The sequence below is a fragment of the Luteibacter sp. SVR4-7G genome, from assembly GCF_056755555.1.
The window spans coordinates 1-56,632 of record NZ_JBPGXO010000005.1 but is presented as its reverse complement, the minus strand read 5'-3'; the positions used below and the strand labels follow the sequence as shown (position 1 = coordinate 56,632).

General features: G+C 66.9%; 54 protein-coding genes and 1 tRNA gene (1 of these 55 cut by a window edge). 20 read left to right on the top strand and 35 right to left on the bottom strand.

Features of this window, described 5'->3' with window-relative positions:
* Window positions 1–205, bottom strand: partial view of a CTP synthase gene (locus ACR9ZH_RS03180; RefSeq protein ID WP_481289317.1) — the beginning only. 1,475 nt of this gene lie to the left of the window's left edge; only the first 205 of its 1,680 coding nucleotides appear in the window; its start codon is at window positions 203–205; its stop codon lies off the left edge, out of view.
* A 209-nt stretch (window positions 206–414) separates the two neighbouring features.
* On the opposite strand from ACR9ZH_RS03180, the gene ACR9ZH_RS03175 reads away from it, so the two are divergent.
* Both ACR9ZH_RS03175 and parE read left to right on the top strand, forming a co-directional pair.
* The gene (locus tag ACR9ZH_RS03175; RefSeq protein ID WP_481289316.1) at window positions 415–2,214 is read left to right on the top strand and encodes an aminopeptidase P family protein; all 1,800 of its coding nucleotides are present in this window, start codon (window positions 415–417) and stop codon (window positions 2,212–2,214) included.
* 111 nt (window positions 2,215–2,325) lie between these two features.
* Window positions 2,326–4,212 (top strand): DNA topoisomerase IV subunit B, encoded by a 1,887-nt coding sequence (gene parE / locus ACR9ZH_RS03170; RefSeq protein ID WP_481289315.1) that lies wholly within the window; start codon window positions 2,326–2,328, stop codon window positions 4,210–4,212.
* A gap of 7 nt (window positions 4,213–4,219) precedes the next feature.
* Here parE and ACR9ZH_RS03165 read toward each other — a convergent pair whose 3' ends face one another.
* The 10 genes from ACR9ZH_RS03165 to pcnB form a co-directional block, all read right to left on the bottom strand.
* Window positions 4,220–5,134 carry a hypothetical protein gene (locus tag ACR9ZH_RS03165; protein WP_481289314.1) on the bottom strand — a complete coding sequence of 305 codons (915 nt, stop codon included), beginning with the start codon at window positions 5,132–5,134 and terminating at the stop codon, window positions 4,220–4,222.
* 45 nt (window positions 5,135–5,179) lie between these two features.
* Window positions 5,180–6,022 carry a hypothetical protein gene (locus ACR9ZH_RS03160; RefSeq protein WP_481289313.1) on the bottom strand — a complete coding sequence of 281 codons (843 nt, stop codon included), beginning with the start codon at window positions 6,020–6,022 and terminating at the stop codon, window positions 5,180–5,182.
* Between the two features lie 108 nt (window positions 6,023–6,130).
* Window positions 6,131–6,913 carry a hypothetical protein gene (locus tag ACR9ZH_RS03155; RefSeq protein ID WP_481289312.1) on the bottom strand — a complete coding sequence of 261 codons (783 nt, stop codon included), beginning with the start codon at window positions 6,911–6,913 and terminating at the stop codon, window positions 6,131–6,133.
* Window positions 6,914–7,136: 223 nt separating this feature from the next.
* A complete protein-coding gene (gene pgi / locus ACR9ZH_RS03150) occupies window positions 7,137–8,771 on the bottom strand; it encodes a glucose-6-phosphate isomerase (RefSeq protein WP_481289311.1) in 1,635 nt (544 codons plus the stop codon).
* A gap of 71 nt (window positions 8,772–8,842) precedes the next feature.
* A complete protein-coding gene (panD, locus tag ACR9ZH_RS03145) occupies window positions 8,843–9,223 on the bottom strand; it encodes an aspartate 1-decarboxylase (RefSeq protein ID WP_481289310.1) in 381 nt (126 codons plus the stop codon).
* Window positions 9,224–9,359: 136 nt separating this feature from the next.
* Window positions 9,360–10,205, bottom strand: coding sequence for a pantoate--beta-alanine ligase (panC, locus tag ACR9ZH_RS03140; RefSeq protein ID WP_481289309.1), 846 nt, complete (start codon window positions 10,203–10,205; stop codon window positions 9,360–9,362).
* A 10-nt stretch (window positions 10,206–10,215) separates the two neighbouring features.
* On the bottom strand, window positions 10,216–11,058 hold the full coding sequence (gene panB, locus ACR9ZH_RS03135) for a 3-methyl-2-oxobutanoate hydroxymethyltransferase (RefSeq protein ID WP_481289308.1): 843 nt from the start codon (window positions 11,056–11,058) through the stop codon (window positions 10,216–10,218).
* Window positions 11,059–11,097: 39 nt separating this feature from the next.
* On the bottom strand, window positions 11,098–12,183 hold the full coding sequence (locus tag ACR9ZH_RS03130) for a GlcNAc-transferase family protein (protein ID WP_481289307.1): 1,086 nt from the start codon (window positions 12,181–12,183) through the stop codon (window positions 11,098–11,100).
* Between the two features lie 57 nt (window positions 12,184–12,240).
* Window positions 12,241–12,726 (bottom strand): 2-amino-4-hydroxy-6-hydroxymethyldihydropteridine diphosphokinase, encoded by a 486-nt coding sequence (gene folK, locus ACR9ZH_RS03125; protein ID WP_481289306.1) that lies wholly within the window; start codon window positions 12,724–12,726, stop codon window positions 12,241–12,243.
* On the bottom strand, window positions 12,723–14,117 hold the full coding sequence (gene pcnB / locus ACR9ZH_RS03120) for a polynucleotide adenylyltransferase PcnB (protein ID WP_481289383.1): 1,395 nt from the start codon (window positions 14,115–14,117) through the stop codon (window positions 12,723–12,725). Before pcnB ends, folK begins: the two co-directional genes overlap by 4 nt.
* A gap of 146 nt (window positions 14,118–14,263) precedes the next feature.
* On the opposite strand from pcnB, the gene ACR9ZH_RS03115 reads away from it, so the two are divergent.
* A tRNA-Glu gene (locus ACR9ZH_RS03115) sits at window positions 14,264–14,339 on the top strand.
* A gap of 27 nt (window positions 14,340–14,366) precedes the next feature.
* Entirely contained in the window at window positions 14,367–14,690 is a 324-nt protein-coding gene (gene fdxA / locus ACR9ZH_RS03110) for a ferredoxin FdxA (RefSeq protein WP_481289305.1), read from the top strand.
* A gap of 45 nt (window positions 14,691–14,735) precedes the next feature.
* Here fdxA and ACR9ZH_RS03105 read toward each other — a convergent pair whose 3' ends face one another.
* From ACR9ZH_RS03105 to dapA, 4 genes are all read right to left on the bottom strand, one after another.
* Window positions 14,736–15,716: a hypothetical protein gene (locus ACR9ZH_RS03105; protein ID WP_481289304.1), complete on the bottom strand. Its 981-nt coding sequence runs from the start codon at window positions 15,714–15,716 to the stop codon at window positions 14,736–14,738.
* A 56-nt stretch (window positions 15,717–15,772) separates the two neighbouring features.
* Window positions 15,773–16,789, bottom strand: a complete 1,017-nt coding sequence (locus ACR9ZH_RS03100; RefSeq protein WP_481289303.1) for a hypothetical protein — start codon at window positions 16,787–16,789, stop codon at window positions 15,773–15,775.
* A gap of 160 nt (window positions 16,790–16,949) precedes the next feature.
* Window positions 16,950–17,537: a hypothetical protein gene (locus tag ACR9ZH_RS03095; protein WP_481289302.1), complete on the bottom strand. Its 588-nt coding sequence runs from the start codon at window positions 17,535–17,537 to the stop codon at window positions 16,950–16,952.
* A gap of 28 nt (window positions 17,538–17,565) precedes the next feature.
* Complete coding sequence (gene dapA / locus ACR9ZH_RS03090; RefSeq protein ID WP_481289301.1) at window positions 17,566–18,459, bottom strand: 4-hydroxy-tetrahydrodipicolinate synthase; 894 nt, start codon at window positions 18,457–18,459, stop codon at window positions 17,566–17,568.
* A gap of 140 nt (window positions 18,460–18,599) precedes the next feature.
* Here dapA and ACR9ZH_RS03085 point away from each other — a divergent pair, with 140 nt between their 5' ends.
* The 6 genes from ACR9ZH_RS03085 (at window position 18,600) to ACR9ZH_RS03060 (ending at window position 23,513) form a co-directional block, all read left to right on the top strand.
* A complete protein-coding gene (locus ACR9ZH_RS03085) occupies window positions 18,600–19,175 on the top strand; it encodes a glycine cleavage system transcriptional repressor (RefSeq protein WP_481289300.1) in 576 nt (191 codons plus the stop codon).
* Window positions 19,176–19,200: 25 nt separating this feature from the next.
* The gene (locus ACR9ZH_RS03080; RefSeq protein WP_481289299.1) at window positions 19,201–19,662 is read left to right on the top strand and encodes a peroxiredoxin; all 462 of its coding nucleotides are present in this window, start codon (window positions 19,201–19,203) and stop codon (window positions 19,660–19,662) included.
* Between the two features lie 82 nt (window positions 19,663–19,744).
* Window positions 19,745–21,133, top strand: a complete 1,389-nt coding sequence (locus ACR9ZH_RS03075) for a PhoH family protein (RefSeq protein ID WP_481289298.1) — start codon at window positions 19,745–19,747, stop codon at window positions 21,131–21,133.
* 91 nt (window positions 21,134–21,224) lie between these two features.
* Window positions 21,225–22,001, top strand: coding sequence for a bifunctional hydroxymethylpyrimidine kinase/phosphomethylpyrimidine kinase (gene thiD / locus ACR9ZH_RS03070; protein WP_481289297.1), 777 nt, complete (start codon window positions 21,225–21,227; stop codon window positions 21,999–22,001).
* A 100-nt stretch (window positions 22,002–22,101) separates the two neighbouring features.
* Entirely contained in the window at window positions 22,102–23,025 is a 924-nt protein-coding gene (locus tag ACR9ZH_RS03065) for an aspartyl/asparaginyl beta-hydroxylase domain-containing protein (RefSeq protein WP_481289382.1), read from the top strand.
* 20 nt (window positions 23,026–23,045) lie between these two features.
* Window positions 23,046–23,513 (top strand): hypothetical protein, encoded by a 468-nt coding sequence (locus ACR9ZH_RS03060; RefSeq protein WP_481289296.1) that lies wholly within the window; start codon window positions 23,046–23,048, stop codon window positions 23,511–23,513.
* Between the two features lie 108 nt (window positions 23,514–23,621).
* On the opposite strand, the gene ACR9ZH_RS03055 is transcribed toward ACR9ZH_RS03060, so the two are convergent.
* From ACR9ZH_RS03055 to ACR9ZH_RS03045, 3 genes are all read right to left on the bottom strand, one after another.
* Window positions 23,622–23,780 (bottom strand): 30S ribosomal protein THX, encoded by a 159-nt coding sequence (locus ACR9ZH_RS03055; RefSeq protein ID WP_481289295.1) that lies wholly within the window; start codon window positions 23,778–23,780, stop codon window positions 23,622–23,624.
* Between the two features lie 81 nt (window positions 23,781–23,861).
* Window positions 23,862–24,803 (bottom strand): cation diffusion facilitator family transporter, encoded by a 942-nt coding sequence (locus tag ACR9ZH_RS03050; protein WP_481289294.1) that lies wholly within the window; start codon window positions 24,801–24,803, stop codon window positions 23,862–23,864.
* 37 nt (window positions 24,804–24,840) lie between these two features.
* On the bottom strand, window positions 24,841–25,287 hold the full coding sequence (locus ACR9ZH_RS03045; protein WP_481289293.1) for a MerC domain-containing protein: 447 nt from the start codon (window positions 25,285–25,287) through the stop codon (window positions 24,841–24,843).
* A gap of 86 nt (window positions 25,288–25,373) precedes the next feature.
* On the opposite strand from ACR9ZH_RS03045, the gene ACR9ZH_RS03040 reads away from it, so the two are divergent.
* Complete coding sequence (locus ACR9ZH_RS03040) at window positions 25,374–27,359, top strand: TonB-dependent receptor (protein WP_481289292.1); 1,986 nt, start codon at window positions 25,374–25,376, stop codon at window positions 27,357–27,359.
* Between the two features lie 110 nt (window positions 27,360–27,469).
* Here ACR9ZH_RS03040 and ACR9ZH_RS03035 read toward each other — a convergent pair whose 3' ends face one another.
* The 3 genes from ACR9ZH_RS03035 to gltX are packed head-to-tail and all read right to left on the bottom strand — an operon-like array spanning window position 27,470 to window position 29,700.
* Window positions 27,470–27,940, bottom strand: a complete 471-nt coding sequence (locus ACR9ZH_RS03035; protein WP_481289291.1) for a transcriptional repressor — start codon at window positions 27,938–27,940, stop codon at window positions 27,470–27,472.
* 40 nt (window positions 27,941–27,980) lie between these two features.
* Complete coding sequence (locus ACR9ZH_RS03030; RefSeq protein WP_481289290.1) at window positions 27,981–28,301, bottom strand: hypothetical protein; 321 nt, start codon at window positions 28,299–28,301, stop codon at window positions 27,981–27,983.
* Window positions 28,294–29,700, bottom strand: coding sequence for a glutamate--tRNA ligase (gltX, locus tag ACR9ZH_RS03025; RefSeq protein WP_481289289.1), 1,407 nt, complete (start codon window positions 29,698–29,700; stop codon window positions 28,294–28,296). Before gltX ends, ACR9ZH_RS03030 begins: the two co-directional genes overlap by 8 nt.
* A gap of 220 nt (window positions 29,701–29,920) precedes the next feature.
* On the opposite strand from gltX, the gene ACR9ZH_RS03020 reads away from it, so the two are divergent.
* The 3 genes from ACR9ZH_RS03020 (at window position 29,921) to ACR9ZH_RS03010 (ending at window position 32,907) form a co-directional block, all read left to right on the top strand.
* Window positions 29,921–31,081, top strand: a complete 1,161-nt coding sequence (locus tag ACR9ZH_RS03020) for a glycosyltransferase family 4 protein (protein WP_481289288.1) — start codon at window positions 29,921–29,923, stop codon at window positions 31,079–31,081.
* Window positions 31,053–31,595, top strand: coding sequence for a phosphatase PAP2 family protein (locus ACR9ZH_RS03015; protein WP_481289287.1), 543 nt, complete (start codon window positions 31,053–31,055; stop codon window positions 31,593–31,595). The genes ACR9ZH_RS03020 and ACR9ZH_RS03015 overlap by 29 nt, the downstream gene beginning before the upstream one ends.
* Window positions 31,596–31,722: 127 nt before the next feature.
* Window positions 31,723–32,907: a M35 family metallo-endopeptidase gene (locus ACR9ZH_RS03010; RefSeq protein WP_481289286.1), complete on the top strand. Its 1,185-nt coding sequence runs from the start codon at window positions 31,723–31,725 to the stop codon at window positions 32,905–32,907.
* Window positions 32,908–33,033: 126 nt separating this feature from the next.
* On the opposite strand, the gene accD is transcribed toward ACR9ZH_RS03010, so the two are convergent.
* The 14 genes from accD to hisN form a co-directional block, all read right to left on the bottom strand.
* Entirely contained in the window at window positions 33,034–33,906 is an 873-nt protein-coding gene (gene accD, locus ACR9ZH_RS03005) for an acetyl-CoA carboxylase, carboxyltransferase subunit beta (protein ID WP_481289285.1), read from the bottom strand.
* Between the two features lie 40 nt (window positions 33,907–33,946).
* Complete coding sequence (gene trpA, locus ACR9ZH_RS03000) at window positions 33,947–34,747, bottom strand: tryptophan synthase subunit alpha (RefSeq protein WP_481289284.1); 801 nt, start codon at window positions 34,745–34,747, stop codon at window positions 33,947–33,949.
* Entirely contained in the window at window positions 34,747–35,958 is a 1,212-nt protein-coding gene (trpB, locus tag ACR9ZH_RS02995) for a tryptophan synthase subunit beta (protein WP_481289283.1), read from the bottom strand. The genes trpA and trpB overlap by 1 nt, the downstream gene beginning before the upstream one ends.
* 25 nt (window positions 35,959–35,983) lie before the next feature.
* Window positions 35,984–36,607, bottom strand: a complete 624-nt coding sequence (locus tag ACR9ZH_RS02990; protein ID WP_481289282.1) for a phosphoribosylanthranilate isomerase — start codon at window positions 36,605–36,607, stop codon at window positions 35,984–35,986.
* The gene (gene truA / locus ACR9ZH_RS02985; RefSeq protein WP_481289281.1) at window positions 36,604–37,371 is read right to left on the bottom strand and encodes a tRNA pseudouridine(38-40) synthase TruA; all 768 of its coding nucleotides are present in this window, start codon (window positions 37,369–37,371) and stop codon (window positions 36,604–36,606) included. The genes ACR9ZH_RS02990 and truA overlap by 4 nt, the downstream gene beginning before the upstream one ends.
* Before the next feature lie 92 nt (window positions 37,372–37,463).
* Window positions 37,464–38,174: an aquaporin Z gene (gene aqpZ / locus ACR9ZH_RS02980; protein WP_481289280.1), complete on the bottom strand. Its 711-nt coding sequence runs from the start codon at window positions 38,172–38,174 to the stop codon at window positions 37,464–37,466.
* Between the two features lie 36 nt (window positions 38,175–38,210).
* Window positions 38,211–40,589 (bottom strand): motility hub landmark protein FimV, encoded by a 2,379-nt coding sequence (locus ACR9ZH_RS02975; RefSeq protein WP_481289279.1) that lies wholly within the window; start codon window positions 40,587–40,589, stop codon window positions 38,211–38,213.
* Window positions 40,590–40,777: 188 nt separating this feature from the next.
* Window positions 40,778–41,071, bottom strand: coding sequence for a hypothetical protein (locus tag ACR9ZH_RS02970; protein ID WP_481289278.1), 294 nt, complete (start codon window positions 41,069–41,071; stop codon window positions 40,778–40,780).
* Window positions 41,071–42,099 carry an aspartate-semialdehyde dehydrogenase gene (locus ACR9ZH_RS02965; RefSeq protein WP_481289277.1) on the bottom strand — a complete coding sequence of 343 codons (1,029 nt, stop codon included), beginning with the start codon at window positions 42,097–42,099 and terminating at the stop codon, window positions 41,071–41,073. Before ACR9ZH_RS02965 ends, ACR9ZH_RS02970 begins: the two co-directional genes overlap by 1 nt.
* Window positions 42,100–42,110: 11 nt before the next feature.
* Window positions 42,111–43,130 (bottom strand): 2-hydroxyacid dehydrogenase, encoded by a 1,020-nt coding sequence (locus tag ACR9ZH_RS02960; protein WP_481289276.1) that lies wholly within the window; start codon window positions 43,128–43,130, stop codon window positions 42,111–42,113.
* A 4-nt stretch (window positions 43,131–43,134) separates the two neighbouring features.
* Entirely contained in the window at window positions 43,135–44,238 is a 1,104-nt protein-coding gene (gene aroC / locus ACR9ZH_RS02955) for a chorismate synthase (RefSeq protein WP_481289275.1), read from the bottom strand.
* A 13-nt stretch (window positions 44,239–44,251) separates the two neighbouring features.
* On the bottom strand, window positions 44,252–45,172 hold the full coding sequence (prmB, locus tag ACR9ZH_RS02950; RefSeq protein WP_481289274.1) for a 50S ribosomal protein L3 N(5)-glutamine methyltransferase: 921 nt from the start codon (window positions 45,170–45,172) through the stop codon (window positions 44,252–44,254).
* 411 nt (window positions 45,173–45,583) lie between these two features.
* Window positions 45,584–47,722, bottom strand: a complete 2,139-nt coding sequence (locus ACR9ZH_RS02945; protein WP_481289273.1) for a phosphocholine-specific phospholipase C — start codon at window positions 47,720–47,722, stop codon at window positions 45,584–45,586.
* Window positions 47,723–47,729: 7 nt separating this feature from the next.
* The gene (gene hisN, locus ACR9ZH_RS02940; protein ID WP_481289272.1) at window positions 47,730–48,521 is read right to left on the bottom strand and encodes a histidinol-phosphatase; all 792 of its coding nucleotides are present in this window, start codon (window positions 48,519–48,521) and stop codon (window positions 47,730–47,732) included.
* A 150-nt stretch (window positions 48,522–48,671) separates the two neighbouring features.
* On the opposite strand from hisN, the gene ACR9ZH_RS02935 reads away from it, so the two are divergent.
* From ACR9ZH_RS02935 to ACR9ZH_RS02910, 6 genes are all read left to right on the top strand, one after another.
* Window positions 48,672–49,673 (top strand): ABC transporter substrate-binding protein, encoded by a 1,002-nt coding sequence (locus tag ACR9ZH_RS02935; RefSeq protein ID WP_481289271.1) that lies wholly within the window; start codon window positions 48,672–48,674, stop codon window positions 49,671–49,673.
* Window positions 49,674–49,699: 26 nt separating this feature from the next.
* Window positions 49,700–50,701, top strand: coding sequence for an ABC transporter ATP-binding protein (locus ACR9ZH_RS02930; RefSeq protein ID WP_481289270.1), 1,002 nt, complete (start codon window positions 49,700–49,702; stop codon window positions 50,699–50,701).
* Window positions 50,698–52,329, top strand: coding sequence for an ABC transporter permease subunit (locus ACR9ZH_RS02925; RefSeq protein ID WP_481289269.1), 1,632 nt, complete (start codon window positions 50,698–50,700; stop codon window positions 52,327–52,329). The genes ACR9ZH_RS02930 and ACR9ZH_RS02925 overlap by 4 nt, the downstream gene beginning before the upstream one ends.
* The gene (locus tag ACR9ZH_RS02920) at window positions 52,319–53,074 is read left to right on the top strand and encodes a DeoR/GlpR family DNA-binding transcription regulator (RefSeq protein WP_481289268.1); all 756 of its coding nucleotides are present in this window, start codon (window positions 52,319–52,321) and stop codon (window positions 53,072–53,074) included. Before ACR9ZH_RS02925 ends, ACR9ZH_RS02920 begins: the two co-directional genes overlap by 11 nt.
* Before the next feature lie 93 nt (window positions 53,075–53,167).
* Entirely contained in the window at window positions 53,168–56,182 is a 3,015-nt protein-coding gene (locus ACR9ZH_RS02915) for a TonB-dependent receptor (protein ID WP_481289267.1), read from the top strand.
* Between the two features lie 10 nt (window positions 56,183–56,192).
* Window positions 56,193–56,632: CocE/NonD family hydrolase (locus ACR9ZH_RS02910; RefSeq protein WP_481289266.1), on the top strand; the 440-nt coding region annotated here is incomplete at its 3' end.

The window sequence follows — 56,632 nt, the reverse complement described above, 5'->3', positions numbered from 1 at the left end:
CGGTCTCGGCGCCATCGTCCGTGACGTACACCTCCCCGTGCTGGAAGGGGCTCATGGTGCCCGGATCCACATTGATGTACGGATCGAGCTTCATCATGGTCACGGAAAGACCACGCGCCTCGAGGATGGAGGCAAGCGACGCCGCTGCGATGCCTTTCCCAAGGGAAGACACCACGCCGCCGGTGACGAAAATCAGGGGAGTCATGCGAGCAGCCAGTGCTGGAAATTTGTATTTTACCCGAGTGCGTCCCCACTCGCGAGTGGGACCTGAACGGAAAAACCCGGCCCCGGCTCCCTGTAGGAGCGGCCCTGGCCGCGACAGCTTTTCGCGGGGCGCACCAGGGCCTGTGCGTTTCGCAAAAGGCTGTCGCGGCCAGGGCCGCTCCTACTGGGGCATTTCGCTACCATGGGGGGATGAGCACTTCCCCTATCCCCGCCCGCCTCGCCGTCCTCCGCGCGGCCATGGCACGTGAAGGCGTCGCCGCCGTCATCGTCCCCTCGGCCGATCCGCACCTCTCCGAGTACCTCCCGTCGCGCTGGCAGGCCCGGGAATGGTTTTCCGGCTTCACCGGTTCGGCCGGCACCCTGGTGGTGACCGCCACCGGCGGCGGCCTTTGGACCGACTCCCGGTACTTCTCGCAGGCCGAGGCCGAGCTGGCCGGCAGCGGATTGCCGCTGATGAAGCTCAACGTGGCGCACACGCCCGAGCACGTGGCCTGGCTGGCCGGACAACTCGGCGAAGGCGACGTGGTGGCCGTCGCGGGAGACAGCCTCGCCGTGGCCGCGGCGGAAAACCTCGCCCGGCGTCTCCAGGAAGCCGGAGCCAGCCTGCGCACGGACCTCGACCTGCCGGGGCTGGCCTGGGCCGATCGCCCTGCCCCGCCGGCGGCGCCCGTCTTCGCCCACGCTGCCCCCTTCGCCGCCGTGGCGCGTGCCGACAAGCTGCGTCACGTCCGCACCGCGATGCGCCGGGCCGGTGCCACGCACCACCTGCTGTCGAGCCTCGACGATATCGCCTGGCTGACCAACCTGCGCGGTGCGGATGTCGACTACAACCCGGTCTTCCTCGCCCACCTGCTGATCGGCGAAACCACGGCCACGCTGTTCGTCGACGGCGCCAAGGTTCCGGCCGAGGTCAAGGCCACGCTGGCAGCCGACGGCATCTCCCTGGCCGGCTACGCCACCGCCGCTTCGGCGATCGCCGCGCTCCCCGACGACGCCGTCCTGATGTATGACGCGAGCCGCGTCGTGGTAGCACTGCTCGAAGGCCTCTCCGCTCCGGTGAAGCAGGTCCGCGCGGCGAACCCGTCCACGGCGCAGAAGGCGCGCAAGACGCCGGAGGAGCTCGACCACATCCGCGACGTGATGCGCCGCGACGGCGCAGCGCTGGCCAGGGCCTTCCGGCGCATCGAGACGGGCGTCGCCGCCGGTGAGCCGCTTACCGAGCTGGATGTCGACACGATCGTCCGAGAGGCGCGCGCCGCACAGGCCGGCTTCATCGGCGAGAGCTTCTCCACCATCGCCGGCTACCAGGCGAACGGCGCCCTGCCGCATTACCGGGCCACGCCCGCGGGCTTCAGCCCGCTCGCGGCGAAGGGCCTTCTGCTGGTGGATTCCGGCGGCCAATACCTGGGTGGCACCACGGACATCACCCGTGTCCTGGCCCTCGGGCCGGTCACCGATGAGCAGCGCCGCGACGCCACGCTGGTGCTGAAGGGCATGATCGCGCTGTCCCGCGCGCGCTTCCCGAAGGGGGCCAGCGGCCCGCAGCTGGATGCCCTCGCCCGCGCTCCGCTCTGGGCCGCCGGCATGGACTTCGGACATGGCACGGGCCACGGCGTGGGTTACTTCCTCAACGTGCACGAGGGGCCGCACGGCATCCGGCCCCCGCTGGCCGGCGGCGCGCTGGTTCCCCTGGAAACCGGCATGATCACCTCGATCGAGCCGGGCCTGTACAAGCCGGGCCGCTACGGCATCCGCCACGAGAACCTCGCCGTGGTGACCCAGGCGGACAGCACCGAGTTCGGTGAATTCTTCGCCTTTGAAACGCTTACGCTCTGCCCGTTCGACCGCCGCGGGCTGGAGCCGCGCCTGCTCGAGCCTTCGGAACGGGCCTGGCTGGACGACTACCACGCCACGGTGCGCGCCGCGCTGTCGCCCCTGCTGGACGGAGCGGACCGCGAGTGGCTCGAATGGCATTGCGCGCCGTTGTAACGGCGCCCCCATCGCCGGCCGGTCTCGGGGCGTGATACGGGGCGCGCGCAGGCTTGACCGCCGCGACCCCAACGCCCCATCCTGCCCGGCTACGAACGAGCACCACACCCCATGAACACTCGCTACAACGCCTCAGACATCGAAGTCCTCAGCGGCCTTGACCCGGTCAAGCGCCGCCCCGGCATGTACACGGATACCTCGCGCCCGAACCACCTGGCGCAGGAAGTCATCGACAACTCCGTCGACGAGGCCCTGGCGGGACACGCGAAGATCATCGAGGTCGTCGTCTTCAACGACGGTTCGGTGGAGGTCACCGACGATGGCCGCGGCATGCCGGTGGACATCCATCCGGAAGAGAAGGTGCCGGGCGTCGAACTGATCCTCACCCGCCTGCACGCGGGCGGCAAGTTCTCGAACAAGAACTACGCGTTCTCCGGCGGCCTGCACGGCGTCGGCGTGTCGGTGGTGAACGCGCTTTCCTCGCGCGTGGACGTGACGATCCGCCGCGACGGCCAGGAATACCGGATGAGCTTCGCCAACGGCGACCGCGCCAGCGAGCTCGAGGTGATCGGCAGCGTGCCGAAGAAGAAGACCGGCACCACGTTGCGCTTCTGGCCGGACCCCAAGTACTTCGACACGCCGAAGATCCTCGTTTCGAAGCTCAAGCACCTGCTGCGCGCCAAGGCGGTGCTCTGCGCGGGCCTCACCGTGCGCCTGGTCGAGGAAGGCGGCGAGACCAGCGAGTGGTACTACGAGGACGGCCTGCCCGATTACCTGCGCGGCGAACTCCAGGGCGCCGAAGCCCTGCCGGCCGAGCTGTTCGTGAAACATTTCGCGCGCGACACCGATACGCTGGACGTCGCCCTCGCCTGGCTGCCGGAAGGCGACCTGGTGCAGGAAAGCTATGTCAACCTGATTCCCACCGCGCAGGGCGGCACGCACGTGAACGGCCTGCGCTCGGGCCTGACCAATGCCATCCGCGAGTTCTGCGACCTGCGCAACCTGCTGCCGCGGGGCGTGAAGCTGGCCCCGGAAGACGTGTGGGAACGCCTCGCCTTCGTGCTCAGCATCAAGTTGCAGGACGCGCAATTCGCGGGCCAGACGAAGGAGCGCCTGTCTTCGCGCAACGCCGCCGGCGTCGTCGAAGGCGTGGTGCACGATGCCTTCAGCCTCTGGCTCAACCAGCACGTGGAGCTCGGCGAGAAGATCGCCCAGCTCGCCATCGAACGCGCCAGCGCACGCCTCAAGGCGGCGAAGCAGGTGGTGCGCAAGAAGATCACCCAGGGTCCCGCCCTGCCGGGCAAGCTCGCCGACTGCGCCGCCACCGACCTCACCCGCACCGAACTCTTCCTCGTCGAGGGCGACTCGGCAGGCGGCTCGGCCAAGCAGGCGCGCGACAAGGACTTCCAGGCGATCCTTCCGCTGCGCGGCAAGATCCTCAACACCTGGGAAGTCGAATCCGGTGCCGTGCTCGCCTCGCAAGAGGTCCATGACCTCGCCGTGGCGATCGGCTGCGACCCGGGCAAGGACGACCTGTCCGGCCTGCGCTACGGCAAGGTGGTGATCCTCGCCGACGCCGATTCGGACGGACTGCACATCGCCACCCTGCTCTCTGCGCTGTTCCTGCGCCACTTTCCGGCGCTGGTGCGCGAGGGCCACGTGTTCGTGGCCATGCCGCCGCTGTTCCGCGTCGACGTGGGCAAGCAGGTGTTCTACTGCCTCGACGAGGAAGAAAAGCGCCTGATGCTCGAGAAGGTGGAACGGGAGAAGATGAAGGGTGCCGTGAGCGTCACGCGCTTCAAGGGCCTGGGTGAGATGAATCCGGCGCAGCTGCGCGAATCCACCATCCACCCGGACACGCGTCGCCTCGTCCAGCTCACGGTCGATGCCGACGACGGCACGCAGAAGCTGATGGACATGCTCCTCGCGAAGAAGCGTGCCGGCGACCGCAAGCAGTGGCTCGAGGAAAAGGGCGACCTGGCGACGCTGGAAGTCTGATCGACGATCAGGATTTACGAGACGGCGGCGGCGTTCCCTGGTCGGCCGGGTCATACGTGAAGCGCGCTCTCCCCGCGGGCGAGGTTGCCGGCGTCCAGCGGATGACCGGTACCCAGCGGTTCGTCGTCCTCAGGAAATCGTTCTGGTCGAGCTTCGCATCCGTACGGCGCTGCGCCACGTGATAAGGCGGCAGGCAGTCGTGGTGGTCGTAACAGTTGTCGCGATAGAAGAAGGCCTCCAGGGGCATGCGCACGCCGACGTTCTGGGGCCAGGCTTCCAGCACGACCTCATTGCGCCGGAAGACGCCTCGCGCCTGGCGCACCAGTTTCGCCTGGATCCAGGCGTGGGCCGTATCTTCCGCCCCGTACGACACGTCGAAGGCGCATTGGTCCCGGTCGTCGGTGAAGCGATCGAGCCACTGCGCCGCGCTGAACACGCCCTGTTTCTGGCACACCACCCGGCAACGGTCCGGACCTTCCGTCCATGCGTCCTGCGGATAGATGCAGCGCACGTTGAGCTGTAGATACTGGCCCGGCACGTCGTCGGCGTAGAACCAGGGATAGACGATGAAGCCGTTGCCGGAAGGAAGGTTCTCCGGAAAGTTGGAGTCCTGGCGCAGCCACGAGAACGCCACGCCCCACGAGGCGGTGGCCGGGTTGGGGAGCCAGGAGCGGTAGGCCAGCGAATATTCCGTCGAGCGCATCAGGATGCCCGAGCACAGGAAGGCGGGACGCGTGGGGGTCCCGCAATCGTCCCTCGCTTCCTCATAGCGCTCCGTGAGATGCATCGCGACGGTAGGGCCGTCTTCGGTGATCGTCGCGGGTGTCGCTGAGGGAGTCCGGTCCGGTTGTTTCTGGAGACAGCCAGCCAGTGCAAAGGCAAGGGCCACGTTCGCCAGGAACCGCTTCGGCAGGACATCCATACGCAGTTTTCCTTCCATGGAAGTGAACGCACAGCGCCTTGTTGCCTAGTTGGCGATGGCCTGGTCCGCCGGGTCATAGGTGAAGATCGCCCGGCCGTTCATCGATGGCGGCGGGGTCCAGCGGATGATCGGCACCCAACGGCCCGCGGTGGCCTTGAAATCCATCTGGTCGTTCTTCGCATTGGCGAGGGCCGCGGCGTTGTTGGCGGTATAGAAGAACGCCTCCAGGGGCATGTTGGCGTGCGTATCCTGCGGCCACATGGCCAGCATGATTTCATTCCACACGAACAACCCCCGGGCCTTCCGGACTTCCACGATCTGCATCCATGCCTGCGCGGGGTTCGGCGCGGCGTCGCCGGGCGCTATCTTGAACGCGCAGCCATAGTTGCCGACGGGATAGGTTGCCAGCCACTGCGCGGCAGTCGTCACGCCGGACCGGTGGCAAGGCGTCCTGCACTTGTCCGGGAGGCTTCCGGTGCCGGCGTCCTGCACGTAGCCGCAATTCACGATCAGCTGGTAGAAGTACGGATCGTCCGAGTAGTAATGGGGATAGACGATGAAACCGTTCGGATAAAGCGTCCTGGGGAAATTCGAATCCTGGCGAAGCCAGGAAAACGAAACACCGCCGGCGGATGTGTTCGGATTGGGTATCCAGGAATGGAATCCGGGCGACCAGTTGGTTCCCCGCATCAGCACTCCGGAGCAGAGGACGGCGGGCGTGTAGCTCGGCCGGCATTCCGTCCAGTCCTGGTTGTAGCGCTCTTCGAGGTGTTCCGCGACCACAGGGCCGCTTTCCGTCGGAGGCGCGTGAAGCTGCTGCGTGGCGCAGCCGGCGACCAGTGCCAGCAAGACGACAAGAGACAACCAGCCTTTACGGAGACCTTCCATGGCGCTGCTCCATCCTTGAGCGACCGTGCGGCCTTACTTTGCACCGCATCCGATCGAGCGCGCGATATGACCAACGTTGTAGGAGCGCCATGGGATTTTTTGGCAGGATCAGTTCGCTATGGCCTGGTCGGCCGCGTTGAACTCGAACATCGCCCTGCCGTTGATCGCAGCCGGGGGCGTCCAGCGGATGATCGGCACCCAGCGCCCCGCCGTGGCCTTGAAGTCCTTCTGGTCATTCTTCGCATTGTTCAGCGCCGTCGCGTTCCCGGACGTGTAAAAGAACGCCTCGAGCGGCATGTTGGCATGTGTGTTCTGCGGCCATATGGCCAGCATGATTTCGTTCCATGCGAAGATGGCGCGTGCCTTCCTAACCGCAACGATCTGCATCCATGCCTGCGCGGGGTTCGGCGCGGCATCGCCAGGCGCGATCTTGAAGGCGCAGCCGTAGGAACCGGCGGGATATTTGGACAGCCACTGCGACGCCGTGGTGATCCCTGCCCGATGACAAGGCGTACGGCATTTGTCGGGAAGGCTCCCGGTTCCCGCGTTGATGACGTAACCGCAGTTGATGATCAGCTGGTAGAAATACGGGTCATCGGAAAAATAGTGCGGGTACACGATGAAGCCGTTCGGGTACGCCGTCCGCGGAAAGTTCGAATCCTGGCGCAGCCACGAAAACGAGACACCGCCGGCAGACGTCGCCGGATTGGGGATCCAGGAATGGAATCCCGTCGACCAGGCGGTCCCGCGCATCAATACCCCGGAGCACAGCACGGCCGGCGTGTAGGCGGGCCGGCATTCGGTCCAGTCCTGGTTGTAGCGCTCCTGCAAATGCCGCGCGACGTCCGGCCCGGCTTCCGTGGGTGGCGCCAGCACGACGGCGGCTGGCACGGCCTGCACCGCCCAGGCTGCGAACAGAAACAAAGAGACGATCGCAAGCGATCGGAAACGGCGTCGCTCCATGAGCCTTCTCCCCATCCATGGGTAGTTGACGGCTCGATTGTGCGGCGAATGCAGCGGCGCAAGCGATACGCCAGCGGTCGTAGGCGGAGGCGACTTCTTTTGGCAGGGCGAAACGAAAAAACCCGGCCGGAGCCGGGTTTTTCTCAGCCGATCAGCGGCGCGCCCGGATCGCGCTTATCAAGGCGCGCGTGGCACCGTCGAACTGGTCGAGGTCGCCCGGGTCCTTGTCGTTGGCGAGCGATGGGTAAATCTGCTTGGCGATCACCTTGCCCAGCTCCACACCCCACTGGTCGAACGCGTTGATGCCCCAAAGGTGGCCGAGCATGAACACCTTGTGCTCGTACAGCGCGATCAGCGCACCGAGCGAATGCGGGGTCAGCGAATCGAGCATGAACACCGTGCTCGGACGGTCGCCCTTGAAGGTGCGCTGCGCGGCGAGCGCACGGCGCTCCGCTTCACTGCCGCTCTTCGCTTCGGCCAGCGCTTCGTCGAAGGTCTTGCCCAGCGAAAGCGCCGCGGCCTGCGCCAGCAGGTTGGACAGCAATACGTCGTGGTTCTCGCGCAGGGGGTGCGCCGGCTTCACCAGGCCGATGAATTCCAGCGGTACGGTATCGGTGCCCTGGTGCAGCGCCTGGAAATACGCGTGCTGCGCATTCGTGCCGATGCTGCCCCAGACGACCGGCACGGTGGGCTGGCTCACTTCGCTGCCGTCGTCCGGATGCACATGCTTGCCCAGGCTCTCCATTTCCAGCTGCTGCAGGTAGGACGGGAGATCGGCAAGGGAATCGACGTACGGCACCACGGCGCGGCTGCTGCGGCCGAGGATGTTGCGGTTCCAGACCTCGGCGATCGTCAGCAGCACCGGCAGGTTGTCCTGCCATTCGGCGGTGCGGAAATGGTCGTCGGCTTCGGCGGCACCGGCGAGCAGCTCGCGGAAGCCCTTCATGCCAATGGAGAAGGCGATCGATGCGCCCACCGCGGACCACAGCGAGAAACGGCCGCCGACGTAGTCCCACATCGGCAGCACCTGAGATGCGCCCCACTTCTGCACCGCTTCGACGTTCGAGCTCACGGCGATGAAATGCTTCGCCGTCTTCTGTTCGTCGCCGCCGTTGGCCTTCAGGATCCAGTTGCGGAACACCCCGCCGTTGAGCAGGGTTTCCTGCGTGTTGAAGCTCTTGGACACGAGGATGACCAGCGTGTGCGCCGGGTCGAGGCTGTTCATCAGGTCCGTCGCGGCCTGGCCGTCGACGTTGGTCAGGAAGTGGCTGGTGATGCCCTTGACATGGAACTGTTCCAGCGCATGCACGGCGAGGCGCGGACCGAGGTCGGACCCGCCGATGCCGATGTTCACCACGTCGGTGACCCCGCCGATCAATCCCACCGACTCGCCCTCGCCCCGGTGCACGGCGTTGACGATGGTTTCCATCTTGTCCAGGGCGTCGGCGACGTCCTTGCGGACCTCTGCCGGCGCCGCCGGATGGCGCGACGCAGCACCGCGCAGGGCCGTGTGCAGCACCGCGCGATCCTCGGAGGTATTGATGTGCTTGCCCTCGAACATCGCGTCGCGCGCGGCCTTCCAGCCCGTGCTTTCGATGTAGGTCCCGACGGCATCGAGCGCGGCGATGTCGAGCTTCTGCCGCGATATGTCGAGGAGGATGGGGCCCATGCGCTTGCGCAGGCGTTCCCCGCGGGCGGCGTCCTGCACGAGCTGGCGCAGGTGGGTCCCGGCGAGGCGGGAGGCGTGCTCTTCGAACGAGGGCAACGGTGCGTGCTTTGATTCCATGGCTTCCACTTGGCTGCAACGGAGGGGAAGCAGCGATCTTACCGCAGTGCAGCGCAAGTGGATTGTATGGATCAGGCCGCCTGCTTCGGAATCGAATGGTTCGTGTGGGTGATGAGGTTGTTCTGGTCCACGTAGACGAGGTCCGGCTGGTACTTCGCCAGTTCCGCCTCCGACAGGCCCACGAACGCGGCGATGATCAGAAGATCGCCCGTGGACACGCGGCGCGCCGCGCTGCCGTTCACCGAGATGATGCCGGAGCCCTCTTCCGCACGCAGCGCATAGGTGACGAAGCGCTCGCCGTTGCTGATGTTCCAGGCGTGGATCTGCTCGTACTCGCGTATGCCGGCGGCATCGAGCAGGATGCCGTCGATGGCGATCGAACCTTCGTAGTTCAGCTCGGCGTGAGTCACCGTGGCGCGGTGGATCTTGCACTTGAGCATGTTGAGGTGCATGGCGGTCTCTGGGGTTCGTTAGTGCAAAACGCCCATTCTAACGGAGGGTTGCCCGTCCGTCGCGAGGGCTTCCTCTGTTGCTGCGCTTTATGGGGGACCGCGCGATGAAACGCAAGTCCCCGCCCGTGAAGACGATTCAGTCGAACGGCAGGTTGTCGATCAGGCGGGTGGCGCCCAGGCGGGCGGCCACCAGGGCGATCAGGCCGTCCCGCTCGTCCGCGCCCGGCTCGCCAAGGTCCTCCGCACGTCGGATGGCCACGTAGTCAGGCACGAAGCCCGCCCGCTCCAGGCGCGCCCGGGCGGCCGTCTCCAGGGCCTGCCAGGCATGACCCTGGCGGAACAGGTCGCGCACCTGCTGGAGGGTGGCATGGATCATCGGCGCCCTGGCCCGCTCCTGTGCGGAGAGGTACTGGTTGCGTGAGCTCAGGGCCAGGCCGTCGTCGTCGCGCAACGTGGGGGCGGACATGACCTTCACCGGCAGCGACAGGTCGCGGACCATCCGCTCGATGACCTTCAGCTGCTGGAAGTCCTTCTGGCCGAAGACGGCCAGGTCCGGCTGGACCAGGCTGAACAGCTTGGCGACCACGGTGGCCACGCCATCGAAATGGCCGGGCCGGTGAGCACCTTCCAGCGTGTCGGTGATCACCGGCACGTGGATGCTTACGCTGGCCGTGGGACCGAAGGGATACATCGTGGCCACGTCGGGCGCGAACAAGATGTGGCATCCGGCCTCGGCGAGGCCGGCCTGATCCTGGGCCAGGGTGCGCGGATAGCGCTCGAAATCCTCTCCCGGACCGAACTGGGTCGGATTGACGAAGACGCTGGCGACGACGCGGTCGGCGCGCGCGCGGGCCAGCTTCAGGAGCGAATGGTGGCCTGCGTGCAGGTTGCCCATGGTCGGCACGAAGCCGACGGTATGACCGGCGGTGCGCCAGCCCCGGATCGCCGCACGAAGTGCGGCGGCATCGGTGACGGTCTGCATGGTGGTGTCCTCAGGTAAAGCTGTGCTCGATGCCAGGGAAGCGCTTCTCGCGCACGTCGTCGGCATAGGCGGCGATGGCAGCCTGGATGGAATCGCGGCCGGCGAGGAAGTTCTTGGAGAATCTGGGTCGCTTGCCCGGCGTCAGGGCGAGCATGTCGTAGACCACCAGTACCTGGCCATCGCAGTCCACGCCCGCGCCGATGCCGATGGTCGGGATCGACAGCTCGGCGGTGATCCGCGCCGCCAGCGCGGCGGGAACGCATTCGAGCACGAGCAGGTCCGCACCGGCGGCCTCGACCGCCTTCGCATCGGCGAAAAGGCGCTCGGCCGCTTCCTGAGTCTTTCCCTGCACCTTGTATCCACCGAAGCGGTTCACCGACTGCGGCGTGAGGCCCAGGTGGGCACAGACGGGGATGTCGCGCTCGGCCAGAGCGGCGATCACCTCGCAGATCCGGCCAGCGCCTTCGATCTTCACCATGGCCGCGCCGCCCTGCGCGACCAGCCGCGTGGCCGCATCGATCGCGGACGGCACGTCACGGTCGCTCATGAACGGAAGGTCCGCCACCAGCAAGGTCGAAGTCAGCCCCCGGGCCACGGCCGCGGTGTGGTAGACCATTTCCTCGATCGTGACCGGCAACGTGCTCTTCCGGCCTTGCACCACCATGCCCAGGGAATCGCCGACCAGGGCCACGTCGACTCCGGCGGATTCCAGTTGCGCGGCAAAACTCGCGTCGTAGGCGGTGAGCATCACGATCTTCCGGCCCTCGGCTTTCATCGCCTTCAGTCCCGGCACGGTCACCGGCTTGCGGGCCGGCGTACTCGCATTTTCGACGTACACGCTCTGTCGCCTCATGGGTAGAAACGGGAATTGTCCGCCTACCGGCGAGGTATCTCAAGGAAGCCAGGGCGCAGGCTTCAGCCTGGCTTCCCAGGCGCACCGTTCCAGAGCCAGGTCCTCGTCGGAGGGAGCGATGCGTGCGAAGGCCTCCGGGGTAGCCGCGCGCAGGGCGAAGCAGAGCCCCGCGTAGCGCTCGTAATCCTCGAGGCTGCGCCGCGGTCCCAGCCAGGTCACCGGTTCGGGCGCCCCATGCATGCCGAAGGCCGCCTCCGCCGCGGCCATCGCCCGCATGCCGAGCTGGGCGCCGTCCAGCGTGGTCTCGCCACGAGCCAGGGCCTTCGCCTGGTCCTCCCAGACCTTGGGCACGCCGTGGCGGCCGTAGTAGTGCCAGAGCACGTGCCGGGGCGGATGGAAGAGATCGTAGCCGTGCGTGTACGCGCGCACGGCGAGGGTGATCTCCTCGGTATTGAAGTAATGATCCGGATCGGCAGGTACGTCGCGGACGAAGCGCCCATCGGCGAAGGCGAACCCGCCGCTGAAGAACCTGGCCCGTACCGGCGCCACGCGACCCGCGGGAGAGTCGATCGGCGTCGATCGCGTGCGCACCACGCCCGGACCGCCGAACGCCACGAAATCGATCTGGTAGCCCTCCTCGCACCGCACCGGCACCGGCTGCCCGGGCTCGTACGCTGGCGGGTGCGCCACGAGCACGGGACGCGGGTATCGCTCGCCGCGGATCCGCTCCAGCATGCCGGTCAGCTGCTCGTCCCAGCCTTGCGCGAAACGATGGTGCGAATCGAGTTGCAGCGTGTAGTCCTCTCCGTCGAAGCCCTGCTGGGCGATCGCCCTCGCCCACCCGCAGCCGCGCGATTCGTTCATCGAATAGTCGAAGATCCGCAGGCAGGCACCGCGGCGTGCGAGCCGATGGTGGAGCCGCCCGTTGACGATGCTGCTGATCGTGTCGAAGCCCGCTGCGGCGAAACTGTCGGGCGAATCCCCCTCGTCGTGTTGCCAGCACACGCTGACATGCAGGCGATCGGGATACGTGGCACGGTCGACGAGGTCGACGAGGGTGGGCAGCAGTTCGGGATCCCGGTAGGCGGGAATCTGCACGAAAATAGTCTTTCCTGGCTCGTCCATGAGCGGTTCCTGATGTGCCTTCCTGGCACGGATCGATGCTACGCCCTCGCCGAAGCGCTAGGAAAGAGCTTCGCAACCCAGCGTATCAAGCGTTTCCAGCAAATTCGCGACCGTGCCCTGACCCGGAATCGCGTAGGCGGGATCGATGTCGGAGAGCGGCAGCAGTACGAAGGCGCGCTGCGCCATGCGCGGATGCGGTAGCTCGAGGCGTTCGTCGTGGACGATCGCGTCGCCGTAGGCGAGCAGGTCGAGGTCCAGGGTGCGCGGCCCCCAGCGTTCGCCGTCGCGCACGCGTCCGAAGGCCTGCTCGGTTGCCAGCAGCACGTCGAGCAAGGCGTGAGGGCTGAGCGAGGTATCGACCGCGATCGCCGCGTTCACGAAATCCGGCTGGTCGACGAGGCCCCAGGGCGGCGTGCGATAGAAGCGCGAACGCGCGGCAAGGTCGATCTCCGGATGGGCGGCCAGACGCGCGATGGCGGACTCCAGAGTCCGCCGCGCATCACCGAGATTGCCGCCCAGGCCGATGAAGGCACGCGCGTTCACGCGCCGCCCGGTTCGCCCTTGCCGCGCCCCACCGGCTTGCGCCGGCGGCGCTTCCGCACCGGAGCGCCACGCGCGGCCGACGGTTCGTGCGGGGGCACCCCACCGCCCCCGAGCGCCGCCGCCAGCATTTCCGGCGGAAGTTGCTGGGCATGCGCCCACCACTCGCCGAGTTCGCGCATGCGCGGCGATTCATGCGCGCGCAGCAGCAGGAAGTCGAAGGCGGCACGGAAGCGCGGGTGCGACATCAGGCGGAACACGCGCTTGCGGTGGATCTGCTCGAAGCGCGGCTGCAATGCCCAGATTTCTTCCATGGTGAAGGTGAAGCGGCGCGGGATGGCCACGCGCTGGCATTGCTCGCCCACGACGTGCACCGCGGCGCGCTGCCATGCCTCGTTGTCGTCGTAGCCCTGGGCGATCCAGCCCTGGGCCTGGTCGCGCACTTCGCCCCAGAGCAGGACGGCATAGAGGAAGGCCGGCGTGACCGACTTGCCCTCGGCGATGCGGGCATCGGTGTTCGCCAGGCCCTGCTCGACCAGCGCGCGGAGCGCGTGATCGCCGCGCTCGAGGGCGCGGGCCGTCGCCGGGAAGAGGAATTTCAGGAGGCCGCAGGCTTCGAGCATCTTGAAGCTCTTGAGGCCATGGCCGGCGAGGAACAGCTTCAGCGACTCGTCGAACAGACGGGCCGGCGAGGCCTCGCCGAGGAGGTGACCGAGCGTGGCGAAGGGCTCGGCGGCCTCCCGGTCGATGGTGAAACCGAGTTTCGCGGCCAGGCGGGCGGCGCGCAGCATGCGCACCGGGTCCTCGCGGTAGCGCTGCTCCGCGTCGCCGATGAGCCGCATGGTGCGGTCTTCGAGATCGCGCATGCCGCCGACATAGTCGCGCACGCTGAAGTCGGCGATGTCGTAATAGAGCGCGTTGACGCGGAAGTCGCGGCGGACGGCGTCTTCCTCGATCGTCCCCCAGATGTTGTCGCGCACGATCCGGCCGTCGACGATATGGCGGTCGCCGTCGCCGCCCTCCTCGCCGGTGCCGCGGAAGGTGGCCACCTCGATGATCTCCGGGCCGAAGACCACGTGGGCAAGGCGGAACCGTCGGCCGATCAGGCGGCAGTTGCGGAACAGCCCCTTCACCTCGTCCGGCGTGGCGTTGGTCGCGACGTCGAAATCCTTCGGGTGTCCGCCCAGCAGCAGGTCACGCACCGCGCCGCCGACGAGGTACGCGGCAAAGCCCGCGTCGTGCAGGCGATAAAGCACGCGCAACGCGGCCTTGCTGATGTTCTTGCGGGAGATGGAGTGCTGTTCGCGCGGGATGATGCGCATGACCGGCGGAACGTCACTCCTGGTATCGGGATTCAAGCGGTCGAAATCCTGGCGGACGCCCCGGCGCCCAATCAAATGGCTTCCCCCAACCGTCTGCCGGTGGGGATGAATGGGCCAAATGTAACGAATTCGGCCCCATTCGACGAGCGGCCGGGAAACCCATTGCCGGCTCGCCGAATTAGGCTATACTAGCGCGCTTCGTACTTCCGGTACGACCCGCTCCCTTCGTCTAGTGGTCCAGGACACCGCCCTCTCAAGGCGGGAACACGAGTTCGAACCTCGTAGGGAGCGCCACTTTCCTTCCGGCGCCGAACCGTTCGCATGACCTTTGTCGTCACCGACAACTGCATCAAGTGCAAGTACACGGACTGCGTCGAGGTCTGTCCCGTCGACGCCTTCCACGAAGGCCCGAACTTCCTGGTGATCAATCCGGACGAGTGCATCGACTGCACCTTGTGCGAGCCGGAGTGCCCGATCAACGCCATCTACCCCGAGGACGACGTTCCCGGGGGGCAGGAAGCCTTCGTCGCGCTCAATGCCGAGCTTTCCAAGGCTTGGCCGGTCATCACCGAGCGCAAGGACGGCCTGCCCGATGCCAAGGACTGGGAAAACAAGCCGGGCAAGCTGGACCTGCTCGAGCGCTGAACGCCTTAATGATCTGCGGACTCGCGAGCGGGCACGAAGGCGCCGCTACTGCGGAATGCCTTGCTCGGCCTCGTTGAACGAAAATCCCGCGGAGCCAGCCGGCGTAGCGGGAAGATCGATCCGGATTACCGGCACCCAGCGCCCCGTCCGCGCCTTGAAGTCCACCTGGTTTAGCTTCGCCTCACCCAAGCCGGCCGCATTGCCGTTGGTATAGAAGAACGCCTCCAGCGGAATCCTCGTGTCGCCCTGCGCCCACGTTCCCAGCATGATTTCGTTGTGTACGTGAAACCAGGCAGACAGCGTCTGACGAACCTGCCAATGAGCCTGGAATGCCTGCCAGGCATTCGGTGTTTGCGGCAACAGCCGAAAACCGCATTGGTTCCCGTACATGCCTCCGTTACCGAACCGGGCAATCCATTGCGCCGCCGTGTTGATTCCCTGCGCCTGGCATGGTCCTGTCCCGGCGACACCCGGAACGGCGCCGCAGCCGTCCCTGTTGTCCCCTGTCCTGGCATTGGTCGCTCCATCGAACGGAAACACGCACAGCACCGTCAATTGCGTGTAACCGTCCGACGGGCTGTCGGCATAGAAATAAGGCAGGATGATGAAGCCGCTGGTGTACCCGAACACGAGCCTGTCGAATTTCGCATCTTGCCTTAGCCACGTGAACGGTACGCCGTTGGGTGTGGACGAGTGCGGGTTAGGGTTCCAGATATCGAATCCCGGGCCGCGCTTGCTGGCGCGCATGAGTATTCCCGAGCACAGCAGCGCCGGAAGCGGATCGGGATCGCCCGCGTACCTGGTGCAACTCACAAAAGTTTCGGCGTAGCGCTCCTGTAGGTGCCTGGCGACCGTAGGCCCCGGCGTGTCGGCCGCCACACCGATTCCGGCTGGCTGCTGCCACGCCATTGCGTTGGCGGATGCCACCGAGTCGTGTCGCAGCCCCATTTCCGCACATGCGGCGACCAGGGCCACCATAATGGCCATGCCCAGCGAGCGCATCCCACGAATGATCCCTGCGTTCATGCCGAAACCTCCCTGTCTCGATATTTCCGGATAGCCGGCCGTGGCTCACGCACGGCCTACTGGATCGGCTGGTCTTCCTTGAGGTAGCGGAATGACGCCGCACCGTTCGGCCCCCTGGGCATCGTCAGCTGTATGACCGGCACCCAACGGCCCACCGCGTCGAAGAAATCCACCTGGTTGGCCATGGCCTCGCTGCGCCCCGCCGAGCCATTGATGTAGAAGAAGGCTTCAAGCGGCACGATCGGGTCGTTCTGCGGCCACGCGCTCACCATGAATTCGTTATGCCCGGCAAAGGCATTCGGCGCGCCCTGACGGATCGCCATCTGCGCTTCGAAAGCGCGGTAGGCATCGGCGGTCCCCGGCCTGATGTCGAACGCGCATTGCACATAGCCTTCCGGTTGCCACCCGAACTTCGCCACCCATTGCTGGCTCGAGGTGATGCCTTGCGCCTGGCACGGCTGGCTGTTGGCGTCGCTGCCATAGCGGTCGCAGCCGTCATTTCTGCCGCCTGTCCGTCCCCACGTCCATCCGTCGTAAGGAAAGACGCACAGTACGTTCAGCTGACGGAAGCCGCCCACCTCGTCGGCAAGGAAACGAGGCATGAAAATAAATCCGCTACCCTTGCCGAAGACCGGGTTGTCGAAGGCGTTGTCCTTGCGCAGCCAGGAAAATGCCACGCCCTGCTTGATCGGCGCCGTGGGGTTCGGATTCCAGATATGAAACCCCGGACCCCGCGACGACACGCGCATGAGGATGCCCGAACACAGGACCGCGGGCTGATGATGGTTGCAGTTTGGGATCGTTTCGTCGTACCGGGACTGGAGGCGGCGGGCGATGTCCTCGCCCACTCCTCCGTGGACGGTAATCTGGCGAGGCGCCACCTTGATCTGGCGCGGATCCATCTCGAAAGGGATGGCTCCGGGATCCGCAGCCCGTGCGCCGATGCCCGGCTGCGCGACACCGACCGGCACGCCTTCGCGCGGGTGCTGCGCCCAATCGGCGCAGCCGGCGAGAAAAGCGATCGCGACGCATGCGCCAAACGCGCGCAGCTGACGGGCAAGCACGATATCCATCCGACGCCTCCTTGTGTCGGTATTGCTTGTCTCCAGTATTGATGGAGGCCGCTCATGCGGCCATAAGCCCTCGGTCGTAGGCGTACCCCGCACGTTTCCGGACACGCAAAAAAAACGCCGCCCGGAGGCGGCGTTTTTTCGGGAAGCGCGGGTGCGCTGTCTACTTGCTGCCCATGCGCGACTTCAGCGCGTCGATGACGCGACGGACGCCATCGGCATCGCCCTGAGCGCGGACTTCGCTGCCGCTGCCGCTCGCGGTGACGCTGAGCACGACGCCCTGCGTGCTGCCCGAGGCCGAGGCCGGTGCGTCCTTGGCGTCCTGGTCGGCATTCTTGCCCGCGCCGAACATGCGGCGGAAGAAGCCCGGACGGCCTTCCGGCTTACCGCGGTTCACCGCGATCTGGTAGCTGTGGGTGGCATCGTCGTGCGAGGTGACCTTGCCCAGGTCTCCCACGCTGAGCAGTTCGCCGATGCGGCGGTAGGCGGCATCGACATCGTCGGCAAGGACGAAGCCGTCCGACACCGGCGCGGAGACCTGGCTGGAGGCACCCGGTGCACCGGCGCCCACATCCGGAATCACCAGGGCGGCGCTGGTCGAGGGCGTATCGAGGCCGGGCGGGATCTCGAGCGGAGCTTCCTGCTGGGCCTTTTCCCAATCCTTCTTGGAGCGGAACGCGCCGCAACCGGAAACGACCAGGGCGGAGAGGAGCAGTGCCGGGACGACCAGCGCGTACGAGGTTTTCTTCATGAACTTTGGGTTCCGTTGGGAAGTTGCTTCAGGCGGCAGACGCCAATGGTGCCAGAGCCGCGAGTGTTTCGCGCAACCGGGCCAGTGCCGGACCGGGCCCGAGCTCCACCAGAGGCAGCCGGGGCGCGGCCGAACCGAGCCCCAGCGCCGCCAGGCCGGCCTTGACCGGGATGGGGTTCGGCGCGCAGTTCAGGGCCTCTACCAGCGGTGCCAGCCGTGCCGCGGCCGCCGCGGTCCGCCCGGCGTCGCCAGCGCGGGCGGCGTCGCAGAGGGCGCGGAAGGCCTCGGGCACGAGGTTGGCCACGACGGAGATGGTCCCCGCGGCGCCCGCCAGCATGGCCTCGTGGGCCGAGCCGTCGTCGCCGCTCAGGTAGACGAAATCCGCACGGATAAGTTCCGCGATGGCGCGGATGCGCTCGGCGTCGCCGCGGGCCTCCTTGATGCCGATGATCGCCGGATGGTCACGGACCGCCGCCACGGTTTCCGGGGCGATGTCGCAGCCGGTGCGCGGGGGAACGTTGTAGAGGATCACGGGCAGGCCGCCCTCGTCCGCCACGGCGAGGAAATGCCGGCGCAGGCCTTCCTGCGTGGGCCGCACGTAAAACGGCGCCACCACCAGCGCGGCATCGGCGCCCAGGCCTTTCGCACGGCGGGTGGCGGCGATGGTTTGCGCGGTGCCAGCCTCGCCGGTACCGGCGATGACGGGAATGCGCCCCGCCACGTGCTTCACCGCGAAAGCCAGCAGGCGCTCGTATTCATCGTGCGCGAGGAAATGCGATTCACCCGTGGAACCGGCCACGACGACCGCCTGCGTGCCACCCGCCAGCTGCTGGTCGAGCAGCCGCCCGAAGGCCGCCAGGTCGAGGGAACCGTCGTCGGCGAAGGGCGTCGCCAGCGCGGTGATGCTTCCTGAGATATCCAAGGTGAAACCCGTTGTGTCATCAGCCCTTCGCATGTTACCGGGGCCGTTCCGGCGCGTCCATTCGGGGGTGTCTTGCTTGCGTGCGACGGGGCCAAGTAAGCTGCCCCAAAGCGTTGGTTCCGCGCCCCGCCGGACGCGCCATGGGTAAACCCGCCTTGAATCGTTCCGCAACACGCAACGGCACCACCGACAACCAGCTCCTCATTTCGACGCTGTCGCCGGCGCACCGGGCGCCGATCCTCGCGCTGGCCAAGCGCATCGCCGACTCGGGTTGCAACCTCGCCGACGCCCGCGTCTCGACGATCGGCAACGACACCTCCGTGATGCTGCTCGCCGTCGGCGCGTGGGATGCCGTGGCCAAGCTGGAAACCTCGCTCGGCAAGCTCGGTCGCGACGAAGAGATCCAGATCGTCCACTACCGCACCACGCCGCGCGAACCGACGACCCACCTCCTGCCTTACCTGGTGGAAGTGATCGCCGCCGACCGGCCCGGCATCCTCGTGAAGATCATCGAGTTCTTCTCCCGCCGCGACATCAGCGTGGAGCAGCTGTCTTCCATGCGTTACCAGGCGATGCAGACCGGCGCCGAGATGTTCCAGGCGCAGATCACGATCGGCATCCCCGCGGAAACGCACATCGCCGCCCTGCGCGACGACTTCCTCGAACTGTGCGATGGCCTCAACCTCGACGCCATCATGGACCCGGTGAAATTCTGACTCACGAGGAGCAGCAGACGTACGCATGACCGGCAAGGGCAAGAAGCTACCGAAACTCGAAGGCACCCTGGGCGATGGCACCACGCTGTCCCTGCCTTCGCTGCAGGGCCAGTGGGTCGTCGTGTTCTTCTACCCCAAGGACAACACTCCCGGTTGCACCAACGAAGCGAAGGATTTCCGCGATCTCTACAAGGCATTCCGCGCCCGCAATGCCGAGGTCATCGGCGTGTCGCGCGATTCGGTGCGCTCGCACGCGAATTTCGCGGCCAAGCATGAACTCCCCTTCCCGCTCGTTTCCGACGCCGACGAAACCTGGTGCAAGGCATTCGACGTCATCCACGAAAAGGTGCTCTACGGAAAGCGCTACATGGGCGTGGTCCGCAGCACGTTCCTGATCGATCCCGGCGGCCGTCTGGCCGCGGAATGGCGCGGCATCAAGATCCCTGGCCACGCGCAGGCCGTGTTAGAGAGTGTTCCCCCCGCGTGACGGATACCGCGACACGCGGCTTTCCCCTCCGGCCGTCGCCGTGCGGCCGGCATCCGCAACCTCCGCATGAGGTCACTTCCGCATGACCGGAAGCAAGCGCATCTACGCCCTCGACACCAATGTGCTGCTGCACGACCCGACCGCTCTGTTCCGCTTCGAGGAACATGATGTCTTCATTCCAATGACGGTGCTGGAGGAACTGGACGAGAAGAAGAAAGGCGGATCGGAAGTCTCGCGCAATGGCCGCCAGGTAAGCCGGTTCCTCAACGAACTGATCGAACGCGGCAACGGCCACGGCATCCGCGATGGCCTGGAGCTCACCAACCCGCAAGGCGTCAATCTCAAGCGCGGCGCGGTAGGCCGCCTGTTCTTCCAGCAACGCGCGGGGAACGGCAACGGCAAGGCCGACAACCAGATCCTCGCTTCGGTCATCGACCTCAGGGACCAGTTCCCCGACAGGCCGGTGATTCTCGTCACCAAGGACATCAACCTCCGGATCAAGGCGACGATCTACGGCATCACCGCCGAGGACTACGAGAACGACCGTGCGCTGGACGATTTCGCCCTGCTCTTCACGGGCTCCGACGAACTCCCGGAAGACTTCTGGAGCCGGCACCCGGAACTGCGCTCCTGGAACGAGCGCGGCCGCACCTTCTACGAAGTGAACGTGCGCGAGGACGAACTCTGGTATGCCAACCAGTGCCTCTACATGCCGGGCGAGAACGATGTCGAACTGCGCGTACTCGAGATCACCGGGGACGAAGACGCGCGCAAGGCGAAGCTCGTGCTGCTCGACGACCATACTCACGCGGCGCACGGCGTCTGGGGCATCGCGGCGCGCAACCGCGAACAGAACTTCGCGCTCAACCTGCTGATGGATCCGGACGTGGATTTCGTCACCCTGCTGGGCACCGCGGGCACGGGCAAGACCTTGCTGGCACTCGCCGCGGGCCTGGCCCAGGTGATGGACCAGCAGCGCTACCGCGAGATCATCATGACCCGCGCCACCGTTTCCGTAGGCGAGGACATCGGCTTCCTGCCGGGCACGGAAGAAGAAAAGATGACGCCGTGGATGGGCGCGCTGACCGACAACCTCGAAGTGCTGGCGAATCCGGAGGAAGGCGGTTCGTGGGGCCGCCAGGCCACGAACGACCTGCTCGCCTCGCGGGTGAAGATCCGCTCGCTCAACTTCATGCGCGGCCGTACCTTCCTCAGCCGCTACCTCATCATCGACGAGGCGCAGAACCTCACCCCAAAGCAGATGAAAACCCTGATCACCCGCGCGGGCCCCGGCACGAAGATCGTCTGCCTGGGCAACGTGGAGCAGATCGATACGCCTTACCTCACGGAAACCACCTCGGGCCTCACCTACGCCGTGGACCGTTTCAAGATGTGGGCCCACTCCGGCCACATCACGCTGAAGCGCGGCGAACGCTCGAGGCTGGCGGACTTCGCCTCCGAAGCGTTGTAAACCGGAACAGGAGCGCGGGCAGGAAGCCCGCGCTTTCCTGCGAAGGTAGGAACCCAGCGCCTTCCGCGCGAGGACCGACTATCCTCCGCACATGCGCAAAGGCAAACCCAACACCCTCACCATCGCCGGCTCCGACTCGGGTGGCGGCGCAGGCATCCAGGCCGACCTGAAGACCTTCCACGCACGGGGCACGCACGGACTCACCGCCATCACCGCCGTCACCTCGCAGAACACGCGCGGCGTCACCGCGGTGCATACCTTGCCGCTCGCCCATATCCGTAGCCAGATCGAGACCGTGTTCGACGACTTCCCGATTGCCGCGGTGAAGACCGGCATGCTCGGAAGTTCGGCCGTCACGCGTCTCGTCGCCAGTGAAATGCAACGGCGCAAGCCCGCCTGGCTGGTGGTCGATCCGGTCATGATCGCCACCAGCGGTGCGCGGCTGCTGGACGAGGACGCGATGGAAGCGCTGGTGACCCGGCTCATCCCGTTGGCCGACCTGGTCACGCCCAACATTCCGGAAGCCGAAGCCCTGCTGGGCCGGCCCCTGGGCCGCGATGTCGATGCGGCCGGCGCCGACCTGCTCGCCCTCGGCGCCGGAGGTGTCCTGCTGAAAGGCGGCCACGCGAAGGGGCGTGAGGTGGTGGACCGTTACTACGACGCCGAGGGCGTCGTCGAGATCCGCCATCCCCGGCTACCGTTCGAAGGCCACGGCAGCGGCTGCACGCTAGCCTCGGCGGTGGCCGCCGAACTGGCCCGCGGACGACCGCCACGCGCCGCCGTGCGCATGGCCCTTGCCTGGGTGAACAAGGCTTTCCAGCGTGCCTGGCGGCCAGGCGGCGGGGCCGCGCACGTGCTCGGACACTGAGCCCGGAGTATCCTATGCGCGTTGATACGGGCCGCGCGCGGCCGTATGTATCGCCCGCTCCCCTCGAGTCCAACGCATGAATTTCCTCGGGCCACGCTTCATCGTCCTGTACGTGCTGATCCTGTTCACGCTGTGCGTGCTGCTGGTACACCTGCGCGGCCGCTCGCGCCTGCGCTTCGACCGCCAGTTGGTCGATCATTCGGCGATCTTCGCGCCGTACAACCTGCTGATGTACGCCTTCTCGGCGGTCCCTGCCCGTCCGATCCTCGACCGCAGCGGCTTCCCCCAGCTCGATCTGCTCCAGGCCAACTGGCAGGTCATCCGCGAGGAAGCGCTGCACCTCTTCGACGAAGGTTTCATCCGCTCCGCCGAGAAGCACAACGACGCCTCGTTCAATTCCTTCTTCAAGCAGGGCTGGAAGCGCTTCTACCTGAAGTGGTACGGCGAGCCGCTCGCGTCCGCCGAGGCCCTGTGCCCGGAAACGGTGAAGCTGCTGAACGCCATTCCCAGCGTGAAGGCCGCGATGTTCGCCCTGCTTCCACCCGGCAGCAAGCTCAATCCGCACCGCGATCCGTTCGCCGGATCGCTGCGCTACCACCTGGGCCTCATCACCCCGAACTCCGACGACTGCCGCATCTTCGTCGACGGCGAAATGCACGCGTGGCGCGACGGCAAGGACGTGGTCTTCGACGAAACCTATGTGCACTGGGCCGAAAACCGTACAAACCAGACCCGCGTGATCCTGTTCGCCGACGTCGAGCGCCCGCTGAAGAGCGGCCTGATGACGGCGATCAACAAGCGGGTGGGCGCGTTCATGGGTTCGATCACCGCGTCGCCCAATAGCGACGACGGCAAGGAACAGGTCGGCTTCGTCAATCGCATGTTCGCGCTCAACCAGCGCGGCCGCGAGCGTACCCGCCGTTTCAAGAAGGCCAATCCGAAGCTGTTCCGCGTACTGAAGTACATCGGCATCGTCGTGGGCATCTGGCTGATCTTCCTCGCGCCCTATCCCTTCGTCCGCTGAGGTTCAACAAGGAGTCGTCCATGCAGCGATCGGCGTTCTGGTTGGGAACCCTCCTCACGACGACCACGACATTCGCTTCGCCCCCGCCGGACGACATGAAAGCCACCGTGGACCGGCTGGTCAAAGACGTCGCGAAGGACGCGGCAAGCGAATCCCACGCCTTCGAGCGGATGCTCGATCTCGGCAGCGCCGGCGTGCCCTACCTCATCGCCCACCTCGGCGACGGCCGCCGCCTTCCCGAGCAATCCCTTTGGGTCCGTCGGCCCGGCTTTGTCGATCGCCAGTACAAGCCCTGGTACGTACACGACGGGCTCGAGTTCGTGCTCAAGGAGCTCACCGGATTCAGCATGGGCCCCCAGAATGGCCACCTGTTGAAAACCCAGCGGGAGCAGAACACCCGCAAGTGGGTGGCGTGGTGCGTGCAGCGATTCCCGGCGAAGGCGGATGTCTGCCGATCGGGGCCTGCCAGCACCGCGGACGCAAACTGAAAGGCCTGGATCCGGTGGCGTACCGGATCCAGGCCTCGATGCCTTGCTCAAGCTGTCCGACATCCTGGTCGGTCCACGAATCGGGGGTCGTCCTGCCCCGGGGAAGACTTACGCCTTCTTGCGCGGTGCGGCCTTCTTGGCGGCAGGCTTTGCGGTGGCCGGCTTCGCGACGGCGGCGCCGGTGACGACGTCGACGTGCGGACGGGCATTGCCGTAGCTGGAACGGTAGATCTTGCCGCGACGGGTGCGGCGGTCGCCCTTGCCCATGGGAAACTCCTTGATTCGTAATGATGGAGGGGAACGGCCGGCCATCGTATCAGCGGCCGCGTAAAGCGCAAGTGGACCCGTTCAGTGTACGCGGCGCTCGCGTTCCCCGCATTTTTCCCGCTCGTCCGGGCAGGGGCCGGGATCGAACTGGACGGTGGCGTGGTTCACCCGCCAGCGCTCGCGGAGCATACGCTTGATCGCGGCAAGCACGCGGGCCTGGTCGGCCTGGGCCGCGCCGGGAGCCAGTTCCGCATGCAGCGTGGCCATGCGCGAGCCCGCGGTCACCTGCCAGACGTGCACGTGGTGGATGTCCACGATGCCGGCATCGGCGGTGTGCAACTGGCGCTGCACGTCGGCAAGGTCCACGCCTTCAGGCGTACCTTCGAGGAGGATGTGTCCCGAGCGCCGGACCAGCGACCAGGCGCTGCGCAGGATCAAAAGCGAGACGACGATCGACAGCACCGGATCCGCCCAGTTCCAGCCCAGCCAGCGCACCGCCAGGGCCGCCAGCACCGCGGCCACCGAGCCGAGCAGGTCGCCCAGCACGTGCAGGCTCGCGCCAGCCACGTTGACGTCTTCCGGGTCGTGACCATGCAGCGTGCGCAGCACCACCACGTTGGCGACGAGGCCGAGCGCGGCCACAACCAGCATCACGCCGGAGAGGATCGGTTGCGGCGAGAACAGGCGCTGCACCGCCTCGTACACGATGAAACCGACCAGGGCGAACTGGGTCAGCGCGTTGACGAAACCCGCGAGTACCTCGATGCGTCCATAGCCGTAGGTTCGCCGCGCATCGGCCGGCCGCGCCGCGAAGCGCGCGCCGAGGAAGGCCAGGAGCAGCGCGAGCGCGTCGACCAGCATGTGGCCCGCGTCGGCGAGGAGGGCCAGCGAACCTGACACGATGCCGCCGGCCGCCTCCAGCACCAGCATCAGCAGGGTCAGGACGAAGGCGAACAGGAGCTTGCCTTCGCTGCTCGCAGGCGCGTGGCTGTGGTCGTGATCGTGCGCGTGGTCGTGTGCCATGGGACGAAGGCTAGGGAATGGCGACGCGGTTACACAATCACGGATGCGCGCAGGACGGGCCATGGATATGGCCCGCATGCTCGCCGCGATCGGCACGCAGGTTGACGAAGTGCGCCGAAGCGACGAGCAGGCCGCCGCAAGTCACCAGCACGCTATGCATGACCGGCGTGTGGCCGTGCAGGAGCGTGACGCCCAGCATCAGCAGCACGAGGCCGGGGATGGCGAGCAGCAGCGGCAGGCGCCGGCGGTGCCGGCGGAACCCGGATACGAGGGCCACCGAGGCGAGCATCGAGGCGAAGGCGACGAAACCCGCTTCGAAGCGGTGATCGGCAAGGAAGGACAGCCCCATGAGCGGCAGGAGCGCGATGACGAAGGGCAGCGCCGCGCAATGGATGGCGCAAAGAAACGACGCCGTCGCACCCAGGCGGTCGGCGGCATGCCACCAGCGGCGAGGTGCTTCCGGATCGGCGGCGGGGTCGGTCATGGAGGACATAGCGTGACTATTTGCACGGGTCGAGGCAAGTGATGATACTTTATAACATAGCAAAATCCAACACGGAGCTTCACCCGATGCGCAGAACCCTCATCGCCCTGGCCCTCGCCGCCAGCTTCGGCGCCATCCAGCCGGCCCAGGCAGACGATCTTCCGCAGGAAGCCCCGGGCAAAAGCCGCAAGAGCGCCGAAAAGCTGGACGCCATCGTGGTGAACGCCGTGCCGCTGGGCCAGAACGCCGACCAGATCGTGGCCCCCGTGGCAGTGCTTGCCGGTTCGGAGCTGGACGACGCCAAAGGCGTCTCCCTGGGCGAGACCGTCTCCTCCATTCCGGGGGTGCAGAGCTCGGCACTCGGTACAGCCGTGGGCCGCCCCGTGATCCGCGGCCTCGACGGCCCGCGGGTGGCGGTGCTGGAGAACGGCCTCTCCTCGCAGGACGTGTCCAACGTGAGCCAGGACCACGCCGTCACGCTCGAGCCGTTCCTCGCCGACCAGATCGAGGTACTCAAGGGCCCAGCCACCCTGCTCTACGGTTCCGGCGCCATCGGAGGCGTGGTGAACGTGGTCGACGGCCGCGTGCCCGAGAAAGCCCCGGACAACGGGTTCACAGGCCGTGCCGAGATGCGCCACGATTCCGTGTCGGACGGCAAGACCGGGCTGCTCCGTGTCGACGCCGGTAACGACCGCTTCGCCATCCACGTCGACGGCATGCATCGCGACAACGAGGATTACGACATTCCCGGCGGCACGCTGGCGAACAGCGCCGTGAAGACGAGTTCCGGCTCGGTCGGCGCGTCCCTGCTCGGCACCTGGGGCTACCTGGGCCTGTCGGTGTCGCGTTTCCTCGATCTCTACGGCAGTCCCGCCGAACCGGGCGATCCCGCCGAAGGCGAGGACCCGGTGCACATCAAGATGGCGCAGACCAATTACACGTTGAAGGGCGGTCTGGTGAAGCCCCTCGACGGCATCGACAAGATCGAGTTCAGCCTGGGCCACGGCGCGTACCAGCACGTCGAATTCACCGGCGACGTGCCCGGCACCACCTTCGCCACGAACAGCAACCAGGGCCGCCTCGTGGTCACCCACGAACCGCTCGCCGGATGGGATGGCGCCTTCGGCGTGCAGACCCAGCATCGTCAGTTCTCGGCCGTGGGCGAAGAGACCTTCGTGCCCGCCACGACCACCAGCGGCGTGGGCGTATTCCTTACCGAACAGCGAGAGTTCGGTCCGGTGAAGCTCGAACTCGGTGCGCGTCACGACAAGCAGAGCGTGGACCCCGACAACGGCCCGAAGCGCGACTTCGCCCCCAACAGTTTCTCCGCCGGCGCCGCGTGGCGCTTCGCGGAGCGGTGGCACCTGTCGCTCAACCTCGATCACGCCGAGCGCGCGCCTTCCGAAGAAGAACTGTTCGCCAACGGTCCGCATGAAGCGTCGAACACCTTCGAGATCGGCAGCGACCTGCAGAAGGAAAAGTCGAACCAGGCGGAACTCGGCCTGCACTTCCACGGCGACGTCGTCGAGGGCAAGGTCGCCGTGTACTACAACAAGTACAAGAACTTCATTTACCTCGCCGACACCGGCGAATTCGAGGACGACCTGCCCGTCCGCATCTGGTCGCAGAACGATGCGACGTTCCGCGGCGCCGAGGCGGAAGCCACCTTCCACCTGGCGAAAGGCCGTTCGGGCGACTGGGATCTGCGGGTGTTCGGCGATACCGTGCGTGCCACGCTCTCCGACGGCGGCGGCAACGTGCCGCGCATTCCCGCCGGCCGTATCGGTTCCACGCTGAGCTGGAAAGGCGACGGGCTGCGCGCGAGCCTGGGCGCGGTGCGCTACATGAAGCAGGACAAGGTGGCCTCGTTCGAGACCGACACGGCAGGCTACACCTTGGTCAATGCGCACTTCGCATGGACGTTCGTCAACGAGGACCGTAGTCAGTGGGAAGCGTTCGTCGATGGCAACAACCTGACCAACCAGACGGCGCGGCCCGCTACGTCGCTGTTCAAGGACGTGGCACCACTGCCGGGCCGGAACATATCGGTGGGCCTGCGCGCGTACTTCTGACGGCGGTGTAGGAGCGCGCACCGCGCGCGACAGTTTTTCGCCCCTGTACCCAACCTGGCGCGCCAGCTCCAGGTCACGGCCTCAAAACATGTCGCGCGCAGGGCGCGCTCCTACAGGCAGTTCTTGCAGGTGCCGTGTACTTCGAGGGTCTGAGCTTGCGGGCGGAAGCCAAAGGCTTTCGCCTGCGCCTCGATCAGTTCGGCCACGCGTTCGTCGCACACCTCCTGCGCGCAATGGCAGGTATCGCAGATGAGGAAGGGCACCTGATGCGCTTCATCCGGATGGTGACAGGACACGTACGCGTTGATCGATTCCAGCTTATGGATGAAACCGTTCTCGAGCAGGAAGTCGAGGGCCCGGTAGACCGTGGGCGGCGCCGCGTTGCCATGCTTCTCGCGCAGGCGGTCGAGCAGGTCGTACGCCTTCACCGGCTTGCCCGCGCCGGCCACCAGTTCGAGCACTTCGCGGCGTAGCGGCGTGAGCCGGAGGCCGCGCTCGGACGACGCCTGCTCGACGGCGGCGACGAAGCCGTGGGCGTCGTCGTGATGCTGGTGTGCGTGTCGGTGGGCGGCGTGGGTCACATCGATATCCTCATGCTCGTCATCCTAACATGAGGCCCTTTCAGCGCTTTTTCGACCCTGGCAGGGGTGGCGGGAGGCGCCCGCCAGCGAGCTTCCGCGCGGCCGGCAGCGGCGGCGGTGTCCGCCGGGGCAGAAACGGCACGATCCAGCCGAACGGCCCCAGGACCAGCGAAGCGATGAGTCCAGCCTTCAACCGCCCCCGCCACCAGCCCAGCAAGGCCCCCACCACCACGAAGACTACCTGCCAGACGATCAACTGACCCCAGGGCACGAGGCCCATGAGGTTCAGGAAGACCTGCAGGAACGCGCCCGGCTCGGCCGGGTCGACGCCCTGCATCGCCTTCGCCAGCAGCTCATCCACCGCCGGTACGCGCCAGGGCGTCGTCGATGCGCGCCAGGGCGCCGGCGCGGCCGGCCAGGTAGATGGTGTGCTCGATCGACGGTGACACCTGAGTGCCCGTCATCGCCACGCGCAACGGCGCAGCCACCTTGCCCATGCCCAGCTCCAGCGACGCGGCCACACGTTCCACCGCGCCGTGCACGGCTTCCGGCGTCCACGCCGGCAGGGCCGCCAACTCCGTCTTCGCCACTTCGAGGGCCTTCGGCGCGGTGTCGTTGCGCAGGTGTTTCTCGATGGCCTTCTCGTCCCATTCCACGATGGGTCCGTACCAGATCTTCGCGCGCTCGGCCATTTCCTTGAAGGTCTGCACGCGGTCGCGCAGGGCCACGACGACGTCGGCGGGATTCGGGCCCTTCGACGCATCGATGCCGATCTTCTCCAGGTGCCACGCGAGCTCGGGACCCAGCGTCGCCGGATCGTCGGTCTTCAGGTAATGCTGGTTGAGCCAGGAGAGCTTGGTGAGGTCGAAGCGCGAGGCCGCCTTGTTGACGTCGGCGATGTCGAATAGCGCCGTCATCTCCTCCTGCGAGAAGATCTCCTGGTCGCCATGCGACCAGCCCAGGCGCACGAGATAGTTGAGCAGCGCGTGCGGCAGGAAGCCGTCGTCGCGGTACTGCATCACGCTCACCGCGCCATGGCGCTTCGACAGCTTCTGGCCGTCCGGACCGAGGATCATCGGCAGATGGGCGAACTCGGGCACCGGCGCGCCCAGCGCCTTGTAGATATTGATCTGGCGCGGCGTGTTGTTCACGTGGTCGTCGCCGCGGATCACCTCGGTGATGCCCATGTCGATGTCGTCGACCACCACCGCGAAGTTGTAGGTGGGGAAGCCGTCGGAACGGAAGATCACGAGATCGTCGAGCTCCTCGTTCGACCACTCGATGCGGCCCTTCACCTTGTCGTCGAACACTACCGAACCCGTGGCGGGATTCTTGAAGCGGATGACGCGGTTGGGGTCGTCGCGGTACGGCTCGTTGCGGTCGCGGTAATAGCCGTTGTAGCGCGGCTTCACGCCCGCGGCCATCGCGGCGTTGCGCATCGCTTCGATCTCTTCCTTGGTTTCGTAGGCGTAGTACGCCTTGCCCTCGCGCAACAGCTGGTCGGCTACCTCGCGGTAACGGTCCATGCGCTGGGTCTGGTAGTACGGACCCTCGTCGTGGACCAGGCCGAGCCAAGCCATGCCGTCGAGGATGGCCTGCACGGCTTCCTGTGTGGAACGCTCGCGGTCAGTGTCTTCGATGCGGAGGATGAATTGCCCTCCACGCCGGCGTGCTTCCAGCCAGCAGTACAGCGCGGTGCGCGCGCCGCCGATGTGCAGGTAACCGGTGGGACTGGGAGCGAATCGGGTGCGGACGGTCATCGTGGTGTTCATCGGGCGGACAAGCCGCCCATTTTACCGGCTTTGTGTGGGAGCCGCTTCAGCGGCGATGGGTGTTCGCGGCGAGTTTGCCCGCTGCCGCGGGATCGCCGGCATAGCCGGCTCCCACAGAGATTCCTGTCATCTGGCGGTCATATGACCATAACCGCCCCGACACGCCCCCGCGGGACCATGCATCAAGCCAGGCCAGAGGGGCACCGCCATGCGAGTCGGCATCGTGACCGAGACCTACGCACCGGACGTGAACGGCGTCGCCCTCACCGTCCAGTCGCTAGCCCGCGGCATGATCCGCCGCGGCCACGCCGTCGACCTCATCCGGCCGATCCATCCGTCGACCCCGCCGCTGGCGGACGCGGGCATGGACGTGCTCGCCGTCGAAGGCGCAGGGGTACCGCGCTACGCGGGCCTGCGTTTCGGCCTGCCCTCCCGCTTCCGCATCGAGCGCCGCTGGCGCGCCGAACGGCCGGATGCCATCTATGTGGCCACGGAAGGCCCCCTGGGCTGGAGCGCCGTCAGCGCCGCCCGCCGTCTCGGCATCCCGGTCGCCACCGGGTTCCATACCCGCTTCGACTTCTACGTGGGCCATTACGGCTTCGGCGCGCTCACGCCGCTCGTGAGGCACTACCTCACCCGCTTCCACAGGCGCGCGCAGACGACGCTGGTTCCCACCGGCCAGCTAGCGGGCGAACTCAACGACCTGGGCGTGCACGACGTGCGCGTGCTGCGCCGCGCGGTGGACACACAGCGCTTCCACCCAGAGCATCGCGACGACAGCCTGCGCGCCTCCTGGGGCGTCGGACCGGATGCGCCCGTGGTGCTGTGCGTCGGCCGCGTGGCGCCCGAGAAGAACCTTGACGTGGCGATCGACGCCTACCGCGCCCTCGCCCGCCGCGTCCCCGAAGCCCGTTGCGTGATCGTGGGCGACGGCCCGGGCCGCGCGGCGCTCGAGGCGGCGCATCCAGATGTGATCTTCGCCGGCACGCGGCGTGGCGACGAGTTGGCCGCCTATTACGCCAGCGCCGATCTTTTCGTCTTCCCGAGCCTCACCGAGACCTTCGGCAACGTGGTGCTCGAAGCGATGGCCTCGGGCATCCCGGTGGTCGCGTACGCCGAGGCCGCCGCGCGCGAGTTCATCCGCAACGGGCAGAACGGCATCCGCGTGGCCCCTGGCAACGAAGGCGGCCTGGTGGAACGCGCGGCGGCGCTCGGTGCCGATCCCGCGTTGCGCGCGGCCATGGGTGCCGCGGCACGCGCGTCCGTCGCGGGCCTCTCGCCTGAATCCGTGGTGGCGCAGTTCGAATCGATCATGCAATCCCTTGCCGAGGAGAACGCCGATGAACGCAGCACCGCCGTCGCCGCGTAGAGCGAACCTCGACCGGCGCATGTGCGTCGCCGCCAACCGCTGGGGCGCACGCCGCGCCATCGGCATCTTCTTCGGCGCCGTCAGCCGCCTGGGCGATGGCGTTTTCTGGTACTCGCTGATGACGGTCATCGCGATCGTCGGCGGCTGGCACGGCGTGGCGGTCGCTGTACAGATGGCGATCACCGGACTGACCGCGCTCATGCTCTACCGCGTGCTGAAGCGCTGGACGCGCCGCCCGCGCCCGTTCCGCACCTGCCCCGGCGTGATCGCTCACGTACCGCCGCTGGACGAATTCAGCTTCCCATCGGGACACACGCTACAGGCGGTGTCGTTCACGGTGGTGGCGGTGGCGCATTACCCCGTGCTGGCACCGTTCCTGGTCGGTTTCGCGGCGCTGATCGGCGCCTCGCGTGTGGTGCTCGGCCTGCACTATCCGAGCGATGTGCTGGCCGCCACCGCCATCGGTGGCGGCCTCGGCACGCTGTCGCTGTGGATGGAGCGTGTGGTGCTTTAGACGCTGAATGCGATACCCGTCACAAATTTCATCCAGCCTTCGATTTCTCAGATTTCTTCCATGTTGCCGATGAGCCCGACGCTTTAACGTCCGGCCGCCAACTGGTAGAGAAATCGAAGGCAAGATTATGAAGTACGCGCACGCAGGCGCCACGCTCATCATCGGTATCATGAGCACCTGGATGCCATACGCGGCAACGGCAAAGCAACAATTGACTGCAAGGCTGGTATCGCCCTATATCGCAGACAAAACACGGTCGACGATCGTCAAGCTGACTCTCCGTAATGAAGGAGATGAACCGGTATCCATCTATGAATGGGATACCCCCTTCGCACAGGCGGCGGGGCGCTTACCTAAGTCCCAATTCGAAGTAAGAAATGGTGCTGGTGACTTGGCCCGTTATGTCGGCCGGTCGGTCTATACCGCCCGCATCCTCGCGGATCAATTCATCATATTGGAGCCGGGCGAAAGCATCGAAAAGGACGTCGATCTTCTACACGAGTACGACTTCGGCAATGGCGGAGCGTTTTCGGTGAAGTTCGTCCTGTCGCTTGATCGAGAACCGGACAGGTATGTAGTTACACCGGAGGAATACAACAATTTTCACCGAAATACGCAGAAGAGCGCCGAGTCAAATGAAACGGTCATCTACGTCTCCGGTCCGGCACCCAAGGTCGCCGTGTTCGATGGTGAAGACTGTGATGATTCCAGAAAAACTGTAGTCGCTGATGCTTGGCGAAAGGCATTCGACCCGATTTGGAACGCTCGCACCTTCTTGAGCCAACGATACCTGCGAGTGAAACAGGAAGATGGATCATGGAAATACGTGTTCCAACCTCACACTAAGTACTCCCGGTGGATGGGGGACCACGGTCCCGGCCCCAACTACGGGGATGCAGACTGGGCGAGTAGCGATAATGGGCACATCCTCGGCGTCTCCGATGCCTTGTTGAACCGGCTTGTCGGTGGTCCGAATCAGCGCCTCATACCAAAGTGCGGCTGCCCTGGTTACCCAGAAACAACGCCTGCCTGGGCGGAGACATCGACCCGCTATCTAATCCACTTTTGCGATTCTTTCTTCGCGTTGCCCGAGACCGGATACAGAGCCTCACGGGTGGGAACCATCATCCACGAGCTGTCGCATTTTGCAGATGGAATGGAAGGCACTGCAGACTACGTCTACGGCTGGGATGCTGCTCAACGACTAGCTGCGCAAGACCGCAGCAAAGCCGTTCGAAATGCGGACAACTATGAGTATCTGCTCATGGACACCACACCCGACACTCAGGAAACAAGTCGACCGCCACAGTGATTCGATATAGGCGCCCGTAAGACACTCGAACATTGCTACCGGAGTCACTGGGCCCCTGCCTTCGCAGGGGCGACGTGAGGGGCAGGATCACTGAGGTCTGGGTCCCGGCTTTCGCCGGGACGGAGGTCAGGCCGCGGCGCGCGGGGCCTTTTGCAGCAGGCCCAGCATCGCACCCAGCTTGTCGCGCATTTCGCGGCGGTCGACGATCACGTCCACGGCGCCGTGGTCGACGAGGAATTCCGAACGCTGGAAGCCTTCCGGCAGCGTTTCACGCACCGTCTGCTCGATGACGCGCGGGCCGGCGAAGCCGATGAGGGCCTTCGGCTCCGCGACGTTGATGTCGCCAAGCATGCCCAGGCTCGCCGACACGCCGCCCGTGGTGGGATGCGTGAGCACGGAAATGTACGGCACGCCGGCATCGCGCATGCGCGCCAGCGCGGCCGAGGTCTTCGCCATCTGCATCAGCGAGAACAGGCCTTCCTGCATGCGTGCGCCGCCGGTGGCGGAGAAGCACACCAGGGCGCTCTTCTCGGCGAGGGCCTTCTCGGCGGCACGGGCAAACTTTTCCCCCACCACCGAACCCATCGAACCGCCCATGAAGGCGAACTCGAAGGCGACCGAGACCAGGGGACGATCGAGGAGGCGGCCGGACATCGCGATCAGCGCGTCCTTCTCCCCCGTGTTCTTCTGCGCGGCGGCGACGCGGTCCTTGTACTTCTTCTGGTCCTTGAACTTCAGCGCATCGACCGCTTCCATCTTCGGCCACAGTTCGGTGGTGCTGCCTTGGTCAAAGAAGGCCTGCAGGCGTGCGCGCGCGGAAATGGCGTGGTGATGGCCGCACTTCGGGCAGACCATCAGCGACTTCTCGAGCTCCGGCTTGTAGAGCACCGTGCCGCAGCCGGCGCACTTCTCCCACACGCCTTCGGGTACCTTGCCCTTGCCGCCGGCCGCGCCGGGCGCGCGGGTCTTCGGCGTCATGATTTTCTGCAGCCAGTTCATCGTGTTTCTCCGAATGTCTCTGTACTACCCCAACCGCCGTTCAGCGCGCGTCGAGTGCGGCGCGGATCGGCGCAAGGAAATCCCGTGCCCTGTCGACGGCATCCTCGGCCGAGGTCGCTCCGGCGAGGCGCTCGACCAGGGCGCTGCCGATGACCACGGCGTCGGCGAATTCGCCGATCGCCCTGGCGCTCGCTGCGTCACGGACGCCGAAGCCGACGGCCACCGGCGCCTTCGACCGGGCGCGGATCCCGGCGACGCGTTCGGCGATGTCGGCGGTGCTCAACTGGGCCGCGCCGGTGATGCCGGCGAACGATACATAGTACAGGAAGCCCGATGCGGCCTCGCAAAGCCGCGCCAGACGGGCCTCCGCGGTGGTCGGCGAGGCGAGTAGGATCTGCTGGAGGCCCGCTTTGCGCAACGGCTCGAGAACGTGCGACTCCTCCAGCGGACAATCGACCATCAGGACACCATCCACCCCCGCTTCGACGGCATCTTCGGCGAACGCCGCGTAACCGTACATTTCGACTGGGTTGAGGTAGCCCATTAGGACGATGGGGGTTTCGGCGTCGGTTTCACGGAAGGCGGCGACCCAGGCCAGGACATTGGCCAGGCCCACGCCCTTGGCGATCGCACGCTCGCTGGCGTGCTGGATGACCGGGCCATCGGCCATGGGGTCAGAGAACGGCACGCCCAGCTCGATCAGGTCGGCACCGGCGGCGACCAGGCCGTGGAGCAAGGCCACCATGCCGTCGGGCGACGGGTCGCCAGCCGTGACGAAGGGGACCAGGCCGGTGCGGCCGGCGGACTTCAGCGCCGCGAAGCGGCGGTCGATGCGGCTCATCAGAGTTCGATTCCTTCGCGCGCGGCAATCGTGTGCACGTCCTTGTCGCCACGCCCGGAAAGGTTGGCGAGGACCAGTCCGTCCTTTGGCAGTTCGCGGGCCAGCTTGATCGCCTGGGCGACGGCGTGGCTCGATTCCAGCGCGGCGAGGATGCCCTCGGTGCGCGCCAGCAGATGGAAGGCTTCGAGCGCCTCGTCGTCGGTGATGCCGACGTACTCGGCCCGGCCGGCGTCCTTCAGGAAGGCGTGCTCCGGGCCCACGCCCGGGTAATCCAGGCCGGCCGACACCGAATGCGTCTCGACGATCTGGCCGTTCGCGTCCGACAGCACATAGGTACGGTTGCCGTGCAGCACGCCCGGCTTGCCCGCCGTGAGCGAGGCGGCGTGGCGGCCGGTCTCGATGCCATCGCCTGCCGCTTCGGCGCCCACGATGCGCACGGCGCGATCGTTGAGGAAGGCATGGAACAGGCCGATGGCGTTCGAACCGCCACCCACGGAAGCCGTGATCACGTCCGGCAGGCGGCCGAACTGCTCGAGCACCTGCTCGCGCGCCTCGCGGCCGACGATGGCGTTGAAGTCGCGCACCATCTGCGGGTACGGGTGCGGTCCGGCGACGGTGCCGATGATGTAGAAGGTGTCCGCGACGTTGGTGACCCAGTCGCGCATCGCTTCATTGAGCGCGTCCTTCAGGGTCTTCGAGCCCGAGGTCACCGGCACCACTTCCGCGCCGAGCAGGCGCATGCGGTACACGTTGATCTTCTGCCGTTCGATGTCCACGGCGCCCATGTAGACCACGCACTTCAGGCCGAGGCGTGCCGCGACCGTGGCGCTGGCCACGCCGTGCTGGCCCGCGCCGGTCTCGGCAATGATGCGCGTCTTGCCCATGTGCCGGGCGACCAGCGCCTGGCCTACCGTGTTGTTGATCTTGTGCGCGCCCGTATGGTTCAGGTCTTCGCGCTTGAGCACGATGCGGGCGCCGCCCAGGTGCTTCGACAGGCGCTCGGCGTGGTACACGGGGCTGGGACGGCCCACGTAATACTTCAGGTCGCGGTCCAGTTCCGCGATGAAGGCCGGATCCCGGCGCAGCTTCTCGTACGCCGCGGTGAGTTCCGCCAGCGGTTCCATCAGCGTCTCAGCCACATAGATGCCGCCGTAATCGCCGAAGCGCCCCTGCGCGTCGGGCCAGGCGTGGAAATCCGCGATCTCGGTCATTGCCTTCTCGTCAGCTTGAGCCATGTCACGCGCTGGGGACGGCGCGCACGGCGGAAATGAAGCGTTCCATCTTATCCCTATCCTTGATTCCCGGCGACGATTCGATGCCGCTGGAAACGTCCACCGCCCAGGGCCGGGCGATCCGGATGGCCTCGGCCACGTTATCCGCGGTGAGTCCGCCGGCGAGCAGCAAGGGTTGCGCAAGGTCCTTCGGCATCAGCGACCAGTCGAAGCGCCGGCCGCTGCCGCCCTGCTCGCCCAGGCCGTGGCCGTCCAGCAGCAGGCCGGCGGCACGCGGGTAGTCACGCAGCCGGCCCAGGGCCACGGCGCCCTCGCCCATCGCGATGGCCTTGAGGTAGCGCACGCCGTAAGCCGCGCACTCGTCGTCGCTTTCCGCGCCGTGGAACTGCAGCATGTCCGGGCGCAGCACGCGCAGCACTTCCTCGATGAAGGCCGGTTCCTCGTCCATCACCAGCGCCACGGTGGTCACGAAGGGCGGCACGGCGTCGCGCAGGCGCGCCGCGGCGGCGGGGTCCACGAAACGCCTGCTCTTGCGTGTCATCACGAAGCCCACGGCGTCGGCACCGAGCCGCGCCGCCAGCTGCACGTCATCGATGCGGGTGAGCCCGCAGCACTTGATCCGGGTCACAGCGTCACCTCCTGCGGCAGGCCCCAGTGCGCCTCGTAGAGCGGACCGAGGAAGGTCAGGCCCTCCGCGGGTGCGGTAGCGCCCGCCACTTCGCGGTCGCGGCCCTCGAGGAGTTCCGCCATCCATGTCACCGGACGTTCGCCACGGCCGATCGGAAGCAGCGAACCCACGATGTTGCGCACCATGTGGTGCAGGAAGGCGTTCGCCTCGATCTCCACCACCACATGGATGTCGTCGCGGAACACGCGGATGGAGCGCACGTTGCGCCGCGCGTGCGCCGCCTGGCAGGACACGGCGCGAAAGGCGGAGAAGTCATGTTCGCCGACGATGGCCTGTGCCGCCGCGTGCATCGCATCGGCGTCCAGCTGCCGGCGCTCCCAGGCGACGAAGCGCGCATCCAGCGCCGGCCGCACGAAGCGCGGCAGGATGCGGTAGCGGTAGCGCCGTGCACGTGCGGAAAAGCGCGCGTGGAAGTCGTCGGCCACGGGCTGCGCCCAGGTGACCGCCACGCTGTGCGGGAGATTGGAACAGGCACCGAGGATCCAGCCACGCATGTCGCGGACCACGTCGGTATCGAAATGAACCACCTGGCAACGCCCATGCACGCCGGCATCGGTGCGGCCGGCGGCCGTCACCTCGACGGCCGTGTGGGCGACATAGCTCAACGCCTTCTCCAGCGCGCCCTGGACGGTCTTCGCGTGGCTGAGTCGCTGCCAGCCAAGGAAGTCGGTACCGTCGTATTCGACGCCAAGGGCGATGCGCATGGGGGCGTTCGTGGGCCACTGGAAACCGGGAAGGTTACCACTTGTGGGAAGCGCGCTGACCGGCGCGCTTCCCACCGAAGGCCTTGTCGCCCCTATTCGACGCCGTGGACCGGCGGATCGTTCTCGAGCAGCGCGCGGTGGATCCAGCCGCCGACGGCGCCGCCGAGCAGCGGCACGACCCAGAACACCCACAGCTGGGCCAGCGCCCAGCCGCCCTGGAACACGGCCACGCCGGTGCTGCGCGCCGGGTTCACCGAGGTGTTGGTGACGGGGATGCTGATGAGGTGGATGAGGGTCAGGGCCAGGCCGATCGCGAGCGGCGCGAATCCCACCGGCGCGCGCTTATGCGTCACGCCGAGGATCACGAGCAGGAAGAACATGGTCAGGACGAACTCGGCGACCACCGCCGCGAGGAAGGAATAGCCGCCGGGCGAATGTTCGCCGTAGCCGTTGGTGGCGAACCCGGCCGTGACGTCGAAACCAGGCTTGCCGCTCGCGATGAGGTAAAGCACGCCGCCTGCGACGATGGCACCGATCACCTGGCTCACGATGTAGGGCAGCACTTCCCTGCCCGGCATGCGCCCGCCCGTGTAGCAGCCGATGGTCACGGCCGGATTGAAATGCGCCCCCGAGATGTTGCCGACGGCATACGCCATCGTCAGCACGGTGAGCCCGAAAGCCAGCGAAACACCCACGAAACCGATGCCGAGGCCGGGAAAGGCCGCGGCGAGCACCGCACTGCCACAACCGCCAAGAACCAGCCAGAACGTACCGAAGAACTCCGCGAACAATCGCTGCGACATCTCCTACTCCTTGCTCCTTGGGAAACGGGTATGGCGTCAGGCGATGTCGTCGAGAATCCGCCTCGCCGTGTCTTTCTGCATCTGCGATCCCTCGGCCATCACCTCGTCGAGCATGAGGCGGGCGCCCTCGGCGTCACCCATATCGAGGTAGGCGCGGGCCAGGTCGAGCTTGGTGTCGACAGGATCGTCGCTGAAGCCTTCCGGATTGTGACCTTCGACCGGCTCTTCGTCGGGGAAGGTCGGCTCGTCGAAGCGCGGCAGGCCGGTCGACGAGGTGCTGGCCACATCGTGCTCTTCCTCGAACGACCAGGTGGGATGTGCTTCTTCGTCCGCCAGCTTTGCCGGCGATTCCGCCGCGTCGACGTCGAACGCGTCCGGCGCATGCGGGCGGCGGTCGGCTTCCGCGCGCTGCACCGGCGTCAGGTCGAAGTTGAAGTGGTACTCGCTGTGCTTTTGCGGGGTCGGCGCCTGCGGGCGGCCGTCGTCGTCGGGGTGGTTGACGTATTCGCCGAGATCGAACTCTTCCAGCGCCGGGGCTTCGTCGGCGTGCGGACGCGTGGCGGCATAGCCGTCGTCGTAGGGATCTTCGATCTCGTCTACCGGCGTGCCGCCGAACAGCGGATGCGACGGGGCGAGGTCTTCGCCCATCATCACCACCTCGCGCCATTCCGGCTGGTCCGGGTCGGCGACGTGGGCGAACATGGCTTCCGCGGCGGCTTCGAAATGCTCCACGTCGCGACGGCCGTAGTAGAGGCTCACCAGTTCGAGGTGCAGGCCGATGTCGTCCGGGTGCTCTGCCAGGGCGTCGAGGATCTCGCGCTGGTCCTGGTCCATCGCCTCGCCGTGGTGGCCGAACTCGAAGTTCGGCTCGTCACCGAAGCGGTCGGCCAGCGAGCTGCCGGCGACAGCCGGCGCCGCCTTCGGCTTTTTGCGGCCGAACACGGCGGCCACAAGCAGCAGGAGGATGACGATGGCGCCGCCGCCCCATGCCCAGGGCTGCATGTACCACGGGTCTTCGTTGACCGCGGGCGTGGGCGCAGCGGCAGTGGGCTTCACGGCGGGTTTCGCGGCCGGTTTGGTTACCGGCGTCGCGACCGGCGGGGTCGCGGCGACCGCAGCGGGTTCCTTCAACGGCGCGGTCGCGACGGTAGCCGCGGGCGCCGGGGCGGGCGTGGCCGCCTGCGCCGCGGTGGCTGCCGGCGCAGGCACGGGGGCCGGTGCGGCTGCCTGCGTGGCCGGCGCATTCGTGCCAGCCGTCGTACCGCCCTTCTGCGCCTCGGCCAGCTTGCGCTGGAGCTCGGCGATTTCGGAGTCCTTGAGGCTCAGCAGGCGCTGGTTCTTCGAGTTGATTTCCTCGAGTTCGCCGATGCGCGACTTCAGCTCGTCGCCCTGCTGCTTCAGCGAGGCGACGCTTTCCTGCGAGGTGGCCAGTTCCTGGCGAAGGCCGGCGACCTGGGCGTTGCCCGTGCCGCCCTTGCTGCCGGCACGCGTGGAGGCGGCGTCGCCGCCTTCCTTCGCCGGGACGATGGCGAGCCGGTCGCTGGCGGATGCCGACGGCTTTGCCTCGCCCTGGCCCGCAGCGGTGGACGCGGCATCGGCGACGATCGAGGGCGAACGGGCGGTGCCCGCGCGCCAGCTCTCGTTCTGCCTGCGCACCTCGGCCAGCGCCTCGGCTGCGGACTGCGCCTGCACTTCGTCGGCCGACGGAATGCGCAGGATCGCGCCGGTCTTCAGCGCATTCATGTTGTCGCGGTAGAAGGCGTCGGGATTGGCCTTCTGCAGCGCCACCAGCATGCGGTTCATGTCCGCGCCGCCAGCGTGGTCACGAGCGATCGAGGAAAGGGTCTGGCCGCGCTGGACCGGACCGTAGGTTCCCCCCGCCGACGCCTGCGATGGGCGAGGGGCGGCTTCGCTGCGCGACGGCTTGGGCGTGGCTTCGGCAGGCACGCGGGCCGGGACGGCGGCGCTTCGCGAGGGCTGGGCTGCCGGCTTCGGAGACGCCGCGGCGGCCGCGTTCAGCGGCGTACCGGGCGGGTCGAGCAGCATGGTGACTTCGCGGACGACCTTGTTGCCGCCCGAGGAGACTTCCACGAGGAAGTCCAGGTAGGTGTCGCGGACGGGGGCCGAACTAGTCACCCGGATCACCGGCTGGCCGGCCGCGTTCTTCGCCACGGCGAAGCTTAGCGGTACCGGCAGCCCGGCCCGGTTGAGGCCGGCACGGGTGAAAGCCTCGTCCGAGGCCAGCGCCACATGGACGTTGTCGAGGTTCCCCGACACGCCATTCAGCGGAATTTCCGCGACCAGCGGCTGGTCCATGGTGGACCGCAACTGGACAGGACCCAGGTTCTGGGCCAGGGCCTGGGTGCCCCAGGTGGCCAGCGCCAGCATGATCGAAAGCTTCAACGTACGGTTCATTACTGCTTCCCCCGAACTAAACCCATGCCGACGGCTCGCCTCTCTCGGGCGTTCGGCCGCGAAGGCGCCACTTTAGTGCACCCCAGCAACAACTAACAATAGCGGCTACGGATAGTTACGCGACAACGTTGAGTCGTTCGCGAGGCCCGTACACGCTCCCCATACATCGTGCGCCCACCGGGGAACCCCTACTTTCCCTGGCTAGACTCCAACTGCCGGCGAAGCTCGGCGATCTTGCGGTCGCGTTCCTCGATGTCGCGGCTGGTGGCCTGCGAGCTCGATTCGAGCATGTCCACCCGCTTCTTCAGCTGCTTCACCTGGACGCCTTCATGCTTCTCCTGGCTGCGGAGCGCATCGAGCCTCGCCTTCTCCACGGCCGCATCCGCGGGCGGCGGCGCCGTCACCTGCGGCGGCTCGCCCGCCGACGTCAACGGCGCGAACAGGACGAGCAGGCAGGAGGCGGCGACGGCGCGCGGATGCATTACAGGTAATCCTCGACCAGGATCTCGGCGATCTGCACGGCGTTCAGCGCCGCGCCCTTGCGGATATTGTCGGCGACGATCCACAGGTCCAGGCCGCGCTCGTGCGAGATGTCCTCGCGGATACGGCCGACGAAGACCGGATCCTTCCCTGCCGCATCGCCCACCGGCGTGGGATAGCCTCCCGCCTTGCGCTCGTCCTGCACGACCACGCCCGGCGCTTCCTCGAGAAGTTCGCGAGCGCGCTCGGCGGTGATCTTGTCGCGCGTTTCGATGTGCACGGCCTCGGCATGGCCATAGAACACCGGCACGCGCACGGCCGTCGGGTTTACCTGGATGGACGGATCCTCGAGGATCTTCCGGGTCTCCCAGACCATCTTCATTTCTTCCTTGGTGTAGCCGTTGGCCTGGAATTCGTCGATGTGCGGGATCACGTTGAAGGCGATCTGCTTCGGGAACTTGGTGGCCTCGACCTCCTGGAAGTTCAGCATCTGCGCCGTCTGCTTGCCGAGTTCCTCCATGCCGCTGCGGCCTGCGCCCGACACCGACTGATAAGTGGCGACATTGATCCGCTCGATGCCCGCTTCGCGATGGATCGGGGCCAGGGCCACCAGCATCTGCATCGTGGAGCAGTTCGGGTTGGCTATGATGCCGCGTACCGTGTAATCGGCGATGGCGTGCGGATTCACCTCCGAAACCACCAGCGGAATGTCGTCCTGGTAGCGGAATTCGGAGGTGTTATCGATCACCACGGCGCCGGCCGCCGCCGCGCGAGGCGCGTGCTCGCGGCTTACCGAGCCGCCGGCCGAGAAGAACGCGATGTCCACGCCGTCGAAGTCGTATTTGGCAAGGTCCTGGACGACGTAGGATTTTCCGTTGAAATCGACCGTACCGCCCGCCGAGCGCTCGCTCGCCAGGGGCACCAGTTCGCTGACCGGGAAATCCCGTTCGGCGAGGATCGACAGCAGGGTTTCGCCGACCGCGCCGGTCGCACCCACCATGGCTACCTTGTAACTCGTCTTCTTGCTCATGCTTCGCTTCGTCAGGCGTTGGGAGAAACAGGTCGGCTGGCGTCGGCCAGCACACCCGGATTGAGGATCGTGGGTGGCCGGCCGGCGTGAGGACCATGTCCGAACGCCGCCAGCACATTGTCCACAGCCAGCGCGGCCATATCGCGACGCGTGTCGCGGCTTGCGCTGGCGATGTGCGGACTCAGCACGACATTTTGCAGATGCAACAGGTCGGGATGCACCGAAGGCTCCCCTTCGAAGACATCAAGGGCCGCCGCCGCGATGACGCCGCCGGCCAGCGCCCGGGCGAGGGCAGCGTCGTCGACGATGCCGCCGCGGGCGATGTTCACCAGCGTGGCGGTCGGTTTCATCGCCGCCAGTTCGGCCGCTCCGATGGCGTGGCGGTTCTGCGCAGTGAACGGCAGCACCAGGATCAGGTGGTCCGACTCGGCAAGCAGGGTGGCCTTGTCCACATAGGTCGCCGCGCACTCCTGCTCGATGCGCGCATCCAGCCGCGAGCGGTTGTGGTAAATCACCCCGGCACGGAACCCGGACGCACGGCGCGCAATGGCCTGGCCGATGCGGCCCATGCCGAGGATGCCCAAGGTCTTGCCGTGCACGTCGACGCCCAGCCAGTCCTCGAAACGGAAGCCCTTCCACTGGCCGTCGCGCAGCCAGCGCTCGGACTCGCCGACCCGGCGCGCCGCGGCCAGCATCAGCGCCCAGGCGTAGTCGGCCACGGTTTCATTGAGCACGTCCGGCGTGTTGGACGCGCCGATGCCGGCGGCGGTCAGCGCCTCCAGGTCGAGGTTGTTGTGGCCCACGCCGAGGTTCGCCACGAAGCGCAGGCGCGGCGCGCCGGCGACGGTCTCGGCATCGATGCGCTCGGTGAGGCCGACGATGGCCGCGTCGGCGTCCGCCAGGCAGGCGATCCGTTCCGCGGTCGAATGCATCCGGTCGTCGGCCTCCACGTGCACCTCGAAATAAGGGCGCAGACGGTCAACGATGTCCGGGAAGAACGGACGCGAGACCCAGATCTTGGGCTTGCTCATCGCCTCAACCTTCGAACGTGCCGGGGATGCGCGGCGGTACCGCGCCCACGTCGCCGCACTGGGCGCGATGGCGCAGCGCCTGGTCCATCAGCACGAGGGCCAGCATGGCCTCGGCGATGGGCACGGCGCGGATGCCCACGCAGGGATCGTGGCGGCCCTTCGTCACCACCTCGGTGGCCTCCCCTGCCCGGTCGACGCTGCGCCCGGGGACGAGGATGCTGGAGGTCGGCTTGAACGCCATCGACACCACGACAGGCTGGCCCGAGGCGATGCCGCCGAGGATGCCTCCGGCATGGTTGGAGAGGAAACCGGCGGCGGTCATCTCGTCGCGGTGCTGCGTACCGCGCTGGGCCACGGCGGCGAAGCCATCGCCGATCTCCACGCCCTTCACGGCATTGATCGACATCATGGCCGCGGCGAGTTCGCCGTCGAGCTTGCCGTAGATGGGTTCGCCCCAACCGGCCGGCACGCCGTCGGCGACGACGGTGACCTTCGCCCCGACCGAATCGCCCGACTTGCGCAGCGCGTCCATATAGGATTCGAGTTCGGGAACCTGCGCGGCATCCGGCCAGAAGAAGGGATTCGCTTCGACCGCCCCGGCATCGAAACCGCGCGGCACGATTTCGCCGATCTGGGCCACATGTCCGTGCACGGTTACCCCGTAGCGCCCGGCCAGCCACTTCTTCGCGATGACGCCGGCGGCGACGCGCATGGTGGTTTCGCGGGCCGAGGAGCGGCCGCCGCCACGTGGATCGCGCACGCCGTACTTCTGCCAATAGGTGTAGTCGGCGTGCCCGGGGCGGAAGGTGTCGAGGATATTCCCGTAATCCTTCGAGCGGGCATCGGTGTTGCGGATCAGCAGGGCGATCGGCGTACCGGTGGTGACGCCTTCGTAGACACCCGAGAGTATCTCGACCTCGTCCGCCTCGCGGCGCTGCGAGGTATGCCGCGAGCGCCCGGTGGCGCGCCGCTCCAGGTCGGCGCGGAACTCGCCGGCATCGAGCGGCAGGCCCGGCGGGCAACCGTCCACCACGCACCCGATCGCCGGGCCGTGGCTTTCGCCGAAGGTGGTGACGGAGAGGAGCTTGCCGAACGTATTGGAGGACACGAGGTTTCCGGGGTCAGTTTCTTGCGGCGCGCGCGGCTGCGATATCCGCGGCGTGCTCTACGAGGTCGCGCCGTTCCAGCGCGAAGATGCCCATCGGCCCCACCTTGAACTCGAGCCAGACGAAGGGCACGCGCGGCAGGAGCTCGACCAGCGCATGCTCGCTGTCGCCTACTTCCACGATAAGCAGGCCGTCTTCGCTGAGATGGTCGGCCGCCTCGTCGAGGATGCGCAGTGTGATGTCCAGTCCATCATCCCCGGAGGTCAGGCCGAGGACCGGTTCATGGCTGTATTCGGCCGGCATGGCCGCGTATTCGGCGTTGGTGACGTAGGGCGGGTTGGAGACGATGAGGTCGTAGACCTCGCCCTTCACGCCGGCGAAGAGGTCCGACTTCACTGCGCGCACGCGGTCTTCCACGTGCTGGAACACGATGTTCTCGTTTGCCAGCGCGAGGGCGTCGTCGCTCACGTCGACGAGGTCCACCTGCCAGTCCGGGTTGTACTCGGCCATGGCGATGCCGATGCAGCCCGAACCGGTGCACAGGTCCAACGCCCGCTCCACCCGGCGGTCGTCCAGCCAGGGGGTGAAACGGCTTTCGATGAGTTCGGCGATGGGCGAGCGCGGCACGAGCGCGCGGCGGTCGCTCTTGAACTTCAGCCCGGCGAACCAGGTTTCGCCCACGAGATAGGCCACGGGCACGCGCTCGGCGATGCGCTTCTCGATCAGGGCCAGCACGGAGTCGCGCTCGGCGGCCACGAGCTTGCCGGCGCCGTAGGCGGGCGGCAGGTCGGGCGGCAGGTGCAACGCGGCCAGAACCAGGTGGGTGGCCTCGTCGATCGGATTGTCGTGGCTGTGCCCGAAGGTGAGGCCGGCGGCCGAGAAGCGGCTCGCACCATAGCGGATGAAATCGATGATGGAGGACAGTTCGCTGGTCACGGAGGGGGATTTCGATGGGGCTGGCCCGTGAGTATAGCCGTCCGGGCGCCCGATGACCCCGTCACATCCCGTCGTCCCAGCGACGGCAGGAACGAGCCGCTGGGTGCCTGCCTGCGCAGGCACGACGGTAGGTGGCGTCGCCTACTAGGGCCTGTTCACACTGTTCGCATGGCCCGCGCCGGGATCTGTTTGCTCGCCAGGCAAGGAAGAACGAAGGAGTGTACGTCGGTACACGACTGAGTGATGACGCGGCCTGGCGAGCAAACAGGCCCGGCCCTTCGGGTTGTCATGGAGTGGCCGTCATGCGGCAGCGCGCGGCTTGGCTTGGCAGCCAGCCAAGCCGGCGCCACGCACTGCCACCTGACAGCCACTCCATGACAACGCGGGCTATGCGAACAGTGTGAACAGGCCCTACCTACCTGCCTTCGCGCCAACGCCCGGATCGCTGGTCGCAGCCCTGCCATCTTCGTGATGACCCGCGTAGCGACGAAGATAGCGAGGCGTCGACAGTAGGGCGATCGACAGGTCGTACCAGCCTGCACTGTCCGTCAAGTCGAAAACCATGGTCTTGCGGCCGGCCGCCGGGACATCGGCCTCCTGCGTGGAGGAATCGACGTAGGCATTGGAGACGCGACACGACACGACTTGCGCGCCCCGGTTGGACAACACGACTTCGACGCGTCGCTGACCGGCCACGCCACGGACTTCGGCCTCGAACGTGTCGTCCGCGAAGCCCCGGAGCGCACAGAAATAACCGTTCGGTCCATGGATACGACGATCGTATCCGTCGCCTGTCGCCGCCAGTTGCCAGCGATCCTCGATGGTGTCGCCCGCCGATACCGCGTACCGGCGCGGCGGGGCGTCGCGGTGGAGACCGTCGTAAACGAGGAAGGCGGCGCCGAGCCTGCCCTGGTTATCGAAGGCGACGTGGCTGGCGCCTTCGGCCAGCCGGTGGCGGACCGACCAGGCGTATCCGAGCGGCCGGGCCGGGCGCGTGCCCGGCTCCTGCCGCGGCATCGACTGCTCGCGGGGAACCAGGATCGGCGTTTTGCCGTCCGAACCCGCCGGCACGCCCGGCGCCGGCATCGCCGTGTCGGTCTTGCCGGCGAAATCGAACGCGCTGGTGAGGTCGCCGCAGACCGCGCGGCGCCACGCGCTGATGTTCGGTTCCTCCACGCCGAAGCGTTTCTCGAGGAAGCGCAGCACGGAGGTGTGATCGAAGGTCTCCGAGCAGACCCATCCGCCGCGCGTCCAGGGCGATACCACAATCATCGGTACGCGATTGCCGAGGCCGATCGGCTGCAACCCACCGGGGTCGCTGCCGGGAACGACGGGCGCCGCGATGCGCGGATGCCGGTCGAGATCCATGATCTCGTCACGGAGACTGCCAACGAGCTCCCGCGACAGCATGCCCTCGCCGTCCTCGCCGCTCGACAAGGGCGGCGCGGGCGGCACCACGTGATCGAAGAAGCCGTCGTTCTCGTCATAGTTGAGGAACAGGACGGTGCGGCTCCAGACCTTCGGGTTCGCGGTGAGCGCCTCGATGACCTTGCGGATGTAATACGCGCCGTCGGCGGGCGAGGCTTTCGGGTGCTCGCTGTACATGTAAGGGGCGACGATCCAGGTGACCTGCGGCAGGCGGTCGCGCAGGACGTCCTCGCGCAGATCGCGCAGCGTATGCGTGGAAACGCCGTTCCGCACCAACGGACCCGCGGGGTCCGCGCCCTCCCTGACCTGGTAGGCCGCGAAGAATTCGAGCGAGTTGTCGGTGTAATTGTCGGTAGGCGAGCCTGGTTCGCCGGTGCCGCCCTGGTAGACGCGCCAGCTGACGCCGGCCTTCTCCAGCCGCTCGGGATAGGTCGTCCAGGTATAGCCGTTGGTCGCGGGGCGTTCTTCCGTGCCGGGGCCGTTGTCCTTCGTGCCGAGACGGCCGGAGGGGTCCGCCGTGCCGCTCCATAGATAGACACGGTTGATCGCCGTGTCCGCCAGTGCCGAGGCATGGTACGCATCGCATACGGTGAACGCGTCGGCCAGCGCGTAGTGGAACGCGGCGTCCTCGCGGCGCAGGTAGGCCATGGTGAGCACGTCCTGCTTCTGCTCGATCCAGCGGTCGTTCCTGCCCAGGTTCCACGCGCCGTGACCGCTGCTCCAGCCATGGTCGGTGCCTTCGTGGTGGTCGCCGGAGGCACGGGTGTCGAGATGGAACGGATAGACCCAGGCGACATCGTCGCCCAGGCCTCGCGATTTCCAGAATTGGGTCCGTGCTGCGCTAAGCGGCTGGCGCCAGACGGGATCGCCGTTGCCGAGCTCGAGCACGCGCGGGTCGGCGAAGCCGCGCACGCCGCGCAGGCTGCCGAAATAGTGGTCGAAAGACCGGTTCTCCTGCATGAGCACGACCACGTGTTCCACATCGGCGATCGTGCCGCTGCGGCGATCCGGCGGCGTCGCCAGCGCTTTCGCGATCGCTGCGGGAAAACCCTGCGCGATCAGCGAGGCGGCGACGGTGGCGCCGGCAGAGTGGAGGAAACGGCGGCGGTCGCGGGAAAACACGTCGGTTTCAGTCCCTCGCGAGCGATTCGATCAGCGCGGCATGCAGGGCGGGTGTCGCGGCCGCGACGACGCGCGAGCCGCTGCCCAGGTTCAACGGCCGCCCTTCCCAGTCGGTCACGACGCCGCCCGCTGCTTCCACCACCGGCGCGATGGCCAGGTAATCGTAAGGCATGAGGTTGGCTTCGACCACGGCGTCGATATGGCCGGATGCCAGCATGCCGTAACCGTAGCAGTCGCCGCCGAAGCGGCGCGTGTACGCCTCGCGGCTGGTGCGGTCGAAGCGCGCCCACTCGTCGGGCGTGAACATGTCCGGCGTAGTGGTGTAGACGGTCGCCGACGCGATCGCATCGCACGCGCTCGTGCGGCACGATCTTCCGTTCATGACGGTGCCCGCGCCAACGTGCCCGATCCAGCGCTCGTCGAGTGCAGGCATGTCGAGCACGCCCAGCACGGGATGCCCGTGGTGCAGCAGCGCGATCAGCGTGCCCCACAACGGCCAGCCGGAGATGAAACTGCGCGTGCCGTCGATGGGATCAATGGACCAGACGAATTCCGCATCCACGCGCGTGGCGCCGTATTCCTCGCCGAGCAGGCCATGCGCGGGCCATGCGTGCTCGATGCGTTCGCGCAGCATCGATTCCACGCCCCGGTCCACCGCCGTCACCGGGCTCATGTCCCCCTTGTGGGAGACGTCGACGGGGCGGCGAAAGCGCGGCAGCGAGAGCGCCCGCGCGTTGTCTGCGATCCCCGTGGCGAAGGCTTCGAACTGCTTCCGCTCGGCGGCGGACAACGATTGCATCAACGGCACTCCTGGTTCGTCGAAGCGGGCGGGCTAGCGTTCGCACGTTTCGCGGTGATGACAAAAACGGAAATATTCCGATGGACGCGTACGCCACAGGTTTGCAAATATACCCAAAACGCCACACGGGGTGTGACCCCCAGAGACGGCATGCGCCCATATCGACACATCGCGAGCGTGACCCTGCTGCTGGCCATGGCCGGTATGGCGCATGCCGGGACCGTCACGGTGTACGCCGCGCTCGAAAGCGACGAGATCGCGACGTACCTCGATGCCGCAAAGAGGGCCCTGCCCGGCATCGACATCCGCGTGCTTCGCCTGTCCAGCGGCGACCTCGCCGCACGCCTGCTGGCCGAATCGGCCCAGCCGCGCAACGACGTCATCTGGGGCATGGCCGTCACGGACATGCTCAATCCGCGCATCGCCGCGCTGCTGGCACCCGTCCATGGCAAAAACATCGACCGGATGCCCGCGGCCTTCCGTGCCCCTGACGGGCGCTGGTTCGCGCCGACCGGGTTCCTCGCCGCGCTGTGCGTGAATCGCGAAGCGCTGGCCGAGCGGGGGCTGCCGATGCCGCGCAGCTGGCGGGACCTCGCGTCGCCGGGCTATCGCGGCCAGATCGCGATGCCCGACCCGTCCTCGTCCGGCACCGGCTACATGCTGATCTCGTCGCTTTCCGACGCGGGACGCGACGAGGCCGGCATGGATACGGTGCTCGGCATCGCGCGCAATATCGGCCAGGTGACGCTGTCCGGTTCCGCGCCCTGCAAGCTCGCGCGCATCGGCGAATTTCCGATCGGGATTTCCTTCGCCTTCTCGGCCATGCAGTCGATCCGCCAGGGCTACCCGGTGACGATGGTGATACCGGAAGGCGTGAAGGGGTACGAGCTGGAAGCCTCGGCCCTGATGCAGGGATCGCCGCACGGCGAAGACGCCCGGCGCTTCCTCGAATGGACCGCCTCGCCCGAAGCCGCCGCGCTGTATCGCGGCTACAAGGAAATCGTCGCCGCACCGGGCAGCGTGCCGAGCGAGGAACAACAACGGGAAGGGCTGCCCGCCGACCTTGTCGCGACGCTCCCCGCGCGCGACTTCGCCACGGCCGCGCGCGAGCGCGCGGCACTCATCGCCAGGTACAAGCGGCTGACGCGCTAACGCGCGGCCATGGGGAGTTTTGGGGTATGCATCTGCGGATCGACGGCATCGCAAAGGCATGGGACGGGCACAAGGTGCTCGACCAGGTGTCGTTCGGCGCGCGCGAAAACGAATTCGTCTGCCTGCTCGGCCCGAGTGGCTGCGGAAAGACCACGCTGCTGCGCATCGTCGCCGGGCTGACGACACCCGATGCGGGCCGCATCACCCTCGGCGGGCGCGACATCACTGCCCTGCCCGCGCGCGAGCGGCGCATGGGCCTCGTGTTCCAGGCGTACTCGCTCTTTCCGGACATGACCGCCGCCGCCAACGTGGGCTACCCGATGCGCCTGCGCCGCGATCCGCCGGCGAAGATCGCCGCGCGCAGCAGCGAACTGCTCGAGCGGGTCGGCCTCGGCGGGCTCGGTTCGCGCTTTCCGGACGAATTGTCGGGCGGACAGCAGCAGCGCGTGGCGCTGGCCCGTGCGCTCGCCACCGAGCCCGCGATGCTGCTGCTCGACGAGCCGCTTTCCGCGCTCGACCCCGCCATCCGCGGACAGCTGCGCAGCGAGATCCGCGCCCTGCAGCGTGCGCTGGGCATCCCGACCATCATGGTGACCCACGACCAGGAAGAAGCGCTCGCGATGGCCGACACCGTGGTCTGCATGAATCATGGACGGATCGAACAGACCGGCACGCCACGCGATCTCTACGAGCGTCCGCGCTCGCGCTTCGTCGCCGAATTCATCGGCCGGGCCAACCTGCTGCCCACGTCCTTCGTGCGCGACACCATGCCCGGTTTCCTCGAGCGCCGCCCGCCCGGTGGCGAAACGGCGTACGAGCTCTGCCTTCGTCCGGAAGACGTGGTGATCCAGGGCGACCCCCGCGGTGAAGCCGTGGTCGAAGACACGGTGTTCCTGGGCAACCTCGCGCGCGTGACGCTGGCCTGGCGCGGACGCAAGCTGCTCGTGGAACTGCCGGGCAACAGCAGCCTCGCGCGCGGCGAGCCGGTTTCCGTCGACGCGTTGCGCGGCGCGTGGGTGTGCGCATGACTTCCGCAGGCCGCATGGCGAGCGTGCCGCTGCTGGCCTTGCCGGTGCTCGGCCTGCTGCTGTTCTTCGTGCATCCCCTCGCCACCCTGCTCTGGCGCAGCGTGACCGATGCCCACGGCGCGCTCACGGCCGCCAATTACCTGCGCCTGTTCGACGATCCGGGCCTTCCGCGGGCCGCCCTGCACAGCCTCGCGATCGGCGTCGCCACCACCGCCTGCTGCGTGCCGTCAGGCCTCGCCCTCGCCATGGCGCTGCATCGTTCCCGCCTGCCGGGGAAAGCGCTGATCCGCGGCACCCTGCTCCTGCCGATGCTCGCGCCCTCGCTCGTCCTGGGCCTGGGCCTGGTGTGCCTGTTCGGCCGCAACGGGCTCGTCCACCGGCTCACTGGCCTGCCTACCGATATCTACGGATTCTGGGGCCTGCTCGTCGCGAATACGCTGTACGGCCTGCCGCAGGTGGTGATCATTGTGTCGGCGGCGCTCGCGCGCACGCCGGTGCGCCACTACGATGCCGCCGCTTCCATGGGCGCCACGCCATGGCAGCAGTTCCTCGACGTGACGCTGCCACGCCTGCGCTTCGCCCTGCTCGCCGCCGCCTTCCTCGTCTTCACCGAAACGCTCACCGACTTCGGCAGCGCGGTGATCGTGGGCGGGAACTACCGCGTACTGGCGATGGAGATCTACAGCGAAGTGGTCGGCCAGCTCGACTTCGCCATGGGCGCGACCCTGGGCATGCTGCTGCTCGCCCCGGCGCTGCTGTCGGTATGGCTCGGCCGCATCGCGCGGCGGCGCCAGGACAGCGGCGACGCGATGCCGGGGCGCATGCTCGTGCCAGTGGCGCATGCCGGACGCGACGTCACGCTCGGCATCCTGAGCATCGCGTCCTTGCTGCCGCTGCTCGCCGTGGTGGCCACCGTCGCCTATGTCAGCGTCGTGAAGCTGTGGCCGTACGACCGCTCGCTCACGCTGGCGAACTACATCGACATGCCCGAAGGCTACGGCCCCGTCGCGACCTCGCTCGGCATGTCCCTGCTCGCCGCCTGCGCGGGCTCGATCCTCGTCTTCGTCCTGGCGGCCGGGCTGCGCCGCGCGCCACGGGCCGTCGCGCGCCCGGTGCAGTTCCTCGCGTCCCTGCCTGCCGCCGTACCTGGCATGGTGCTCGGCCTCGGCTATGTACTCGCCTTCGACCGCGGTGTCCTTTCCGGGTGGTTCTACGGCAGCGTCGCGATCGTCGCCTTCTGCAGCCTGTACCACTACCACGCGCAATCCTTCCTCGCGATGCAGACGGGCATGCGCCAGGTGCCGGAAGCCCTGGACGATGCCGTCGCCGTGTCCGGAGGCGGCACCGGTCACGTCCTGCGCGACGCGGTGCTGCCCTTCGCCGCGCCGGCGGCGATTTCCACCTTCTTCTACCTGTTCATGCGCTCCATGGTGACGCTGTCCGGCGTGATCTTCCTGGTCACGCCCGACCTCGGCCTTGCCTCGGTCACCGTGATGCGCCTCGACGAAAATGGCTTCCTCGCGCAAGCCGCCGCCTATGCGATGTGCGTCGTGCTCGCCGGCGCGCTGGCGCTGGGCGCGATGCGCCTCCTCCTCCACGTCCTCAAGGAACGACGCCATGTGGCATGAAGAACGGCACTCCCGGATCCGCGACCTGCTCCGCACCAGCGGCCAGGTATCGGTGGAACGTATTGTCACCGAGCTTGGCGTATCGCGCGAAACGATCCGCCGCGACCTCGTCGAACTTGCCGAGCGTGGCGAGATCCGCCGCGTGCACGGTGGCGCGGTACTTACCGGCGACGAGCCGCCGATCGACGTTCGCCACGCCACCCGCGTGCGCGAGAAGCGCGCCATCGCGAAAAAAGTGGCCGCGCTGGTCGAAAGCGGGCAGACCATCTTCATGGATGCGGGCAGCACGATGAACCTGGTGGCCGAGGCGCTGGCCACGCGCAGCGGCCTCACCATCGTCACCAATGCGGTCGACGTGGCCGCGCGTTTCGCGGCGCGTTCCGGCAACGACGTGCACCTGCTCGGCGGGCGCTTCAACGCGCAGACGGGGTGCACCCAGGGCGCCGCCACCGTCGCCGAGATCGGCCGCTACCAGCCCCACCTTGCCATCCTTTCCCCGGTGGGGATCGACGCCAAGGCCGGCGCCAGCAGTTTCGAAATGGAAGAAGCAGAGGTCGCCAGGGCGATGTGCGCGAACGCGCGCCGCATCGTGATCGCGGCCGACCATTCCAAGATCGGCGTACGCAGCCGCGTCGCCTGGTGTCCCGCGGACCGCATCGACGCGCTCGTTACCGACCGCCGCTCGGAGCAGTCCCGCGCGATCGCCGCCATTCGTAAGGCCGTGGGCGACATCGCATACGCCTGAAACAACACCGTGCCAGGAAGGCCTGCATCCATCCTCGTTTTCAATCGTTTGAAATCTCCCTGCCACTCACCAAAGCCTTCCCCGGAGCATCCCATGAGTTCCCGCCTTTACCTCCGACGTACCCTCCTGTGCGCCGCCGTCGCGGCCTCCCTGTCCGGCGCGGCGTTCGGCCAGGCCACCACCGGCCGCATCGCCGGCCAGGCACCCGCCACGGCCGGCGCATCCGTGCTGGTCGAAGGCAGCAACGGCCTGGTGCGCGAAGTGCCCGTCGATGCGCGTGGCCGCTACGCGGTCGAATCGCTGCCGCTTGCGACCTACAAGGTCTCGCTGAAGTCCAACGGCAACGTCGTGGACACGCGTGACAACGTCACGCTGCGCGTCGGCGCGGCCACCGACGTCTCCTTCCCGGGCGCCGCGCCCTCGGGCGACGCCCAGCAGCTCGAAGGCGTGACGGTCTCGGCCACAAGTCTGCCCAAGATCGACGTCGCCACTGTCGCGTCCAGCACCGTCATCACCGCCGCCGACATGGCGCGCCTGCCGCTGGCCCGCACGGCCGAAGCCGTGGCCCTGCTGGCACCGGGCGCCTCGCCGGGCGCCCGCGGCTTCAAGGGCGCGTTCGGCAATACGCTGGTGAGCTTCGCCGGTTCGTCCGTCTCCGAGAACGCCTACTACATCAACGGGATGAACACGACCGATCCGCTCAGCGGCTTCGGCGGCATCACTCTTCCTTACGGCGCCGTGGACCAGCAGGAAGTGCTGAGCGGCGGCTACTCGGCGATGTACGGCCGTTCCGACGGCGGCGTGATCAGCCAGGTGGGCAAGCGCGGCACGAACGACTGGCATTTCGGCGCACAGGTACTGTGGGAGCCCGACTTCGCCCGCGCCAGCGCGCGTAACATCAGCTACGGCCACGGCAACCCGAATCCGCCGGGCTCCACCTTCCAGCGCAACGACGACAATCACGAGTGGAGCACCACCGTGAGCGCGTACGCCGGCGGCCCGCTGATCAAGGACAAGCTGTATGCCTTCGCCGCGGTGGAAATGGAACGCAGCAAGGGCAACACCATCGGCGATGTGAACCACGCCTACGACACGCGGTACACGTACAAGGATCCGAAGTGGTACGGCAAACTCGACTGGAACATCAACGACAGCAACATCCTCGAGCTTACCGGCGTCAACCAGACCCACCGCAGCAACGGCAACAAATACGCGTACAACTATACCGACCAGACCATCGGTGACTACGCCGGCACCGATTACACGTACAAGACCAAGGCGACGATGTACGTCGCCAAGTACACCAGCTACATCACCGACGACCTGACCCTCACCGCCCTTTACGGCAAGTCCAAGCTCACCTACTACAACGAGCCGCCGTTCACCGGTGTCACCGGGCCCTTCATCGGCGGCGTGAACCAGCAGAATCCCGCCCTCAACGGCGGCCACCCCATCACCAACGGGCAGACGCTGGACACCGTCGACAACCCCGATCATGAATCGACCAACCGGAACCTGCGCGTCGACCTCAATTACAAGATCGGCAGCCACTCGATCACCGCCGGCATCGACAACCAGGATTCCCACGACATCGACGACGGCACGACCATCGGCGGCGACGGTTACGAACTCTGGTACGGCAAGCAGGATCCCAACCTCAACATCAGCGACAACCCGTTCGTCGGCAAGCCGGGCGACTACCCTGGTGGTGAACAGGGCTACTTTGCCTACTACCGCCACTACAACACGCTGGCGTCGGTACGCGTGAAGCAGCGCGCGCAGTACGTCATGGACGACTGGCAGGTGACCGACCGCCTGCTGCTCTCGCTCGGCCTGCGCAACGACCAGTTCACCAACTACAACCCGGCGGGCCAGCCGTACCTCAAGCTGACCCGTCCCCAGTGGGCGCCGCGCCTCGGCTTCAGCTGGGACGTGAACGGCGACTCCACGATGAAGATCTACGGCAACGCCGGCCGTTACTTCCTCGCCATGCCGGCGTCGGTGGCGCTGCGCACCTCCGCCGGTTCGCTCGCGGTGAACCAGTACTTCACGTATACCGGCATCGGCGCGAACGGCTTGCCCACCGGCATCACCTACATCGCGTCGCAGACGGGTGGCGGCGTGTCGCCGAACGGCGAATACGGCCAGGCACCGGATCCGCGCACCGTCAGTGCCAAGAACATCAAGTCGGAGTACCAGGACGAGTTCATCCTCGGCATGGACCAGCAATTGAATGCCGACTGGGTGTGGGGTGCGAAGGCCACCGTGCGCAAGCTTCGCAACGCGCTGGACGACGTGTGCGATAACGGCGCCATCAGCCGCGCCGCCGCCGCGCAGGGTGCCGACATCGACGCACTGACGATCGGCAGCTGCTACCTGTCGAATCCGGGCCGGGCGAACGTCTACGAACTGGCGAAGGACGGCGGCGGCTACTACGACGTCACGGTCACCAATGCCGACTTCGGCTTCAGCCACCTGAAGCGCAACTACTACGGCCTGGATCTTTACCTGTCGCATCCGTTCGACGGCACGTGGTCGGCCAAGGTCGACTACCTGTTCTCGCGCAGCTACGGCAACACCGAGGGTCAGGTGCGTTCGGACGTGAACCAGGGCTCGGTGGCGGCCACGCGCGACTGGGATTACGCGACGCTGATGGACTACGCCAACGGCTACCTGGCCAACGACCGCAAGCACCAGCTGAAGCTCTACGGCTCGTACCAAATCGCCCCGGAGTGGATGGTCTCGGCCAACCTCACGGTGCAGTCGGGAACGCCTAAGTCCTGTCTCGGCCGCTACGGCGCCGATGAAAGCGATCCGTCCGGCTACGGTAGCTACTACCACTTCTGCTTCGGCGAACCCTCCGCCTACGGCGCAAAGGGCCGCCAGCCCTGGGAAGAGCTGCTCGACCTGAACGTTGAATACCGTCCGCTCTGGGCCGACCGCAAGCTGGCCTTCAACGTGTCGGTGTTCAACGTGCTGAACCAGCAGCGCCCGGAATCGACCAACCCGGTGTCCGGCAGCAGCGGTTCCGTCAACGACGGCTACGGGCAGGTCAACAGCTACACGCCGCCCCGCTACGCCCGTTTCGGCGTTACCTACGACTTCTGACGGAGACGTCATGAAAACACTGCTGCGACTGGGTATCGCCGCACTCGCCGCCGGGGTCCTCGCGACCCCGGCGACTGGTGGCGAGAAAACCTACAAGGAACTTCCCAGCGAGATTCCGGCACGCTTCACGCCGGCGAATCCCGGTTTCGATTTCGAACGGCGCACCGTCGACATTCCGATGCGCGACGGCGTGAAGCTGCATACGGTGATCCTGGTGCCCAAGGGCGCGAAGCGCGCCGGCATGCTCCTTACCCGAACGCCTTATGGCGCGGACGGGATGGGGCACCGCTCGGACAGCCCGCACCTCGGCCCCGCGTTGCGCGGTTACGACAATCCTGCCGACATCATCGTGCAGGACGGCTATATACGCGTCATCCAGGACATCCGCGGAAAGAACGGCTCCGAAGGCGACTTCGTCATGAACCGTCCGCCCGTCGGCCACGGCAATCC

Bases quoted from the DNA above. Each gene is read 5' to 3' on its own strand.
- ACR9ZH_RS03175 (WP_481289316.1), top strand. From the start codon at position 415: ATGAGCACTTCCCCTATCCCCGCCCGCCTCGCCGTCCTCCGCGCGGCC.
- parE (WP_481289315.1), top strand. From the start codon at position 2,326: ATGAACACTCGCTACAACGCCTCAGACATCGAAGTCCTCAGCGGCCTT.
- ACR9ZH_RS03165 (WP_481289314.1), bottom strand. From the start codon at position 5,134: ATGGATGTCCTGCCGAAGCGGTTCCTGGCGAACGTGGCCCTTGCCTTT.
- ACR9ZH_RS03160 (WP_481289313.1), bottom strand. From the start codon at position 6,022: ATGGAAGGTCTCCGTAAAGGCTGGTTGTCTCTTGTCGTCTTGCTGGCA.
- pgi (WP_481289311.1), bottom strand. From the start codon at position 8,771: ATGGAATCAAAGCACGCACCGTTGCCCTCGTTCGAAGAGCACGCCTCC.
- panD (WP_481289310.1), bottom strand. From the start codon at position 9,223: ATGCACCTCAACATGCTCAAGTGCAAGATCCACCGCGCCACGGTGACT.
- panC (WP_481289309.1), bottom strand. From the start codon at position 10,205: ATGCAGACCGTCACCGATGCCGCCGCACTTCGTGCGGCGATCCGGGGC.
- panB (WP_481289308.1), bottom strand. From the start codon at position 11,058: ATGAGGCGACAGAGCGTGTACGTCGAAAATGCGAGTACGCCGGCCCGC.
- ACR9ZH_RS03130 (WP_481289307.1), bottom strand. From the start codon at position 12,183: ATGGACGAGCCAGGAAAGACTATTTTCGTGCAGATTCCCGCCTACCGG.
- fdxA (WP_481289305.1), top strand. From the start codon at position 14,367: ATGACCTTTGTCGTCACCGACAACTGCATCAAGTGCAAGTACACGGAC.
- ACR9ZH_RS03105 (WP_481289304.1), bottom strand. From the start codon at position 15,716: ATGAACGCAGGGATCATTCGTGGGATGCGCTCGCTGGGCATGGCCATT.
- ACR9ZH_RS03100 (WP_481289303.1), bottom strand. From the start codon at position 16,789: ATGGATATCGTGCTTGCCCGTCAGCTGCGCGCGTTTGGCGCATGCGTC.
- ACR9ZH_RS03095 (WP_481289302.1), bottom strand. From the start codon at position 17,537: ATGAAGAAAACCTCGTACGCGCTGGTCGTCCCGGCACTGCTCCTCTCC.
- ACR9ZH_RS03085 (WP_481289300.1), top strand. From the start codon at position 18,600: ATGGGTAAACCCGCCTTGAATCGTTCCGCAACACGCAACGGCACCACC.
- ACR9ZH_RS03080 (WP_481289299.1), top strand. From the start codon at position 19,201: ATGACCGGCAAGGGCAAGAAGCTACCGAAACTCGAAGGCACCCTGGGC.
- ACR9ZH_RS03075 (WP_481289298.1), top strand. From the start codon at position 19,745: ATGACCGGAAGCAAGCGCATCTACGCCCTCGACACCAATGTGCTGCTG.
- thiD (WP_481289297.1), top strand. From the start codon at position 21,225: ATGCGCAAAGGCAAACCCAACACCCTCACCATCGCCGGCTCCGACTCG.
- ACR9ZH_RS03060 (WP_481289296.1), top strand. From the start codon at position 23,046: ATGCAGCGATCGGCGTTCTGGTTGGGAACCCTCCTCACGACGACCACG.
- ACR9ZH_RS03055 (WP_481289295.1), bottom strand. From the start codon at position 23,780: ATGGGCAAGGGCGACCGCCGCACCCGTCGCGGCAAGATCTACCGTTCC.
- ACR9ZH_RS03050 (WP_481289294.1), bottom strand. From the start codon at position 24,803: ATGGCACACGACCACGCGCACGATCACGACCACAGCCACGCGCCTGCG.
- ACR9ZH_RS03045 (WP_481289293.1), bottom strand. From the start codon at position 25,287: ATGACCGACCCCGCCGCCGATCCGGAAGCACCTCGCCGCTGGTGGCAT.
- ACR9ZH_RS03040 (WP_481289292.1), top strand. From the start codon at position 25,374: ATGCGCAGAACCCTCATCGCCCTGGCCCTCGCCGCCAGCTTCGGCGCC.
- gltX (WP_481289289.1), bottom strand. From the start codon at position 29,700: ATGACCGTCCGCACCCGATTCGCTCCCAGTCCCACCGGTTACCTGCAC.
- ACR9ZH_RS03020 (WP_481289288.1), top strand. From the start codon at position 29,921: ATGCGAGTCGGCATCGTGACCGAGACCTACGCACCGGACGTGAACGGC.
- ACR9ZH_RS03015 (WP_481289287.1), top strand. From the start codon at position 31,053: ATGAACGCAGCACCGCCGTCGCCGCGTAGAGCGAACCTCGACCGGCGC.
- ACR9ZH_RS03010 (WP_481289286.1), top strand. From the start codon at position 31,723: ATGAAGTACGCGCACGCAGGCGCCACGCTCATCATCGGTATCATGAGC.
- accD (WP_481289285.1), bottom strand. From the start codon at position 33,906: ATGAACTGGCTGCAGAAAATCATGACGCCGAAGACCCGCGCGCCCGGC.
- trpA (WP_481289284.1), bottom strand. From the start codon at position 34,747: ATGAGCCGCATCGACCGCCGCTTCGCGGCGCTGAAGTCCGCCGGCCGC.
- trpB (WP_481289283.1), bottom strand. From the start codon at position 35,958: ATGACCGAGATCGCGGATTTCCACGCCTGGCCCGACGCGCAGGGGCGC.
- truA (WP_481289281.1), bottom strand. From the start codon at position 37,371: ATGCGCATCGCCCTTGGCGTCGAATACGACGGTACCGACTTCCTTGGC.
- aqpZ (WP_481289280.1), bottom strand. From the start codon at position 38,174: ATGTCGCAGCGATTGTTCGCGGAGTTCTTCGGTACGTTCTGGCTGGTT.
- ACR9ZH_RS02975 (WP_481289279.1), bottom strand. From the start codon at position 40,589: ATGAACCGTACGTTGAAGCTTTCGATCATGCTGGCGCTGGCCACCTGG.
- ACR9ZH_RS02970 (WP_481289278.1), bottom strand. From the start codon at position 41,071: ATGCATCCGCGCGCCGTCGCCGCCTCCTGCCTGCTCGTCCTGTTCGCG.
- ACR9ZH_RS02965 (WP_481289277.1), bottom strand. From the start codon at position 42,099: ATGAGCAAGAAGACGAGTTACAAGGTAGCCATGGTGGGTGCGACCGGC.
- ACR9ZH_RS02960 (WP_481289276.1), bottom strand. From the start codon at position 43,130: ATGAGCAAGCCCAAGATCTGGGTCTCGCGTCCGTTCTTCCCGGACATC.
- hisN (WP_481289272.1), bottom strand. From the start codon at position 48,521: ATGCAATCGTTGTCCGCCGCCGAGCGGAAGCAGTTCGAAGCCTTCGCC.
- ACR9ZH_RS02935 (WP_481289271.1), top strand. From the start codon at position 48,672: ATGCGCCCATATCGACACATCGCGAGCGTGACCCTGCTGCTGGCCATG.
- ACR9ZH_RS02930 (WP_481289270.1), top strand. From the start codon at position 49,700: ATGCATCTGCGGATCGACGGCATCGCAAAGGCATGGGACGGGCACAAG.
- ACR9ZH_RS02925 (WP_481289269.1), top strand. From the start codon at position 50,698: ATGACTTCCGCAGGCCGCATGGCGAGCGTGCCGCTGCTGGCCTTGCCG.
- ACR9ZH_RS02920 (WP_481289268.1), top strand. From the start codon at position 52,319: ATGTGGCATGAAGAACGGCACTCCCGGATCCGCGACCTGCTCCGCACC.
- ACR9ZH_RS02915 (WP_481289267.1), top strand. From the start codon at position 53,168: ATGAGTTCCCGCCTTTACCTCCGACGTACCCTCCTGTGCGCCGCCGTC.